A 57,671-nucleotide genomic window follows, 5' to 3' on the forward strand; every position below is an offset into this window, starting at 1 on the left:
GCGGCAACTGATCGATGAGGGTCACGACCCCATCTTGCCTGCCCGGGAGCCCGATGGGGGAATCGGCTGCCGCCCCGAAGATCACGGCCGCTACGCTGTGTCGCCGACGGAGCGTCATCGCACCCGGTCAACTGGACAGCGGCACACGAGGAATGGGGCGGGCAACGGCCATGATGGGACCAGCACACTCACTGTCGGGCGCCGCCGCCTGGCTAGGCGTCGGCGCGGCCGCCGCCGCGGCGGGGCACACCATGCCCTGGCCGGTCCTCCTCTCCGGTGCGCTGATCTGCGCCGGTGCGGCGCTCGCACCGGACCTCGACCACAAGGCCGCCACCATCTCCCGCTCCTTCGGCCCGGTCTCCCGGTGGCTGTGCGAGATCGTCGACAAGCTCTCGTACGCCACGTACAAGGCCACGAAGATGCAGGGCGACCCGCGCCGCTCCGGCGGGCACCGCACCCTCACCCACACCTGGCTGTGGGCGGTCATGATCGGCGCGGGCGCCTCGGCGCTGGCGATCGCCGGGGGCCGCTGGGCGGTGCTGGCGATCCTCTTCGTGCACATGGTGCTGGCGATCGAGGGCCTGCTGTGGCGGGCGGCGCGGGGCTCCAGCAGCGATGTGCTGGTGTGGCTGCTGGCCGCGACCAGTGCGTGGATCCTCGCCGGTGTCCTGGACAAGCCCGGCAACGGCGCGGACTGGCTGTTCACGGACCCGGGGCAGGAGTACCTGTGGCTCGGGCTGCCGATCGTGCTGGGCGCCCTGGTGCACGACATCGGGGACGCCCTGACCGTCTCCGGCTGCCCGGTGCTGTGGCCCATCCCGATCGGGCGCAAGCGCTGGTATCCGCTGGGTCCGCCCAAGGCGATGCGGTTCCGCGCGGGCAGCTGGGTCGAGCTGAAGGTGCTGATGCCGGTGTTCATGCTGCTCGGGGGAGTCGGCGCCGCGGCAGCGCTCAACGTGATCTGAGGCAGGCCGCGGGCGGGGGCGACGGCTCAGCCGGTTCCGCCCTCGCCGTAGCGGCGCTCGAAGCGGGCGATACGGCCCTCTGTGTCCACCGAGCGGGCCTTCCCGGTGTAGAAGGGGTGGCTCTCCGAGGAGATCTCCACGTCCACCACGGGGTACGTCTCGCCGTCGTCCCACTCGATGGTCTGGTCGCTGGAGGCGGTGGACCGGGTGAGGAAGGCGTAGCCGGCGGCGCGGTCGCGGAAGACGACCGAGTGGTAGTCGGGCTGCTTGTCCTGCTGCATGGGTGCTCCTCGTCGTCGTCCTGGTGCGGTGCCGGCCGTGGAACGGGGGGTGGCGGGTCAGCCGGACAGGCTGTCCTCGTCGACGATGTGCATGGCCGCCTCCTCGGCGGACGCGGCCGCGCCGTCGATACCGACGTCGCTCGCGACCATGGCGCTCTCCTCGTCCTCGTGGGCGCCTTCGTCCGGTGCCACGAGCCGGCCCGAGCGGGCCGCGCCGACCTCGTTGTCGAGGAGTTCGCCGTCGGTGCCGTCGCAGTCGCCGAGGCCGTCCCCGTCGGGCACGGGGAGGTCGGGCAGCTCCTCGGCGAGCCGCTGATCCAGGGTCTCGCCCTGTCGGCGCTCGGCGGCCGTCACCCCGTCGTGCTCCACCGCCCAGGGCCGCTCGGGAGGGGACCAGCCGCGGTCGAGCGGGTCCGAGACGCCGTCGTCCACGAGTGTGTCCTCCGCGTCGAGCAGTCCCGAGTCCTCCTGGATGTCGGAGGCGTCGGGCTGGTAGACGTCGTCCCCCCATCCGTCGACGCTGTTCACGGGTACCTCCAGGGGGTGACCGGCCCGTTCTCACCGCGGTCGGCGGTGGGGCACCGCCGCACGGGGCACCGGCCCGGCCCGGCGTCCGCCGGACGGATCCGGGCCGATTCCCACGCGGGTGCCGGTATCCAGCGTTCCATCCCGCTTCGGCACCGCGCAACGCCAGAGCGACGTCGGAATGGAGACGGGGCCGCCGGGGCCGCGGCGCCGGGCGGCGCACCTGCGACAACCGGCGCCCCCGGCACCATCAGTCCCATCCCGCAGTCACCCGCCCCCGGCGGGCTCGTCTCACCCGTGCCAGGAGCGCCAGAGTGCCGCGTAGGCCCCGTCCGTGCCGACCAGGTCCGTGTGGCTGCCCAGCTCGCTGATGCGGCCGTTCTCGACGACGGCGATGAGGTCGGCGTCATGGGCGGTGTGCAGCCGGTGGGCGATGGCGACGACGGTGCGGCCGTCCAGCACGCGGGCGAGGGAGCGCTCCAGGTGGCGGGCGGCACGCGGGTCCAGCAGCGAGGTCGCCTCGTCCAGGACCAGGGTGTGGGGATCGGCCAGCACCAGCCGGGCCAGTGCGATCTGCTGGGCCTGGGCCGGGGTGAGCGCGACGCCGCCCGAGCCGACCTCGGTGTCCAGCCCCTGGTCCAGTGCCCGCGCCCAGCCGTCCGCGTCGACCGAGCCCAGCGCCGCCCACAGCTCGTCGTCCTCGGCACCGGTCCGCGCGAGCCGCAGGTTGTCGCGCAGGGAACCGACGAAGACGTGGTGCTCCTGGTTGACGAGTGCCACGTGGGAGCGGACGTGTTCGGCGGTCATCCGGGACAGCTCGGCGCCGCCGAGGGTGATCCGGCCGTCGCGCGGAGCGTAGATGCCGGCGAGGAGCCGGCCCAGTGTGGACTTGCCCGCGCCCGACGGGCCGACCAGCGCCAGCCGGGTGCCGGGCGCGACCTCCAGGGACACTTTGCGCAGCACGTCGACGCCCTCGCGGTAGCCGAAGTGGACCCGCTCGGCGAGCACGTCCCGCCCGTCCGGCGCCAGCCCGGTGTCGCCGGCGTCCGGCTCGATGTCCCGCACCCCGACGAGGCGGGCCAGCGACACCTGCGCGACCTGTAGCTCGTCGTACCAGCGCAGGATGAGGTTGACCGGGTCGACGAGCATCTGCGCCAGCAGTGCGCCGGTCGTCAGCTGGCCCACTCCGATCCAGCCGTGCAGGACGAACACCCCGCCGAGCATGAGGACCGAGCCCAGCACGGTGACGTGGACGAGGTTGATGACCGGGAACAGCACCGACCGCAGCCACATGGTGTAGCGCTCCCAGGCGGTCCACTGCCGGATCCGCAGCTTCGACAGCTCGATCCGGCGGTCGCCGAGACGGTGGGCCTCGACGGTGCGGCCGGCGTCCACGGTCTCGGCGAGGGCGGCGGCCACGGCGGCGTACCCGGCGGCCTCCGAGCGGTAGCCGGACGGCGCCCGCTTGAAGTACCAGCGGCAGCCCGCCACCAGCAGCGGCACCGCGAGCAGCACGGCCGGTGCGAGGGGCGGCGCCATGACGACGAGCCCGCCGAGCAGCAGCGCGGCCCACAGTACGCCGATGGTCAGCTGGGGCACGGCCTCGCGCATGGCGTTGCCGAGCCGGTCGATGTCCGTGGTGATGCGGGACAGCAGATCACCGGTACCGGCGCGCTCCAGGACGCCCGGCGGCAGCCGGACCGACCGTACGAGGAAGTCCTCGCGCAGATCGGCCAGCATCCGCTCGCCGAGCATGGCCCCGCGCAGCCGCACCTCGCGGACGAACGCGGCCTGGACGACCAGGGCGAGTACGAAGACTGTGGCGACGATCCCCAGATGGAGCTCGCGGGCGCCGTCGGAGAGTCGTTCCACGAGGTCGCCGAGGAGCCAGGGGCCCACCATCGAGGCGATGGTGGCGACGGTGTTGACGAGCAGCAGGACCAGGAAGGCCCGGCGGTGCCTGCGCAGGAGTTCGGCCACGTAGGCGCGTACGGTCGACGGGGCGCCGACGGGCAGCGTGTTCGCCGTCGTCGGGGCCGCCGGGTCGAACGCGGGTGGCGGCACGCCGATCATGCGGTCTCCTCGATCTCTTTCAGTTCTTCCAGCTCGTCCAGCTCGGTCTCGTCCAGCCGCGTCAGCGCCCCGCCGAGAGCCGTCTCCTCGTCGGTCTCGCGGGTGACCACGGCCCGGTACCGGGGTTCGGTGTGCAGCAGCTCGCGGTGCTCACCGACGGCGGCGACCTCGCCCTCGTGCACCAGGACGACCCGGTCGGCCCGGTCGAGCAGCAGCGGGGAGGAGGTGAAGACCACGGTCGTGCGACCGGCCCGCAGCCCGCGCACCCCCTCGGCGATCCGGGCCTCGGTGTGCGAGTCGACGGCGGAGGTGGGCTCGTCGAGGACGAGCGCCTCCGGATCGGTGAGCAGCGACCGGGCCAGGGCGAGCCGCTGCCGCTGGCCACCGGACAAGGAGCGGCCGCGTTCGGTGATCCGGGCGTCCATCGGGTCGTCTGCGTCCAGGGAGCCCTGCACCAGGGCCTCCAGGACGTCGTCGCACTGGGCGGCGGCGAGCGCGGCCCGCGCGTCCACGTCACCGGAGGCGGGCACGTCGAGCAGTTCGCGCAGCGAACCGGACAGCAGCACCGGGTCCTTGTCCTGGACGAGGACGGCCGTGCGCGCGGTCTCCAGTGGGAGTTCGTCCAGCGGGATGCCGCCGAGCAGCACCGACGGGCCGTCCTCCGGAGGGTGGCCGCCCAGCCGTTCCGCGAGCCGTCCGGCCGCGTCCGGGTCGCCGCACACCACCGCGGTGAGCCGCCCGGCCGGGGCGAGCAGTCCGGTCGCCGGGTCGTACAGGTCGCCCGAGGGCACGTCCCCCGCGCGTGATCCGCCGATGTCCGTGACCCGCTCCAGCGACAGCACCCGGGCGGCCCGCTTGGCCGAGGGACGCGAGAAGGAGTAGGCCATCGCGATCTCCTCGAAGTGCCGGAGGGGATACGTCAGGACCATGACGGAGCTGTAGACCGCGACCAGTTCACCGACGGAGATCCGGCCCTCGTGGACGAGACGGACGCCGTAGCAGACGACCGCGATCATCAGCAGGCCGGGCAGCAGCACCTGGATGGCGGTGATCAGGGACCACATGCGGGCGCTGCGCACGGCCGCGTGCCGGACTTCCTGGGAGGCGCGGCGGTAGCGGTCGAGGAAGAGCTCCTCGCCGCCGATGCCGCGCAGCACCCGCAGGCCGGCCACGGTGTCCGAGGCCAGTTCGGTGGCGCGCCCCGCCTTCTCGCGCTGGACGTCGGCCCGGCGGGTCGCGCGCGGCAGCAGCGGCAGCACGGAGATCGCGAGGACGGGCAGTCCGACGGCGACCACGATGCCGAGGGCCGGCTGGTAGACGACCAGGCCGATACAGACCAGCACGACCGTCAGGGCCGCGGCCGTGAAGCGCGAGACGGCCTCGACGAACCAGCCGATCTTCTCGACGTCACCGGTGGACACGGCCACGACCTCGCCGGCCGCGACCCGCCGGGTCAGCGCCGAACCCAGCTGGGCGGCCTGGCGGGCGAGAAGTTGCTGGACGCGGGCGGCGGCGGTGATCCAGTTGGTGACTGCCGTCCGGTGCAGGAAGGTGTCGCCGATCGCGGTGGCCGCCCCGAAGAGGGCCATCAGCCCGCCGGCCAGGGCGAGTCGGCTGCCGGAGCGGTCGACCACGGCCTCGATGGCGAACCCGACGCAGAATGGCTGCGCCGAGACGGCGACGAAGTGCAGCAGTCCCCAGGCCAGGGACTTGAGCTGGCCGCCCAGTTGGTTGCGGCCGAGCCACCACAGGAAGCGAGGTCCCGAGCGCGCGTCCGGCACACCCGGGTCGGGATACGGAAGGTCTTGGATCTGCATGACGTCCCAGTGGCTCGTGTCAGAGGGGAGGGGGGAGGGGTGATGCGAAGGTGAGAAGGGTGGGTGCGGGCATGAGGAGAACCCGCGAGGCGCGGCAACAAACCGTGAAAGGTTCGCGTCGGAGCGTGGTCGGAATCAACTGGTTTTCTGCCGCGGGCGCAGGGTTCAGGCTGCTCGCCGACACGGCCCCGGTGCCCGGAATCTGACAGATATGCCGGGAAAATGGTGCGAGCATGGGCGGATGCGACATGGCGGTGTGCGGTCCCGGGTGACCGCGACGGTGACCGGAGTACTCCTTCTCGCGGCCCTGTCCGCGTGCGGCGGCGCGGGCACGGGACGGAGCGGCGGCAACAGGGCGGCGGGGCCCGAGGGCGGCGCCGCCCCGTCGGGTATCGCCGGATCGAGCGCCCGGGCGTCGACCGCGCCCGTCCCCGCTCCCACCCGCATCCCGGAGATCGGCGACCGGCTGCACCAGCGCATTCCGGCCACCTCTCGCCAGGTTCTGGCGGTGTACGGCGACGGAGCGGACTCCGCGGAGGCCGTCGCCGTGCTGTACGGCAAGCGGGGCCAGGTCTGGGAGCGTGTGCGCAGTTGGCCCGCGCACAACGGAAAGAAGGGCTGGACCCCCGACCACCGCCTCGGGGACAACCGCAGTCCGGTCGGGGTCTTCACGCTCACCGCCGCGGGCGGCGTGCTGGCCGATCCCGGGACGAGGCTGCCGTACACCCGGTCGGAGGACTACGCGGCCCCGCGCTGGTGGGACGAGTCGCACTGGCACGATTTCGACTACGTCATCGCCATCGACTACAACCGGGTCCCGGGCACGCCGCCCGACGACGGGGAGCAGCCCCTCGGTGAGGAGAAGGGTGGCGGGATCTGGCTGCACCTGGACCACGGCGACGGCACATCCGCCTGCGTCAGTCTGTCCAAGGAGGCGATGGAGTATCTGCTGCTCACGCTCGACCCGGAGCGGGATCCCGTGGTGGTGATGGGGGACAGGGAGGCGCTGAAGGCGTAGGGCCGAAGGGGAGGCGTCATTGCGGGCGTGGGCGGACTCCCCGTAGAACACCGGCCATGAAGAGACGGTTAATCATGTCCATGCTCACCGGGGCGACCCTCCTGGTGAGCACCCTCCTCGGGGCGGCTCCGGCCCGATCGGCCGACGTCCCCGCCGAGTTCGGCACCGACTGGCACGACCCGGTGACCGCGGCGCCCCCCGTCGACAAGCCTTCGGGCAGATCCTGCCAAGTCACCGTCGCCGAGGCGCAGTTCCGGGACTTCACCCCGTACAGAGGCACCTACACGCCGCCGGACGGCTGCGGCGACCGCTGGAGCAAGGTGGTGCTGCGCCTGGACGGCAAGGTCAAGGGACGGCAGTTCGACCGGCTCGGCTATCTGCACGTCGGCGGGGTGGAGATCTTCCGTACGTCGACCCCGGAGCCCTCGCCCGACGGTATCGAGTGGTCCGTGGAGAAGGACGTCACCCGGTACGGCGACACCTTCCGCCGAAGCCAGGACGTCGAGATGCTCATCGGGAACGTCGTCGACGACACCTACACGGGCGTGCTCGACGTCAAGGTCACGCTGACCTTCTACGCCGGGAAGGAACCGGCCGCGACCCCCGACCGCGTCCTCACCCTGACCGACGGCGCGACCCTCACCACGCCCCGCAACAGCGAACGCGTCGTCGCGGAGGTGTACGCGACCGGCTCCGGCGGCGGCTGCGAGGAGTACTGGTACCTGACGGTGCCCGCGCAGGCGCCGTACTCCTGCCGGGCGGACGACGGCCCGTACCGCGAGGTGCAGGTCAGGGTCGACGGGCGACTGGCCGGTATCGCCACCCCGTTCCCGACCGTGTGGACCGGCGGCTGGTCCAACCCCTTCCTCTGGTACGTGATCCCGGGCCCCCGCGCCTTCGACATCAAGCCCGTCGAGTACGACCTGACCCCCTTCGCCGGCATCCTCAACGACGGGCTCCCGCACCGCGTCGAGGTGTCGGTCGTCGGCGTGCCCGAGGGGCAGAGCGGCTGGAGCACACCGGTCAATGTGCTCGTCTGGCAGGATCACGGCAGGGCGGTCGTACCGGGGAAGCTGCTCGGCGGCGATGCGGGCGAGCTGACCGACTCCACCGTCTACACGCCCGGTACGCAACACCGCCTCGACACCGAGGCCGGACACCGGCTCACCGTCGCCGGGTATCTCGACACCTCGCACGGCCGGGTGCGGACCACCGTCACCCGCGCCCTGGCCCACACCTCCGTGCACCACTGGACCGACGGCGAGACCGTGGACGGTCTCGACGCGACCTGGACGGACGACGAGAAGGTCACGGTCGGCGGCCACGGACGGACCGTCACCACCCGGACCCACCGCACCTACACGATGAACGGCACGACCACCCTCGGCGCGGACGACCGGCTGCGGACCGTGCTGACACTCGGCGACCGGGCCGACGCGGTGACGACCCGCAACGGCCGGCGCGCGACGTGGTCGCGGCTCGACGACACCTACACCGGCGACGCCACGTACACGGTCGGGGTGCCCCGCGACCAGCGGCACGCGGTCGGCACGACCGGCGAGCACTACCTGCTCCGTGGCTCGGACGGCTGCCACGACCGCCGACTCACCACGGTCCAGGGGGTGCTGACGGAGGATCGCGGCGGCTGCTGAGCCGGCAGGCGTGCGACGCGTCAGGAGGGACGGGATTTACGCGGCCGAAACGCGGCGGTCTTGTGCGCGATCAACGGCACCTTCACAGTGATCACAACGGAAGCCGCTTTCCGCATCGCAGAAGTCCCTTGTCTCCGGGACTTCCGCGGTGCCGTCGTCCCCCCACAAGGAGTGCCCGTGCCGCCGTCCGTCCCGTCGCTGCCGCGACGCGTCGCACGCATACTGCGTACCTCACTCTTCGCGCAGGTCGCCTGCGCGCTCGTGCTCGGCATCGTCGTCGGGAAGCTGTGGCCCGACGTGGGCACGGACCTCCAGCCACTCGGCGACGGTTTCACCCGGCTCATCAAGACGATCATCTCGCCGCTGGTGTTCTGTGTGGTCGTCGTCGGCATCGCCAAGGCCGGTGACCTCAAGGCGTTCGGCCGGATCGGGCTCAAGGCGCTGATCTGGTTCGAGGTCGCCAGCACGCTCGCCCTGATCATCGGGCTGCTCGCCGCCAACGTCGTCCGGCCCGGCGCGGGGATGAACGTCGACCCGTCCACCCTGGACACCTCGGCGGTCGACGCCAAGACGGGCGGTGGCTCGCTGCCCACCACGACCGAGTTCCTCGTGAACGCGCTGCCCACCAGTTTCATCGGCGCCTTCGCCGAGAACTCCCTGCTCCAGGTGCTCGTCCTGGCCTGTCTGGTGGGCGCCGCGCTGCTGCATCTCGGGCACACGAAGGTGCCGCAGGTGCTGCCCGCCATCGAACAGGCCCAGGAGATCATCTTCGCGATCGTCGGCTTCGTCATGCGGCTGGCGCCGATCGCGGTGTTCGGCGCGATGGCCGTCCTGATCGGCAATTACGGGCTCGGTGTCATCGAGACCTACGCCAAGCTGATCATCCTGTGCTACGCGGCGGCGGCGTTCTTCATCGCCCTGCTGGCCGTGGCCCTGCGCCTGGTGACCGGGCTCAGCCTCTGGAAGTTCCTGCGCCACATCCGTGCGGAGATGCTGCTCGCGCTGGGCACGGCCTCCACCGAGGCGGTCATGCCACGGGTGATGCAGAAGCTGCGCAAGGCGGGGGCACGCGACGACGCGGTGGGTCTCGTGCTCCCCACCGGCTACTCCTTCAACCTCGACGGCGCCTCGCTGTACCTGTCCATCGGCACGCTGTTCATCGCCCAGGCCGTGGACGTCGATCTGAGCCTTGGGCAACAGATCACCGTGGTCCTGGTGCTGATGCTGACCAGCAAGGGCATGGCGGGGATCCCCGGTTCGGCCTTCCTCGCCCTGTCCGCGACGGCGTCCTCGCTGGGGGCGATTCCGGCCGGCGCCGTCGCCCTGCTGCTCGGGGTCGATCGGATCATGGACTCGATGCGGGTCGTCACCAACCTCCTCGGCAACTGTGTCGCGGTCTTCGCGGTGTCCCGCTGGGAGGGGGCGCTGGATCTGGAGCGGGCGAAGAGGGTGCTCGACGGGGAGAGCGTGGAGGAGGAGGCCTCGGTGCCGGAGCCGACGGCGCCTGTCGCCCCATAGCTCGGGTGGTGCTGTTTCGCGGGCGGCTGCGGGTGGTTCGTGGCTGGTCGCGCAGTTACCCCGCGCCCCTGAGGGTCGGTCCACCGGACCGGCCCGAAAAGGGGCGCGGGGAACTGCGCGACCAACCCCCACACACCCGCAGTCGCCCGCGAACCGTTGTCGCCCCTACCCGTGGCGCCCCTCCGGCACCCCGTCCACGAGCGTGTCCAGCAAGCCGCCCAGTACCTCCCGCTGCCCGCCCGACAGCGGTGCGAGGATCTCCTCGGCCGCCGACCGCCGGGCGCCCCGCAGCTTGCGCAGTGCCTCCCGGCCGTCGTCCGTGAGCTCGATCCGGATCACCCGGCGGTTCGTGGGATCCGGCACCCGCCGTACCCTGCCGCCCGCCTCCAGTCCGTCGACCAGCGTCGTCACCGCGCGCGGGACCACCTCCAGGCGCTCGGCGAGATCGGCCATGCGCGGCGGCGAGCTGTAGCACGCCAGGGTGCGCAGCAGCCGGGACTGGGCCGGGGTCACGCCGAGGCCGCACTGCTCTATGTGCCGCTTCTGGATCCGGTGCACGCGGCGGGTGAACCGCAGCAGTTGCTCGGCGAGCACGCTGTCGGAATCGGGGGTGGTCATGCGGGAACAATATCAGGATGCCGTTCATTGTGAGTATAGGTAACAATGAGCTATGGTCAGCTCGATCCGCCCGCTCACCTCCCGTAGGAGCCCATGCACCCCGACAAACCAGACTCCTGGATCCCGTCCGCCCGGAACACCGACGCCGAGGCCCAGCCCCGTCAGGTCCGCCGGATCCTCGGCCTCTTCCGTCCCTACCGCGGCCGGCTCGCCGTCGTCGGCGTCCTCGTCGGCGCCTCGTCGCTGGTCTCGGTCGCCACACCCTTCCTGCTGAAGGAGACCCTCGACGTCGCCATCCCCGAGGGCCGCACCGGGCTGCTGAGCCTGCTCGCCCTCGGCATGATCCTCAGCGCCGTGCTCAGCAGTGTCTTCGGCGTCCTGCAGACACTGATCTCCACGACCGTCGGCCAGCGCGTCATGCACGACCTGCGCACCGCCGTCTACGGCCGGCTCCAGCGCATGTCCCTGGCTTTCTTCACGCGTACGCGTACCGGCGAAGTCCAGTCGCGTATAGCCAACGACATCGGCGGCATGCAGGCCACCGTCACCTCCACCGCCACCTCCCTGGTCTCCAACTTCACCAGCGTGGTCGCCACCGTCATCGCGATGATCGCCCTCGACTGGCGGCTGACCGTCGTCTCCCTGCTCCTGCTGCCGGCCTTCGTCTGGATCAGTCGCCGCGTCGGCAACGAACGCAAGAAGATCACCACCCAGCGCCAGAAGCAGATGGCCGCCATGGCCGCCACCGTCACCGAGTCGCTGTCGGTCAGCGGCATCCTGCTCGGCCGCACCATGGGCCGCGCCGACTCGCTCAGCCAGTCCTTCGCCGACGAGTCCGAGCGGCTGGTCGACCTGGAAGTGAAGTCCAACATGGCCGGCCGCTGGCGCATGGCCGTGATCACCATCGTCATGGCCGCGATGCCGGCGGTCATCTACTGGACGGCTGGTGTGGCCCTCCAGGTCGGCGGCCCCGATGTCTCCCTCGGTACGATCGTCGCCTTCGTCTCGCTCCAGCAGGGCCTGTTCCGCCCCGCCGTCAGCCTGCTCGCCACCGGCGTGCAGATCCAGACCTCCCTCGCGCTCTTCCAGCGCATCTTCGAGTACCTCGACCTGCCGATCGACATCACCGAGCGCACCGACCCGGTCCACCTCGACCAGATCAAGGGTGAAGTCCGCTTCGAGAACGTCGCGTTCGCCTACGACGACAAGGGCGGGCCCGTACTCGACGGCATCGACGTCACCGTCCCCGCGGGCGGAAGCCTCGCCGTCGTCGGGCCGACCGGCGCCGGCAAGTCCACACTGGGCTACCTCGTGCCGCGGCTGTACGACGTGACCGGCGGCCGGGTCACCCTCGACGGGGTCGACGTCCGCGACCTCGACTTCGACACCCTCGCGCGCGCGGTCGGCGTCGTCTCGCAGGAGACGTACCTCTTCCACGCCACGGTCGCCGACAACCTGCGCTTCGCCAAACCCGACGCCACCGACGAGGAACTGTACGCGGCCGCCCGCGCGGCGCAGATCCACGACCATATAGCCGCCCTGCCCGACGGGTACGACACGGTCGTCGGCGAGCGCGGCCACCGCTTCTCCGGCGGGGAGAAGCAGCGCCTGGCCATCGCCCGCACCATCCTGCGCGACCCGCCGGTGCTGATCCTCGACGAGGCGACGAGCGCCCTGGACACCCGCACCGAGCACGCCGTCCAGGAGGCCATCGACGCGCTCTCCGCCAACCGCACCACACTCACCATCGCCCACCGGCTGTCCACCATCCGCGGCGCCGACCAGATCGTCGTCCTCGACGCGGGCCGGTTGGCCGAACGGGGTGCGCACGAGGAACTGCTGGAGCGGGACGGGCGGTACGCGGCCCTGGTGCGGCGGGACGCCAGCCTGGAGCCGACAAGCTGACAACCGCCAGGCCTACGACAGGTTATGCCGGGTTTATGACGATATGAGGGTTACCGTGCCCGCATGCAGATGAACACTCCGCCACGGAGCACGATTCGACTGACGCGCCGGGGCCGGCTCGCCCTTATCGCGACCGGAGCCGTCGTGGCCGGTACCGCCGTGGCGGTGCCGCTGCTGAGCACGGAGCACAAGGCGCCGCAGGCGCCGAAGAAGCCCACCGCGCTCGTCATCCGGGAGGGCTGGCGCGCGAGCCAGGTCTACGACGCCGTCGACAAGGCCCTCGCCCTGCCCGCCGGCACGACCAGGAAGACGCTGCCCCAGGCCGGCCTGAAGCTGCCGAACGACGCCGACGGCAACCCGGAGGGCTACCTCTTCCCGGCGACGTATCCACTGGACAAGAAGACGACACCCCAGTCGCTGCTGGCCTACATGGTCGACACGGCGAACAAGCGATTCAACGGGGTACCCGTCACCGCGGGCGCCCAGCGCAACGCGATGAACGTCTATCAGGCCGTCACCCTCGCCAGCCTGGTGCAGGCGGAGGCCGCCACCAAGGCGGACATGGGGAAGGTGGCCCGGGTCGTCTTCAACCGGCTGGCGCGCGGCATGCCGCTGCAGATGGACTCCACCATCAACTACGCCCTGAACCGGTCCACGGTGCGGACCACGGAGAGCGACACCCGGATCGAGAGCCCCTACAACTCCTACCAGCGCATGGGCCTGCCGCCCACGCCGATCGACAACCCCGGCGAGGAGGCGATGCACGCAGCCCTCAGCCCCACCCCGGGCGACTGGCTGTACTTCGTCACGGTCAAACCCGGCGACACCCGCTTCACCGCGAACTACCAGGAACACCTGCGCAACGTCGCCGAGTTCAACCGCAACCGGCAGAGCGCGTCCCCGAAGGCGGTCAGGTGACGCGACGCCACGTCAGGCGGCGGCCGACTCCCGTTCGGGCTCCCCGGCCCCCTCGGCCAGCAGCCGTCCGATGTCCCGTACGGCCGCCCGGCCCGCCCGGTTGGCGCCGATGGTGCTGGCCGAAGGCCCGTAGCCGACCAGATGGATCCGCGGATCGGCGGCCACGCGGGTGCCCTCGAGCCGGATCCCGCCGCCCGGACCCCGCAGTCGCAACGGCGCGAGATGGTCGATGGCGGCCCGGAAGCCCGTCGCCCAGAGGATGACGTCGGCGTCCACACGGCGGCCGTCGTCCCACTCCACCCCCTGCGGGGTGATCCGGTCGAACATCGGGAGCCGGTCCAGGACCCCGTCCGCCAGTCCCTGCCGGATCGCGTCGTTCAACGGCAGCCCCGTCACCGACACCACGCTCTTCGGCGGCAGCCCCTGCCGCACCCGCTCCTCCACGAGCGCGACCGCCGCACGGCCCGCCCCCTCGTCGAACGGCCCCTCGCGGAACACCGGCGGCCGCCGCGTCACCCAGGTCGTGGCGGCGGCGTACGGGGCGATCTCCAGCAGATGCTGCGTACCGGACGCCCCGCCGCCCACCACGACCACCCGCTGCCCGGCGAACACCTCGGGCCCCGGGTACTGCGCGGTGTGCATCTGCCGCCCGCGGAACGTCTCCTGGCCGGGGTAGCGCGGCCAGAACGGCCGGTCCCAGGTGCCGGTCGCGTTGATCAGCGCCCGCGTCGACCAGGTGCCGACGGAGGTCTCGACGAGCAGCCGCCTGCCGGACCCCTCGCGCACGGCCCGTACGTCCACCGGACGCCGTACCCGCAGGTCGAATGTTTGCTCGTACGCGGCGAAGTACTCGGAGATCACCTCAGACGACGCCCGCGCCGGATCGGCCCCGGTCAGCTCCATGCCCGGCAGCGCGTGCATCCCGTGCACCTTGCCGTACGTCAGTGAGGGCCACCGGAACTGCCAGGCCCCGCCCGGACCGGGCGCGTGGTCCAGCACCACGAAGTCGCGCTCCGGCTCGAACCCGGTGCGCCGCAGGTGATGGGCGGCGGCCAGTCCGGCCTGGCCGGCGCCGATCACCACGACCTCGACCTCACGAATGTCGTTCACGCCTCCACCAACAGCGCGGGCCGGGCGGATCTTCCCGGGACCGCTCCATGGGCCAGGATGGTGGCATGTCAGACGCGTTCACCACCCGAGTACTGCACATCGCCTCCGGCACCCGGGAGCGGGTCGTCGATCTCACCCGGGACTGCGAGGCCTTCCTGAGGGAGGCCGCCGGCGACCGTGACGGCCTGCTGAACATCTTCGTCCCGCACGCCACCGCCGGAATCGCCGTCATCGAGACGGGCGCCGGCAGCGACGACGACCTCCTCGCCGCCCTCCACACCCTCCTCCCCGCCGACGACCGCTGGCAGCACCGCCACGGCAGCCCCGGCCACGGCCGCGACCACGTCCTCCCGGCCTTCGTCCCGCCCCACGCGACCCTGCCGGTCGTCGCCGGGACACTGGAGCTGGGCACCTGGCAGTCGGTGTGCCTGGTGGACACGAACAGGGACAATCCCAACCGCCAGGTGCGGCTGAGCTTCCTGGGCTGAGCGTGGGACGCGACGAGCGATTCGCAGGGGATTCCGCGAGCCGCGATGAGTCCTGCGGTGTTGGGCGGTCGTAGTGTCGGACCCGTCACCGAGGAGGCTTCTGATGCGCACCGTGACCTATTCCATGAACGTGTCACTCGACGGCTACATCGTCGGGCCGGACGGTGGCTTCGACTGGACGGTGCCGGACGAGGAGGTCTTCCGTTTCTGGATCGACGAGATCCGAGACGTCGGCGTCCACCTGTTGGGACGACGGCTGTACGAGACGATGCTGTACTGGGAGACCGCCGACCAGGATCGCCCGCTCGACGACTCGGAGCTCGAGTGGGCCGCGCTCTGGAACCCGCTCCCCAAGGTGGTGTTCTCGAACACGCTGACGTCGGTGCAGGGCCATGCCCGCCTGGCCTCCGGCGGACTGGCGGAGGAGATCGAGCGGCTTCGGGCCGAGCCGGGGGAGGGTGACATCGCGATCGGCGGCGCGACGCTCGCCGCCGAGGCGGGCGCGGCGGGTCTGATCGACGAGTACCGGGCCGTGGTCTACCCGGTGCTGGTCGGCGGCGGCATTTCGTTCTTTCCCCGACGCGAGCGCCGGGTGGATCTCGAACTCGTCGAGACCCGCATCTTCAGCTCGGGAGTCGTCTACCTCCGCCACCGGGTGGCACGCTAGCCGGCTCGCCCGCCGAGCGGTCGAAGTCCTCGTGCGGACAGCGGTGGCGGGTGGCCGTATTCGCCGCCGTGTTCGCCCCTACATCCTTGGCGACCACGCCACTTCAGCAGCCGACATCCCGATTGATCCGGCCGCCTCGTTCATACGTTGCTCCCCACGACGCTGCACAAGCCGTGTGATGGGCGGTCCGGAGAGGACGGGGAAGCGGGATGACTGTGGTCGCGAAACGGACGGCGGAGGCGCCGGCGCGCAGGGGCGGGGGCTCCTGCTCCTCGCCACACTGCCGCGGCCGGGGCGGCGATGGCTGTACGACTGGGCGCTCACCCGCAAGCGCTACCCCGTACGGCGACGCCGTCGCGCGCGGCAGCAGCCGGGTGCGGATGGGTATGGTGCACGACGGCCGCGCATGGGGCACTCATCGGGGTGGACGACGACCGGATCGTCGCGGGCCACAGGACCGGCGTACCCCTCCCTGTGCACCGGTTCGCAGTTCCTGGAGGTGGGTGAGGGTGCTCGCCGTTGCGCGAGGAGCTGTCGGAGTGCGGTCCGGAGGCCATTCCTCGGCACGGTCGGCGGGCAGCGGAGGGGACGCGACGGTACGACCGTCGGTGACGCCGGTCGGGCTGTGTCGCATGCGAACTCCCCGATGCCGATGGCCCGCTACTACGGCTTTGCCGAGGTGGAGCTGACGGACAACCCCGAGGGCGACGATCCCGTCTCGCTCAACCCCACCTTCTCGGACCTGGAGGAGCGGCGTTCCCTCACAGATATTCTGAGCGGTCTCTGAAACCCGGGGGGGGATTGGCCCGTTGCTCTTCATGGCAAGCCGAGAATTCCACTGTGGAGATTCCCCCGATGGGAGAACAGAGGCGCAGGAGGGCCGGTATTCACTGCGGCCCCTCGACGCGACATTGGAATCCATCGGGCGGCGCCTCCCGGAGGTACGTGCCGTGACGTTCGAGAAGTGCGGCAGCTTCGTGGCCTGAGCCCCGTACGAAAGGAGCGGGCGAAGACGGCAACCCCGTCTCCGCCCGCTCCTTTGTGTGCGGGCGGCTCGGCTCACCGGAGCCGCTCCCGCACGCCATCGCACTGACGCAGAAAGTCCAGAACCTGCTTTACCTCGCCCAGCGAATGGACCTCCTCCAGACAGATCCAGCAGTCCATCAGATGCGCTTCGAACTCGGCCGTTTCGGCCGCGTCGAGAATACCCAGAACATAGGCGCCCGACTCGGGGCGGGGCTCGTCCGGCAGCATCACCATCAGTGCCTCTTCTCGCGGTTGGGGAAATTCGTGGAACCGGAACCCGCTCCCATAAGAACGTGTTGAGCCGACGTTGAGTTCAACCGGGTCCGAACCGAGTGCCGTCGGCATACGTGACAGGGCTGAGGCCGGGACGACCACGGCCGTGCTGGCGGGTTCCCTGCCGGCCGCCGGGTGCGCCGCTCAGGCGTCGGCATCGTCGGCATGGAACGGGACGGCGAGCCCGAGTTCCTGTACTCCATCGCGGAGAAGGTCCTCGGCGGCGGCAGCAGGTTCAACGAGATCTACGCCCGTCCTGGGCATGGGGGCCGCTGTCTCTGTCGGCAAGAACGGCGCGGTGCAGGTGCCGCTGTTCACCACGCCCGTCCCGCAGAACGGCTTCGCCGTCTCCGGCTCGGTCGGGGTGCCGGACACCGCCCTGCTCAAGCAGATTCAGAAGCACCCGGCGGGGCTCTACGCCAACCTGTACACCGCCGAGGGAAGGCTTGATTGGTCTGGACATCACTGAGACGCTGCACGCGTGTGGATTCGATTCCTCCGCCCAAGGGCCCGTTTGCTCCAGCTGGCCGTACCCCTGACGGTCGGAGTGTCCGTCGTCCTCGTCGTGGGACTGTCCGGCCCGGGCCGCACCGCTTCGGGACATGCGGCACCGGCCGCCGGCCAGTACGTCGACATCGCGTCGGTCCCTCGGGCCGTCGTCCCGGCCGATGGTCCGGACGCCTCCACGGGATCGTTCACCGTCGACTGCGGCCGGAACGAGAACGGCCACCGCAACGCCGACAACGTCGTCGTGTCCCCCGGAGTGACGGGCGAATCGCATCACACGCACGACTACGTCGGGAACGTGTCGACCAACGCCGACTCCACCAACCAGAGTCTGGCCGCGGCCGGGACCACCTGCGTGAACGGTGACCGCTCCACGTACTACTGGCCCGTCCTCAGGCGCCTGGACCGGCAGGGCAGCGATGTGCACGCCACAGGCGGCGGCATGGACGGCAACTTCGGGCAGATCCTGACCCCTTCGTCGGTCCTGGTGCAGTTCCGCGGCAACCCGCTGAGCGAGGTGGTCGCCATGCCGCGGTTCCTGCGGCTGGTCACCGGGGACCCGGTGGCGACGAGTGTGAACGACCCCAGCCGTGTCCACGCCCAGTGGGGCTGCTCCGGCTACCCGGACCGGTTCTCCGTGAAGTACGCGCTGTGCCCCGAGGGCAGCGGACCGACCCGCACCCTGGACTTCCCGAGCTGTTGGGACGGTCTGTCCACCGACAGCCCCGACCACCGCAGCCATGTGGTGTTCCCCGGCGCGGGCGGACTGTGCCCGCACGCCACGTTCCCCGTCCCGCAACTGCGGATCACCCTGACGTACGCGCTCCCGCACGGCACCCCCTACGCCGTGGACTCCTTCCCGGAGCAGAAACGCGACCCGAGGACCGAACACGGGATGTTCATCGACGTGATGACCGACTCCCAGATGCAGCGGGTGGTGTCCTGCGTCAACGACGGCCGGCAGTGCCGGGAGACGTGACCGCGGAGACAGTGAACCACCGCTGCTCGCGATCCGTGTTCTGCGCGTCGGAGCAGGAGAGGACGGGAGTGGGCGGATGGCGGCGGCACTGTGGTCGCGCACTCGACAGAAGCACCGGAGAACGAGTGACGAGGCACTGATCCAGGCTCTGTACGAGGAACACGGCAGAGCCCTCCTCGCCTATGCGCAGCGGCTCACCGGCGACCACGCGGCAGCGGAGGACGTCGTGCAGGAGACACTGATCCGGGCCTGGAAACACCCCGACGCACTGGTGAACGGGAAGGGCTCGGTACGCGGCTGGCTGCTCACCGTGGCCCGCAACATCATCACGGACCGGTACCGGGCCAGGGCGGCGCGCCCCACCGAGGTCGCCGAGTCCCCCACCACCACGGCCGTGGAGCAGGACCACGCGGACGCCGTGGTGGACTCGATGCTCGTCATGGAAGCCCTCGACAAGCTGTCACCGGGCCACCGGGACGTGCTGAAGGAGATCTACTTCCAGGGCCGGAGCGTCACCGAAGCGGCCGAGAATCTCGGGATTCCCGCCGGGACGGTCAAGTCCCGGTCACACCATGCCTTGAAGGCATTGCGGGACATGTACGGCGACAAGCCGGAAGCAGCGAAGCTCGTCGCGGTGAACGAGGTGGCGGTGTGAGCATTCAGCAGCACGACAGCGAACTACTCGGCGCCCATGTCCTCGGCACGCTCGATGAGCGGGTCCCGCCGGAGGCGTTCCTCGACGGTCCGCCCGAGGGCGGCGACCTGCTGCTGCAGCGCACGCTGCGCAAGGCCCGCGGCGAACGCGACGGTGCGGAGCGGCGACGACGGGCGGTCCTGACCGCGGTGGCCGCGGTCGCGGCGACGGCGGTACTGGGCGGCGGAGTCCTCATCGGCCGCGGCATGGGCGGCCCGCACACACCCCCGCAGGCGGATCCCCCGCTGCCCTCGGTGTCCGTCCCGGCCATACCGCCCTCCGGTACGAAGGTGGCCTCGGGGACCAGTACCAGTACCGGTACGGGGACGCGGATGACGGTCCGGCTGACGCCGGCGGCCGACTGGGTCCGGGTCAACGCCTCGGTGAAGGGAATCCCGGCGGGGGAGCGGTGCCGCCTGATCCTGGAGTCCAACGACGGCAAGCGGGAGATCGCCGGCAGCTGGGTCGTCGCCGACGCGGTCAGGGGCGCCGACCTGGACGGCTCGGCCGCCGTACGGTCCGTTGACGTCGCCAAGGTCCTGGTGGAGAACGAACAGGGTAAGGAGTACGTGTCCCTGAATGTCTGAGCGGTACGACGTACAGCGCGCCGGCCGGCCGGGAAACGGCGGACCCGGCCGACCGGGGCGTCGTTGACGGGCTCCGCCCGGGCAGCCGTGGGCCGGGGCGCCCGGGACCGGACTAGGCCTCAATGTCCGACTCTTCGCCGACGGACGCCTGGTGGCGTGGCGACCTTCCGGGCGGTGGGGAGTACGCCGGCGGACCGGCCGGACGGGGCGCACTCGGTCGTGGTCCGGGAGGGCGGTGGTCGGCGCGTGCCGCGGACCATATTGAACCGGTCGGGGCCGTCGCCCGTGTACAGCGCGTCAGCCCAGGAGAGGACGGGAGAGAGTGGATGGCGGCGCTGTGGTCCCGCACTCGGGAAAAGCAGAAGGCGAGCGACGAGGTACTGATCCGGTCCCTGTACGAGGAACACGGCAGAGCCCTCCTCGCCTACGCGCAGCGGCTGACCGGTGACCACGCCGCCGCGGAGGACGTGGTCCAGGAGACGCTGATCCGGGCCTGGAAGCATCCGGACGCACTGGTCAACGGCAAGGGTTCGGTGCGCGGTTGGCTCCTCACGGTGGCCCGCAACATCATCACCGACCGCTACCGGGCCAAGGCCGCGCGGCCGACCGAGGTCGCCGAGTTCGCGGCCGCCACACCGGTGGAGCGGGACCACGCGGACGCCGTGGTGGACTCCATGCTCGTCATGGAGGCCCTCGACCGGCTCTCCCCGGATCACCGGAGCGTGCTGGAGGAGATCTACTTCCAGGGAAGGAGCGTCGCCGAGGCGGCCAAGGCCCTGGGAATTCCGCCGGGGACGGTCAAATCCCGGTCACACTATGCTCTGACGGCGCTGCGCGACTTGTACGGAGACAGACCGACGACACCAGCGAAGTTCGTCGCGTTGAAGGAGGTGGCGGTATGAGCATCAGGCAGCATGACAGCGCACTGCTCGGCGCCTATGTCCTCGGCGTTCTCGACGAGCGGGAAGTGCGGGCGGTCGACGAGCATGTGGCGTCGTGCGAGCGATGCCGCGAAGAACTGGACGGATTGCGCGAGATGGAAGCGGCCTTGGGTGAGGTGCCGCCGGAGGCGTTCCTCGACGGTCCGCCGGAGGGCGGCGATCTGCTGCTGCAGCGCACCCTCCGCAGAGCCCGCGGTGAACGCGACGGCGTGGAGCGTCGCCGCCGGGTCGTGCTCACCGCGGTCGCCGCGGTCGCGGCGGCGGCCGTCCTCGGCGGCGGTGTCCTGATCGGACGCGGCACCGGCGGCGGGACGACACCGGTCGCGGAGCCGCCGCCGCCCTCCACCACGGCCGTGGCCACGCCGCCCGCCGGTGGCAAGGTGGGCTCGGGCACCAGCGCCACCACGGGCAGCCGTATGACGGTACGGGTCACCCCCGCCGCCCAGTGGGTCCGGGTCAACGCCTCGGTCAAGGGCATCCCGGCAGGGGAGAAGTGCCGGCTGATCGTGGTGTCCAAGGACGGCAGCCGTGAGGTGGCCGGCAGCTGGCTGGTCGCCGACGAGGTCAAGGGCGCCAACCTCGACGGCTCGGCCGCCGTGCCGGCCGCCGACGTCGCCAAGGTCGTCGTGGAGAACGACCACGGCAAGGAGTACGTGGCCGTCGCCCTCTGACCGATCGCGTCCAAGGGAGCCTGGCCGGGCGCCGCGTTGTCCGGCGTTCGCGGCCGTCGCGGGCCCGCGGCCGGCCGGGTCGGCGCCGGGGCTCCCGCAGCGCCGACCCGGCTTCGTTGCCGTTCCGTTATCGTCCGGTCCACGTTCCATCACACGACGGCCGCACCCTCGATGTCCATGATCGCTCACCACGCAGAGCGGTCCCGCTCCGGAGGCGCACCCGCTGCCCGCCTGCGGCCGGTGGCCGACGCAGGACGGCGCGACCTTCACGCGCCTCCGGAGCTCAGGAACGCGGCACGCGCACATCCCCCGGGCCGTCCGCCCAGCCGGGGCGTCCTTGCGGAGGCGCACCCCGGGCGTCCTGCGCGGCCTCCCGGTGGGTGCCAAGCTGGAGGCATGTCCCCGACATCCGGGCCGGCCGTCTCCCGTGCGGAGTTCGACGCGCTCTTCGGGGCGGTGCGCACCTGGGGTGACTGGGACCGGCCCGACCGCGGCGCCTGGAACCGGGTCACCGCGGACCATGTGCGGCGGGCCCTGGCCGAGGCCCGGTCCGGGACGGTCGTCCCGATGGCCCTCCCCTGGAACACGCGGCCCGACCCCGACAACCCCAAGCCGGCCCTGCACCACATGACCGACCTCGGAGATGTGGAGAGCCCCGAACCCGCCGCCCACAAGGACTTCATCGCCGTCGACTACCACGGCAGGGGCGTCACCCATCTCGACGCGCTCTCCCACATCGCCTACCGGGGCCGGCTCTACGACGGCCGTACGGCACGCGAGTCCGTCGACGCCGGCGGTGCCCGCTTCGGCGCGGTGTCGGCGCTGGGTCCCCTGCTGACGCGGGGGGTGCTGCTCGACCTGCCCGCCGTCCTCGGGGTCCCCTGGCTGGAGCCGGGCGGGGCGGTGCACGCGCGGGACGTCCTCGCCGCGGAACGGGCGCTCGGGGTGACGATCGGCGAGGGCGACGCGGTGCTGCTGCGCACGGGGCACGTCCGCCGCCGCACCGAACTCGGCCCCTGGGACTCCGGTGCGCTGAGCGCGGGCTTCCACGTGGACGCCGTACCGCTGCTGGCCGAGCGGGGTGTCGTCCTGCTCGGCGGAGACGGCGACAGCGATGTACGGCCCTCACCCGTGGCGGACGTGCACTCTCCCGTGCATGTCCTGGCCGTCACCGCGATGGGGGTACCGCTGCTGGACAACCTCGACCTGGAGGCCCTGTCGGCCGCCACCGCCGAGGCGGGCCGGTACGCGTTCCTGCTCGTCGTGGCACCGCTGAACATCCCGGGCGGGACCGGCTCCCCGGTCACCCCGGTCGCGGTCCTGTGACGACCGGCCATCCGGCCGTCACGGCAGGTGAGGGTCCCTGGTGGCCGTCGCGCCTGGGACGGGCGGCCCATGACTCGCGCCCTGTATGTCCGTATGCTCGTCAATGTCGGATTCTTTGCTGAAGGGTGAACGAGTCGCAGGGTGAGGGAACGCGGGCGCGAGTGAGGCGAGGCGTGTATCGATCCGGAAGAGAACAGGCGGCGGTGGGGCGTGCGACGGACGGCACGGGTCCCACGCGTTTCCGTGAGCGGTTCCTGCAGGGAGAAGCGGTCGAGCGGGGCGTACGGCCCTCGATCCTGGACTCCTGGCAGCGCTGCCGGACCCTGGGGCTCTCGCCGGACGAGGCCGACCTCCCCTTCCGTGACGACTTCGAGGCGGATGGCCGTATCGTCCGCGCGGCGGTGCCGGTGCTCGACCGGCTGGAGTCCCTGTTCTCCGGCAGCAAGATCAATATCTCCGTCGCCGACGCCAACGGGACGGTTCTCCTGCGGCGCTTCGGCGAGGCGTCCCTGGCCCGCAGTCTTCCGGCCATCCAGCGCGTCCCGGGCTTCGTGTTCGCCGAGCGGGTCGCCGGCACCAACGGCATCGGTCTCGCCCTGGCCGAACGGCAGCTCATCCGTGTCTACGGCGCCGAGCACTTCGCCGAGCGCTCCCAGGCGAGCGCCTGTGTCGCGCTGCCCGTGCGCGATCCGCTCAGCGGCGGCATCGAGGGCGTCCTGTGCTTCGGCTACCCGCGCGGCTTCGAGTCCCCCGCGCTCGGCACCGTGATCCGCAAGGCGGCCCGCGCCATGGAGCGCCGGCTGCTGGGACAGAGCTCCGCCCGCGAGCGTGCCCTGCTGCGGGCCTACCTGGGCACCGGGGCCGAAACGCAGGCCGCCGATGCGACCGATGCGGCCGACGTCGCCGAGGGGGGTGTGTCGGCCCTGGCCCTGCGCGCCGGCGACCGGGCGCTCCTCATGGAGAAGGCCGCCGAGCTGATCTCCCGCGGTCAGCGGGCCGCGGTGGACGTGCCGCTGCCCGACGGCCGCCGGGTGACCCTCGTGAGCCGCCCGATGACCAGTGCGTCGGGCGTGGAGGGCGTCGCCATCGAGGCCGTTCTCCCCGGCTCCTCGTCCGGGGAGCGACTCGTCCCCGGAGAGCCGCTCGTCCTGCCGGGCCGGGACGACGAGCGGCTGCCGGGCTTCCCCGTCGAGCCCGCGGTCGTCGCCACCGTCTCGCGGCTCGCACGCCTCTCCGCCACGCCACCGGCCGGACACATACCGGACCGGGACGGCGGCGGAGCCGAAGGGGTCGGCGTCGACGGCATCGGAGTCGAGGGCGTCACCATCGGCCGTGCCGGCGTCGAAGGGGTCGCCGTCGACCGTGCAGGGGCAGGGGCAGGGGCCGGTGCTGGTGCCGGTGCCGGTGCCGGTGCCAACGGTTCCCCCGGCCCGGCGCCCGCGGCCCGCGGGCTCCTCCTGGTGGGGGAGCCGCAGGTGGGCGCCTACGCGCTGGCGGCGCGCCGCCGGCTGGAGCTGCTCTCCGAGGCCAGCGCCCGCATCGGCACCACCCTGGACGTCCGCCGCACCGCCGAGGAACTCGCCGAGACGGCCGTCCCCCGGCTGGCCGACTACGTCACCGTCGATCTGCCCGACGCCGTCCTGCGCGGTGAGGAGTCCGCCGACCCCGTCGGCGACCTGCACCGGACGGTGATCCACGGCCTCCGCGACGACCTGCCCTTCACCCCGGTCGGCCTGCGCACCGACTTCGGCCCGACCGCGCCCCAGCGGCGCGCGCTGACCGGCGGACAGGCGGTGCTGGAACCGGACCTGGCGAGCGCCGCGGGCTGGCTCGCCCAGGACCCCGAACACACCGGGACCCTGCTCACCCATGTGCACTCCCTCATCGCCGTCCCCCTGGTGGCGCGCGGCGTCGTGCTGGGCGTCGTCAGCTTCTACCGCGCCCAGGAACCCGCCCCCTTCGGCGACGACGACCGCTCGCTCGCCCAGGAACTCGCCACCCGCGCCGCCCTCTCCATCGACAACGCACGGCGCTACACCCACGAGCGCGCCATGGTCCTGGCCCTGCAGCGCAGACTGCTTCCGCACGGGCTGCCCGACCAGGAGACCGTCGAGATCGCCCACCGCTATCTGCCCGCCGAGGCCGACGTGGGAGGGGACTGGTACGACGTCATCCCGCTCTCCGGCGCCCGCATCGGCCTCCTGGTCGGCGACGTCGTCGGCCACGGCATGCTCTCCGCCGCCACCATGGGCCGGCTGCGCACCGCTGCCCGCAGCTTCGCCGAGCTCGACTTCCCGCCCGACGAGGTCCTCGTCCACCTCGACAACCTCGTGGGACGCCTCGACCGCGAGGACCCCGAGGGCGAGGGCGTCGGCATCATCGGCGCGACCTGTCTCTACGTCGTCTACGACCCGACCTCGCAGCGCTGCCTGATGGCCCGCGCCGGACACCCGCCACCCGCGCTGGTCCGCCCCGACGGCAGCGTGACCTATCCCGACCTGCCCGCCGGGCCCCCGCTCGGCCTCGGCGGACTGCCCTTCGACGCGGTCGAGATCGACCTGCCCGAGGACAGCCAGCTGGTCCTCTACACCGACGGCCTCATCGAGGACCGGCACCGTGACGTCGACCTGGTCCTCGACCAGCTGCGCGCAGCCCTGGCCCACCACCCGGAACGCACCCCCGAGGACACCTGCCAGGCCATCCTGGACGCGGTGGCACCCGCCCACCCGTGCGACGACATCGCCCTGCTGGTCGCCCGCACCCACGCCCTGGACCCCGGCCGGATCGCCACCTGGGAGCTGCCCGCCGACCCCGCCCTCGTCGGCGAGGTCCGCGCCTCGGCCATGAGACAGCTGGCCGACTGGGGACTCGACGAGGCCGCCTTCGCCGCCGAGCTGATCCTCAGCGAGCTGGTCACCAACGCCATCCGGCACGGCACCGGGCCCGTCCGGGTACGGCTGCTGCACGACCGCTCCCTGATCTGCGAGGTCTCCGACTCCAGCAACACCGCCCCGCATCTGCGCCGGGCGGCCAGCACCGACGAGGGCGGACGCGGCCTCTTCCTCGTCGCCCAGCTGTCCCGGACCTGGGGCACGCGCTATCTCCCGGAGGGCAAGGTCATCTGGGCCGAGTGCGGGCTCGACGGCCCGTGAGGCGCACAGCCCGCGTCAAATATCCGAAATGGCATGAATGATCCAGATAGGATCGCCTCATGTGCGACGCTCCCGACCCGTCCGCCCCGGCGGCCGCGCCCCTCGCGTCGGAGCCCCTGGTCCGCATCCGTGGGCTCGGCAAACGGTTCGGCGGGACCGTCGCGCTGGCCGGTGTCGACCTCGACGTCCACGCGGGCAGTGTCCTCGCCCTCCTCGGGCCCAACGGAGCCGGGAAGTCCACCCTCATCAAGGTCCTCGCCGGCGTCCACCAGGCCGACACGGGACGGATCACGGTGGACGGCCACCCGCTCGGCAGCCATGCCGCCATCGGCCGGATGTCCTTCATCCACCAGGACCTCGGACTCGTGGAGTGGATGACCGTCGCCGAGAACATCGCCCTCGGCGCCGGGTACCCGCGCCGCGCCGGACTGGTCTCCTGGCGGCGCACCCGCGCGCAGTGCGCCGACGCCCTGCGCACCGTCGCCGCCGACCTCGACCCCGACACCCCGGCCGCCCGGCTCGCGCCCGCCGAGCGGTCCCTGGTCGCCATCGCCCGGGCCCTCACGGCCCGCGCCCGGCTCATCGTCCTGGACGAGCCGACCGCCCGTCTGCCCGCCCCGGACTGCGCCCGGCTCTTCCGCGTCCTGCACGACCTGCGCGACCGCGGTCACGCCCTGCTCTACGTCAGCCACCGCCTGGACGAGGTCTACGAGGTCGCCGACACCTTCGCCGTCCTGCGCGACGGCCACCTCGTCAGCCACGGCCCCCTGGCGGACCACAGCCCGGCCCGCCTGGTGCACGACATCGTGGGCCCGCTACCGGCGGACCGGACGGCCCTGCAACCCGCCGAACCGCCGCACGACCAGACCCCCGGCTCCGTCTCCCAGGAGGCCCCACCCCCGGCTCCAGCCCCGGCACCCGGCCCGGCGTCCGGCCCGGCTCCAGCCCCGGCCTCCGGCTCTGTTCCCGGCCCGGCGCCAGCCCCGGCCTCCGGCTCTGTTCCCGGCCCGGCGCCCGGCTCTGTTCCCGGCTCTGTTCCCGGCCCGGCGTCCGGTCCCGCCCTCCTGACTCTCGAAGCCGTACGGACCACCGGCGTGGGCCCGGTCGATCTCGGGCTTCGGGCGGGTGAGGCCGTGGCGCTGGTCGGTCTCTCCGGGGCCGGGCATCTCGACCTGGGGCGGGCGCTCGCCGGCGCACGCCCCCTGCTCTGCGGGGAGGTCCGGCTCGGCGGACGGCCGTACCGCCCCCGGACGGTCGCGGACGCCGTACGGCAGGGTGTCGGACTCGTCCCCGGCGACCGGCTGCGGGAGGGCTGCCTGGCCGAGCTGACCGTACGGGAGAACCTCTTCGCCAACCCCGCCGCGGGAGACCGCCCGGCCCCGCGCTGGATCGGCCCCCGCCGGGAACGCGCCGAGGCGGCCGCCCTCGTCGACCGGTTCGCGGTGAGCCCCCACGACACCGAGGCCCCCCTCGCCACCCTGTCCGGCGGCAACCAGCAGAAGGTCATGATCGGCCGGTGGCTGCGGGCGGACCTGCGGCTGCTGATCCTGGAGGAGCCGACCGCGAGCGTCGACATCGGCGCCAAGGCCGCCGTCCACCACCTGCTCGACGAGGCGCTGGCCACGGGCCTCGCGGTCCTGCTGATCTCCACCGACTTCGACGAGGTCGCCGATGTGTGCCGACGCGCCCTGGTCCTCGTCAGGGGAGCCGTCACGGCCGAACTGAGCGGCACGGCCCTCACGGTCGCCGAGCTGACCCGCGCCGCCTCGGCCGTGCCCCCGCCCCGGACGGGGACGGGCCCATGACGGCCCCGACCCCGCCCCGGCCCCGCCGACCGGGCGGGCACCTCGTCGGCGCCTACGGACTGCTCGCCCTCACCGCCCTGCTCTTCCTGGTCTTCTCCCTCGCCCTGCCCCGCACCTTCCCCACCCTCGACACCGTCGACTCGATCCTGTCCACCCAGTCGATCCCGGCGATCCTCGCGCTCGCCGCCACGGTCCCCATCGTGACCGGCGCGTTCGACCTCTCCCTCGGCTACGCCCTCGGCCTCGCCCACGTCATGGTGATGCAACTCGTCGTCGAGGAGGGCTGGCCCTGGCCGCTCGCCGCTCTCGCGGTGATCGCGGGAGGGGCCGCCGTGGGTGTCCTGAACGGGGTCGTCGTCGAATACGGGCGGATCGACTCCTTCATCGCCACCCTCGGCACCGGCAGCATGCTCTACGCCGTGACCGGCTGGGTCACCGGCGGCGGCCGGATCGTCCCCGGCCCCGACGGCCTCCCGCCCGCCTTCACCGACCTCTACGACTCCACGTTCCTCGGCCTCCCGGTCCCCGCCTTCTACGTCCTCCTCCTCACGGCCGTCCTCTGGCTGGTCCTGGAGCGGCTGCCCCTCGGCCGGTATCTGTACGTCGTCGGCTCCAACCCGCGCGCGGCCGACCTGCTCGGCATCCCGACCCGCAAGTACACCGTCTACGCCTTCACCGCGTCGGGCCTGATCGTCGGCATCGCCGGGGTGCTGCTCGCGGCCCAGCAGCAGATCGGCAATCCCAGCGTCGGCCTGGACTACCTGCTGCCCGCCTTCGCCGGCGCGCTCCTCGGCGCCACCGCGATCAAGCCCGGCCGGCCCAACGCCCTCGGCACCCTGGTCGCCGTCACCGTCCTCGCCGTCGGCCTCACCGGCATCGGACAGCTCGGCGCCGACTTCTGGACGGTCCCGCTGTTCTACGGCGGGACCCTGCTCATCGCCGTCGGCCTCGCCGGATACGCCGCCCGCCGCCGGCTGAGCGGCAGCGTCCACGCCGCCCGCGACGCACCCCCCGGCCCGCCCGCCCCGTAATGCCCGCCCGTCCCCCAAGCGAGGAGCCCTCGTGCACGGCAACCGCAGAGCCACCCCCGGCGCCCGCACCGCCCGGGCCGGCTCCTGTGCGCTGCTGCTGGCCGCAGTCACCGTCCTCGCCGGCTGCCAGCGCGGCTCCTCCGACGCCTCGGGGGAGACCCCCACGGGCCCCAACGGCTGCCCCGCCGTCCACGCCGGCGCCCAGGCCGCCGTCCTCCAGGCCGAGCAGACCGACGTCCCCTGGGGCGGCCCGACCACCGGACCGAGGGCCGTACCCCGCAAGACCCTCGTCTATGTCGCCCAGACCATGACCAACCCCGGCGTCGCGGGCGCCGCGCAAGGCGTACGGGAGGCCGCGCGGGTCATCGGCTGGAACGTCCGGGTCATCGACGGCGGCGGCACCCCCGCCGGCCTCCAGGCCGCGATGAGCGAGGCCGTGGCCCTCAAACCCTCCGGCATCGTCATCGGCGGCTTCGACCCCAACTCGACCTCGGCCCAGGTGGCGCAGGCCGACCGGGCGGGCATCCCGCTCGTCGGCTGGCACGCCCTCGCCGCCCCCGGCCCCAGCCGCCGGCCCCCGCTCTTCACCAACGTCACCACCCATGTCGAGGAGGTGGCCGCGATCAGCGCGCGCTGGGTCATCGCCCACTCCCAGGGCCGCGCCGGGGTCGTCCTGATCACCGACGCCTCGATCCCGTTCGCCAAGAACAAGTCCGAACTGATCAAGAAGGAGCTCGCCACCTGCCCGGGCGTGAAACTCCTCGCCTACCCCAACATCCCGATCCCGGACGCCGGCAGCCGCACCCCCCGGGAGATCTCCTCCCTCCTCGCCCGCTTCGGCGCCCGGTGGACCCACTCCGTCGCCATCAACGACCTGTACTTCGCCGACGCGGCCCCCGCCTTCCGCGCGGCCGGGAAGAAGGGGTCCGGGCCGCCGTACAACATCGGCGCGGGCGACGGCGACCCCTCCGCCTTCCAGCGCATCAACAGCCGGCAGTACCAGGCCGCCACCGTGCCCGAACCGCTGTCCCTGCAGGGCTGGCAGATCGTCGACGAGTTCAACCGCGCGTTCTCCGGGACGCCCGCCAGCGGATACACGGCCCCCGTCCACATCGCCACCGCCGACAACAGCGCCGACACCACCACCTGGGACCCGACGGGCTACCGGCAGGCGTACCGGACCATCTGGGGGAAGTGAGGGACCCCGGCGCGCCCGTACGGCGCCCGGGCCTCAGCCCAGCGCCCGGTCCAGGTTGAAGGCCGCGCTGATCAGCGCCAGATGCGTGAACGCCTGGGGGAAGTTCCCCTGCTGCTCACCCGTCTGGCTGATCTCCTCGGCGAACAGGCCCAGATGATTGGCGTACGTCAGCATCTTCTCGAACGCCAGCCGCGCCTCGTCCAGCCGCCCGGCGTGCACCAGCGCCTCGACGTACCAGAACGAGCAGATGGAGAACGTGCCCTCGTCGCCGCGCAGCCCGTCGGGGCTGGCCAGCGGGTCGTAACGGTAGACCAGGGAATCGGAGACCAGGTCCTCGGTGAGCGCGTCCAGCGTCGACAGCCACTTGGGGTCGGTCGGCGCGATGAACTTGGTCAGCGGCATCATCAGCACCGCCGCGTCCAGCACGTCCCCGTCCTCGTGCTGCACGAACGCCCGCCTGCGCGGCGACCAGCCGTGGGAGTGGATGCGCCGGTAGATCGCGTCGCGGGCCTCCTGCCAGCGGCGCAGGTCGGCGGGCAGCCCGCGCCGGTGCGCCATCCGGATCGCCCGCTCGATCGCCACCCAGCACATCAGCCGCGAGTACAGGAAGCTCTTGCGGCCGCCCCGCGTCTCCCAGACCCCCTCGTCCGGCTGGTCCCAGTGCGCGCACACCCAGTCCACCAGGGCGCACACGTCGTCCCACTGGTCGCTGGAGACCGGCCGCGCCCACTTGTCGTACAGATAGACCGAGTCGATCAGCGCGCCGTAGATGTCGAGCTGGAGCTGGTCCGCGGCGGCGTTGCCGACCCGCACCGGCGCGGAGCCCTGATGGCCCTCCAGATGCGTCAGTTCGGTCTCGGAGAGATCCGTGCGCCCGTCGATGCCGTACATGATCTGCAGCGGCCCGGAACGCTTCCCGTCACCCGGGGTGATGTGCCGGGTCACGAACTCCATGAAGGCCTCGGCCTCGTCGGTGAACCCCAGCCGCAGCAGGGCGTACACGCAGAAGGCGGCGTCGCGCACCCAGAGGTAGCGGTAGTCCCAGTTGCGCTCGCCGCCCAGCTGTTCGGGCAGGCTCGTGGTCGGCGCGGCGACGATCGCCCCGGTGGGCCCGTAGGTGAGCAGCTTCAGGGTGAGCGCGGAGCGGTGCACCATCTCCCGCCAGCGGCCCCGGTACCGGGACGCCGACAGCCAGCGCCGCCAGTACGTCACCGTCGCCGCGAACTGCTCCTCGGCCTCCGTGCGCGCGCACCGGCGCGGGTTCACCTCGCCGCCGACCTGGTCGAGGGCGAACACCGCCGACTCGCCCTCGGACAGCTTGAAGTCCGCCCGTACGTCCGGTCCCTCGCACTCCAGGGGCACCGTCGAGGTGAGCGAGAGCGTCAGCTTCTCGGACTCGAAGACCGCCATGCCCTCGACCAGGCGCACGGTGTGCGCACTGGCGCCGTAGTCGAACCGGGGCGCCACCCGGGTACGGAACGGCAGCGCGCCGCGCACGCACAGCACCCGCCGGATCAGCCGGTGCCGCTCCGCCTCCCCGGCCCCGCCGGTCACCGGCATGAAGTCCTGCACCTCACCCACGCCGTCCCCGGTGAAGAACCGGGTGATCAGGACGTTGGTGTCGGGGAAGTAGAACTGCTTCGTGCGGGCCGGGACCGCCGCCGCCAGCTCGAAGCAGCCGCCGCGCCCGGCGTCCAGGATCGAGCCGAACACGCTCGGCGAGTCGAAGGCGGGACAGCAGTACCAGTCGATCGTGCCGTTCGTCCCCACCAGGGCCACGCTGCGCAGATCGCCGATGAGCCCGTGCTCGGCGATCGGCAGATAGCGGCCGGCATCAGTCATGGCAGCCTCCCTGGCCCGACCCCCGCTGGCGAGAGTTCCAGCCTAGGCGGGATCGGCCGTCACGTCCTCGGCAGCCAGTCGTCCAGGGCGTCGATGAGCGGGTCGAGCGCCGGCTCCTCGCCGGAGCGGTCCGTCATGACCGTACGGCCGCCGAACCGCAGCGTGTACTGGAACGAGTCGTACACCCCCATGCCCATCGTGAACGAGGGGACGTCGTCCAGCGCCGGATCCCCGAGCAGCAGGCGCAGCTCGCGGAACTGCGCCGCGGTCGTCCGCCGCACCCGGGACGCGCCCTTGTCGGTGACGCGGACGGTGCCGTCGCCCCGCAGGACCACCTCCTGGTTCACCCCGGCGAAACCGCCGGTGATCGTCATGGTCACCAGCTTCTGGTCGGGGCCGGTGACGGGCACGGGCACGGGCGTGCGGCTCGCGGAAGCCGAAGCCGAAGCCGACGGCGACGGCGACGGCGACGCCGAAGCCGACGCGGAGGGGGAGACAGGGGGCGCCGAGGTCCTGCTCGCCGTGCCCGTGGGCCCGGCCGTGTCCTCGCCGCCGTCCTCGAAGGCGCAGCCGGTCAACGTCAGCACACCCACCGCGCACACCGCCGCCGCGCTCGCGGCCGTCGACCTGGCGAACATGACGTCCCTCCCGCGTGTCGATCGCTGAATGGGCGTCATATCAGGGTGCCATGCTGTGAGTTGAGCCGCGAGAGTGATGAGTCCAGGTTCTCCCAGGAGGTCCCGTGCCCGAGCCGTCCGTCCTTGCCGCGCTGGTGTCCGGGTTGCGCGGCGGGTCGATCGAAGTCGTCGACCTGACCGCGCCCCTGTCGGCCGCCACCCCGGTGATCCAGCTCCCGCCCGAGTTCGGCCAGACCGCGGTGTTCGAACTGGAGGAGATCAGCAGGTACGACGACCGGGGACCGGCCTGGTACTGGAACAACTTCCGCAGCGGCGAGCACACCGGCACCCACTTCGACGCCCCGAACCACTGGGTGACCGGCAAGGACCTCGCCGATGTGGCGTCCGTGCCCGCGCGTCGGCTGGTCGCCCCGGCCGTCGTGCTCGACTTCACCACGGAGGCGGCCGAGGACCCCGACTTCCTGGTGGAGGTCGAGCACGTGAAGGCATGGGAAGCCGTGCACGGCCCGCTGCCCGAGGGCGGCTGGCTGCTGCTGCGCACCGGCTGGGACGCCCGCGCGGACTCCCAGGAGGCGTTCCTGAACGCGGACGAGAACGGCCCGCACACCCCTGGACTGTCCCCGGACTGCGCCCGCTGGGTGGCGCGGGAGGCGCCGGTCATCGGGCTCGGCGTGGAGACGGTGGGCACCGACGCCGGGCGCGGGCATTCCTTCGACCCGGCCTTCCCCTGCCACTCCTACCTCATGGGCGGCGACAAGTACGGACTGACCCAGCTGCGGAACCTCGCCGCGCTGCCGCCCACCGGGAGCGTGGTCGTCGCCGGGCCGCTGCCCATCGTCACCGGCTCCGGGGCGCCCGCGCGGGTGCTGGCGCTGGTGGAGCGGTCGTGAACGTCGCCGAGGCCGTGGGGCGGGCGCTGGTCGCGGCCGGGATCGGCCAGGTCTTCGGCGTGGTCGGATCGGGCAACTTCCATCTCACCAACGCGATGACCGCCGCCGGGGCGCGGTTCGTCGCCGCACGTCACGAGGGCGGCGCGGCGACGATGGCCGACGCGTACACCCGCGTGAGCGGAACCGTGGCAGCGCTGAGCGTCCATCAGGGGCCCGGACTGACCAACGCGCTGACGGGGATCACCGAGGCCGCCAAGAGCCGTACCCCGATGCTCGTGCTGGCGGCCGAGGTGACCGAGCCGCGGTCCAACTTCCACATCGACCAGGACGCGCTGATGCGGGCGGTGGGCGCGGTACCGCTGCGGATCACCTCGGCCGAGGAGGCGGTCGCGCAGGCCCTGGAAGCGCTCCGGCACGCCCTGCACGAACGGCGTACCGTGCTGCTCAACCTCCCTCTCGCCGTACAGGCCCTCGAGGCGCCCGGCGGTGTCGTGTCGCAGGCCGTTCCGCCGCCGGCCAGGGAACCGGTCGAACCCGCGCGGGCGGACGTGGACGCGTTGGCGCGGCTGCTGGCGGCGGCCCGGCGGCCGGTCTTCGTGGCGGGCCGGGGCGCCCGCGCCGCCGGAGCCGGGGACGCCCTGGAGGCCCTGGCCGAGTGCCACGGCGCCCTGCTGGCGACCTCCGCCGTCGCCCACGGCCTCTTCCACGGCAATCCGTGGTCGCTCGGGGTCTCCGGGGGCTTCTCCTCCCCCCTCGCGGCCGAACTGATCGCCTCCGCCGACCTGATCGTCGGCTGGGGCTGCGCGCTGAACATGTGGACGACGCGGCACGGCACCCTGATCGGCGCCGAAGCGACCGTCGTCCAGGTGGACGACGACCCGACGGCCCTCGGCGCGCACCGGGAGCTGCGGCTCGGCGTCACCGGTGATGTCACGCGCACCGCACACCGGGTGCTGGCGGCGGCCGACGGGAAACAGCGGGGTCTGCGGACCCCCGGCATCGCCGAGGCCCTCGCCGCCCGGGGGCGCCGACGGGACGTGCCGTACGAGGACGCCGGCGGGCCAGGGCGGATCGATCCGCGCACCCTGAGCATCGCGCTCGACGACGTCCTCCCGGCGGAGCGGGTGATCGGCGTGGACTCCGGCAACTTCATGGGCTACCCGATGGCGTACCTGTCGGTGCCGGACGAGAACGGCGTCTGCTTCACCCAGGCCTTCCAGTCGATCGGCCTGGGCCTCGCGACCGCGATCGGCGCCGCCCTGGCCCGGCCGGACCGGCTGCCCGTGGCGGCGCTCGGCGACGGCGGCGCGCTGATGGGCGCCGCCGACCTCGACACCGTGCGCAGACTCGGGCTGCCGATGGTGGTCGTCGTGTACAACGACGACGGCTACGGAGCCGAGGTCCACCACTTCGGGCCCGACGGACATCCCCTCCACACGGTCGAGTTCCCCGAGACGGACCTCGCCGCCCTGGCCCGCGGGTACGGCTTCGAGACCGTGACCGTGCGCACCCGGGCGGATCTCGGGGCCGTGGAGGAGTGGCTCGCCGGGCCCCGGACCGGGCCGCTGCTGGTCGACGCGAAAGTGGCGAAGGACCGGGGGGCCTGGTGGCTGGAGGAGGCGTTCCGCGGACACTGAGTCCCCGTCCTCCCGCGTCACACCTCGCGCGGGGCGAACAACTCCAGATGACCGCAGGCGCGGCAGCGGAACGCGTCTATCTGGAAGCGGGGCCGGCCGAAGCGCTTGGCCCCGCCCAGGATCCCGCGCTCCAGGGGCCCGGGAATCCACCGCGCGTACCCCCGGGAGTGGTCACCGGAGTCCTCGACGAACCCCGGCTCCAGGTCGAACCCCTGGCACTGCGAGCATCTGATCTCCATGCCGGCACTGTAGGAGCAGCCGCTGTGAGCCGGTGAGCCCTCTCCGGCAACGTCCCGGTGCTGTTCATCCGATATCCACCACCCGTGCCCAGTCGGGCGGCGCGTCCGGCACGTAGTCGGGGTCGTCCTCCCGCCAGGAACCGCCCCCGGGCCGGGAGAAGAGACCGACGACCGTACGACACGCCGGACGGGCCTCGGGCCAGGGCGTCTGACCATCCGTCAGCACCACGACGACATCGGGCCGGGGCGGCGTCCGCAGCGCCTTGGCGAAGCCCGTGCGCAGATCCGTGCCCCCACCGCCCATCAGCGGAATCCCCTCACCCCGGCACAGCGAGTGCACGAACCGGGCGTCGGCGTCGCACGGCAGGACGGTGACCAGGTCCCGCCGCCCGCCCACGGCACGGCAGATCGCGGCGACCTCCAGGAGCGCGCTGCCCAGTTCGGCGTCGCTGACCGACCCGGAGGTGTCGATGATCACGGACACCTGGGGCGGCCGCCGGCGCAGGCTCGGCAGGACGACCCCGGGCACCCCGGCCGAGCGCCGCGACGGCCGCCCGTACGAGTAGTCGTCGCCCCCACCCGCGCCCGACGCGGCCGAGCGGACCGCCGCCCCCAGCAACTCCCGCCAGGGCTGCGGCGGATGGAACGCCTCCTCGGCCCACCGCCGCCACTGCTCGGGCGCGTTCCCCGGCCGGCCCTTGATGCCCTGCGCCACCCGGAAGCGGACGGCGTCCCGTTCCTGCTCGCTCAGTCCGTGCGCGCCGTCGGGGCCGAGATCCCACTCCCGCTCCAGCCCGTCGGCGCCGCTGCCGCAGTCCAGCCAGACCAGGTCCTGGGTGCGCGCCCCCAGCGTGAAGAGGCGCAGGTAGTCCTCCATCAGCCGGCCCTCGGGCAGCCCCAGGAACTCCGGGTCGACGGCGCCCGCGGGCCGGACCAGCCCCTCGCCGTAGGCGTCGTCGTTGATCTCGCAGTCCGCCGCGATGTTCATCCGCAGCCGTTCCCCGGGGCCGGTCAGACCGCGTTCCCGGGCCACCCGGTCGCTGCGCCCGTGGTGGTCGCGCAACAGGTGCGACACCTCGTGCACCCAGACCGCCGCCAGCTCCTCCACCGGCATCCGCTCCACGAACGCGGGCGAGACATAGCACCGCCAGTGCCGGTCGACGCCCATCGTCGGCACCCGCCGGGACTCGACGACGTGCAGGGCGAAGAGCGCCGTCGCCAGGTAGGGGCGGGCCCGCGCGGCGTGCAGCCGGGCGGTGAAGAGCTTGTCGCGGTCTAGGGGCGCCGGGGCGGCCACGTCCGTCATCGGTCCTGTCCCCCTCATGCCCGGGCCGCGGCCGTCGCCCGCGCCGCCGCCCGGTCCGCCCGCTGCGACAGCGAGACGACCCCGGCGAGCTGTTCGATCGAGGCCGGCACCTGCCACTCCTGGCAGCGCAGCGTCGCGAGGGTCGTCGCCGGGACCACCACCAGATCCGGCGCCCCGGTCTCCACCGCCCGCACGAGCAGCGCCCAGGCCGCGTCCCACCGGGACTTGTTCGGGCGTTCCCGTACGGCGGCCACGACCGCGTCGAGCACCGCCTGCCGCAGATCTCCGCGCTCGGGCAGCTCGGCACCGGCCGGGTCGGCGAGCAGCGTCTCGGGGTCCGGGAGGTCCAGCCGGTCCAGGCTCGCCAGCAGCTCCAGCCCCGGACCGTCCCCCACCGTGCCCCTGACCAGCAGGGAGAGCACGTCCCGCGAGGAACCGGCCGCCGTCGCGAAGGCGATCAGATGCAGGGTCATCTCCCAGCTCCGGGGCGACGGCCAGGGGCCGCCCCGGCGGGTCTCCCCACTGGGCAGCCGGTGCACGAGCGGCGGGCGCGCGGTGAGGAAGGCGCACACCGCCCGGCGCGCGTATGCCACGGCCTGTGGCAGCTTCTCCGGGTCGAGCCGGGGCAGGGTCGCCACGGGCCAGGTCCCGCCGAGCCCCCGTACGACGACCTCGTGGTCGTGGTGCCACTGGAGGTGGACGAACCGGTTGGCCAGCGGAGGGCTCAGCTCCCAGCCGTCGGCCGCGGAGTACCGGGGGTTGGCGGCGGCCACGATCCGCACGCCGGGCGGCAGCCGCAGGGCGCCGATCCGCCGCTCCAGCACCAGGCGCAGCAGCGCGGCCTGGACGGCCGGCGGGGCGGTGGACAGCTCGTCGAGGAACAGCAGACCCCGGCCGGCCCGCACCAGCCGCACCGCCCAGTCCGGCGGGGCCAGCGGGACGCCCTGCTCGGCGGGGTCGTCCCCGACGACGGGCAGCCCGGAGAAGTCGGAGGGTTCGTGCACGCTGGCGATGACCGTGGTGAGCGGCAGATCCAGGGACTCGGCGAGCTGGGTCAGGGCGGCGGTCTTGCCGATCCCTGGCTCGCCCCACAGCAGCACGGGCAGATCGGCCGCCACGGCGAGCGTCAGGGCCTCCAGCTGGATGTCGGGGCGCGGTTCGGTGCCGGCGTCGCGCAGCAGGGCCAGGAGGTCTGCGGCCACGTCGAGTCGGGAGCGGTCGGCCGGGTCGGCGGAGGGCATGGCGAACGGGGTGCTGGTGGGCATGGGTGTGATCACCTTTGGGTCGGGGTGGGCCGAGTGAGAGGTCGGGGTGGGCCGAGCGAGAAGGACAGGGGAGGTCTTCGGGTCAGCGAGCGGCGGCGTGCCGCGGATGCGAACGGAGGTGCGGGAGACGTCGGTCCTGCGGGCGGGCCCGGGCGGGTCCGGGGCCTGTGAGGCCCGCCCGGAACAGCCCGTAGGTGATCCGCCGGTGCGCGGCCTCCTCCAGGGCGTCCCGCAACGCGCCGTCGCGCAGCAGCGCCTCGGGGCCCAGCAGGCCCTCCACCACGGCCAGCGCACCGGCGATGTCCCCGTGGTTCAGGCGCTCGCGGACACCGTCGAGGCAGTCGGGGCGGCGGTGCGCCCGGTCGATGGCCTGCAGACAGGGCAGGGGAGTGCCGGTCAGCGCGGCCAGCAGCTCCTCCCGCCGGATCTCGTCCGGCTCGTGGTCCAGTGCGGCCAGCACACCGTCGACCAGGCCGATCCGGTGCCGGGCGCCACGGCACTCCACGAGCCGCGCCCGCCCCGCCGGGTCGTCGCTCCTCGCCGGACGCCCCGGTGAGCGGCCCGGTACGAGCGCCGAGGCGACCAGCGGATGCAGCAGACCGGCGTCGATCGCACCGGTGCGCAGCAGCTCCAGGTCGGGGAGGATCCAGGTGGCCGCGTCGGGCAGGACCGGCAGCGCGGAGACACCGCCGCCGGTGGGCGCCCCGGTGATCCGCAGCGCGGGCGGCCCGTCGCCGTCCCCGCGGCCGGCCGGTTCCAGGGCCAGCCTGCGCCGCCCTCCGAGCCGTACGAGTACCGTGCCGGATCCGCCCGGCCGCCCCTCGGCGGCGAGTAGAATGCGCGCCTCGTCGGCCCAACGGCCGACCGCGCAGCCGAACTCGGGCGGTATCAGTTCGGGGTCCGGTCCCGGGTTCCCGGGAGGGGTCCCTGACCGGGCCCCCAGCTCACCTGCCCGGTCCGCATCCCACAGATGCCGGTGCAGGTCGAGCCGGAAGCGCCGGTCGGGGCAGGGATGCGGATGGAGCCGGGCGCGGTCCGCCGGACGGGAGGCGTCCCACAGCGCGAGGCTCATCCGTTGCCCGGCGTCCGCCCAGGCGGGTGCGGTCCGCACCACGAGATGCACCGGGCGCCCATCGCCCGGTCCCCCGGGGGCGTACCGGGCCAGCGAGAGGGTCAGCGCCGGGCGGAGCAGTCCGTCCGGAGCGATCCTCGGCATGTGCCAGCGCAGCAGGTCGGGAGCCAGTCGGCGCAGATCGGCCCGGACCCTGGCGGCAAGGTGCCGGCCATGGTCCTGTGCCACGGAACGCAGCGTGAAGTCGACGTCGATGCCCGCGGCGGCACAGGCCCCCGCCCAGTCACCGGTCAGCCGACGGGCGGTCGCCGTCTCGATCATGGAGGGCGGGACGGCGAACTCGCGCACGCGCCGCCAGAAGGAAAGCCGGGAGTCCCCGTTCGCGGTGTGAGTGAGCATCAGCACTCACCTTGCGCGGACGGGTCCCCCAATCTGCGAGCAGAAGGAGTAGTCATCGCGATGATCGTACGGATCCGCTTCCGGGTCCGCCACGCCATTTTCCGACGGGGACGTCAGCCGTACGGCCCAGGACGTGTCACCGGCGGCCTCCGTGTCATTGCGGCCCGGTCCGGTACGCCCGACTGTGGAGGCATGGGCCGGTGGGCGAGGAGGACGGGCGATGACCGACGCCGAGGGACCAGTGGACGCCGAGCGGCAGCGGCTCGCGGAGGCCGACGCCGGCGTGGCGCCCTGGCGGCGCTGGGGCCCGTACCTGAGCGAGCGGCAGTGGGGGACGGTCCGCGAGGACTACAGCGCGGACGGCGACGCGTGGTCGTACTTCACCCATGACCAGGCCCGCTCCCGCGCCTACCGCTGGGGCGAGGACGGCATCGCCGGCGTCAGCGACGACAAACAGCGGCTGTGTTTCGCCCTGGCCCTGTGGAACGGCCGCGACCCGATCCTCAAGGAACGGATGTTCGGCCTGACCAACGCCGAGGGCAACCACGGCGAGGACGTCAAGGAGTACTGGTTCCACCTCGACAACACGCCCACCCACTCCTACATGAAGTACCTCTACAAGTACCCGCAGGAGGAGTTCCCCTACGCCGACCTCGTCGACACCAACCGGGCCCGCGGCCGCCGCGACCACGAGTACGAGCTCCTCGACACCGGCGTCTTCGACGAAGACCGCTACTTCGACGTCCTCGTCGAGTACGCCAAGGCGGGACCGGAGGATCTGCTGGTCGAGATCACCGCGCACAACCGGGGCCCCGACGAGGCCACCCTGCATCTCCTGCCGACCCTGTGGTTCCGGCACACCTGGTCCTGGGCCGGCGGCACCGCCGTCCCCGCACTGCGCGCGACCGACTGCGCCGTCCGCGCCGACCACGAGGAACTGGGCCCGCGCTGGCTCCACCACCAGGGCGGCGACCTGCTCTTCACCGACAACGAGACCGACAACGAGCGGATCTTCGGCAGCCCGAACCCCACCCCGTACGTCAAGGACGGCATCGGCCGCCGCGTCGTCCATGGCGACACCACCGCCGTCAACCCGGCCCGCACCGGCACCAAGGCCGCCGTCCACCACGTCCTGACCGTCCCCGGCGGCGAGAGCGCCACCGTCCGCCTGCGCCTCACCGACACCGAACTCCCGGCTCCCTGGGCGGACTTCACCCAGGTCATGGACGTGCGCCGCACCGAGGCCGACGCCTTCTACGACGCCCTGACCCCCGACGGCATGGGCGACGACGAACGCCGTGTGGTCCGCCAGGCGCTCGCCGGAATGCTCTGGTCCAAGCAGTACTACCACCTGGACGTCGAGCGCTGGCTCGCCGAACACGGCGTCGACCCCCTCGCCGCCGACCCCCGGATCCGCAACAGCGCCTGGTACCACATGGTCAACGACGAGATCATGTCGATGCCGGACACCTGGGAGTACCCGTGGTTCGCGGCCTGGGACCTCGCCTTCCACACGCTCGCCCTCGCCATGGTCGACATCTCCTTCGCCAAGGGCCAGCTGGAGCTCCTCCTGCACCGCCTCTCGCTGCACCCCAACGGCCAGATCCCCGCGTACGAATGGAACTTCGGGGACGTCAACCCGCCGGTGCACGCCTGGGCCGTCCTCTTCGTCCACGAACTCGAGAAGCGCCGCACGGGCCGCGGCGACCGCGCCTTCCTGGAGAACGCCTTCCAGAAGCTGATGAAGAACTTCACCTGGTGGCTCAACCGCAAGGACACCGACGGCAACAACGTCTTCCAGGGCGGCTTCCTCGGCCTCGACAACATCGGCGTCTTCGACCGCAGCGCGCCCCTGCCCACCGGCGGCCACCTCGACCAGGCCGACGGCACCGCGTGGATGGCGTTCTACTGCCAGAACCTCCTCGACATCGCCATCGAACTCGCCGTCGACAACCCGGTCTACGTCGAACAGGCCCAGATGCTCTTCGAGCACTTCGCGTGGATCGCCGTCGCCATGAACCGCATGGGCCGGGACAACGCCAGCCTCTGGGACGAGGAGGACGGCTTCTTCTACGACGTCCTGCGCCTGCCCGACGGCACCGCCACCCCGCTGAAGGTGCGCTCCCTGGTCGGCTTGATACCGCTGGCGGCGACCAGCGTGATCGGCGGCCGGGCCGATCGTGCCTTCCCCGAACTCGTCGAAGGCGCCAAGGAGTTCATCCGGCGGCACCCGGCCGTGGAGGCCGTCGTCGAGCAGCACGACCTCGGATCCGGAGCCGACGGCCGGTATCTGTTCGCGCTGTTCGGCGAGGGCCGGCTGCGCCGCGTCCTGGCCCGGATGCTGGACGAGAACGAGTTCCTCGGCCCGTACGGCATCCGCTCCCTCTCCCGCCACCACGCCGAGCACCCCTACACCTTCGAGGTGCACGGGCAGACGTACGGCGTCGGCTATCTGCCCGCCGAGTCCGACTCCGGCATGTTCGGCGGCAACTCCAACTGGCGCGGCCCGGTGTGGTTCCCGATCAACGTCCTGATCATCCGCGCCCTGCTGAACCTGCACGGCTGCCACGGCCCCGCGTTCACCGTGGAGTGCCCGACCGGATCCGGCCGGCGGCTGAACCTCTACGAGGTCGCGCGCGAGATCTCCGACCGGCTCACCGCCACCTTCCTGCGTGACGCCGACGGCCTGCGCCCCGTGCACGGCGCCCAGACCAAGTTCGCCAAGGACCCGCACTGGAAGGACCTGATCCTCTTCCACGAGTACTTCCACGGCGACGACGGCGCGGGCCTCGGCGCCTCCCACCAGACCGGCTGGACCGGACTGGTCGCGGCGATCGCCACGCTGTTCCACACGCTCGACGCCGACGACTGGCAGCGGGGCGGCCGGGAGTCGCTCGAACCCTCGCCGGACCACCGTGAGGAGCCGCTGTCATGACCGTGATCCACGAGATCAACACCCTGGTCTGGCTGGGTGAGTTGGGCCGCCGTCTCGGTCGCCGCGTCACGCTCGGCGAGGTGCCCGGCGAGGTCTGGGACGAGGTCGCCCGGCCCGGCGTCGACACGGTGTGGCTGATGGGCGTCTGGGAGCGCAGCCCGGCCGGACTGCGGATCGCGCTGCGCGACGAGAACCTCCTGAGGTCGTTCCGCGAGGCCCTGCCCGACCTCACCGAGGCGGACATCGCCGGATCCCCGTACTGCGTACGCGACTACGTCGTCGACCCCTTCCTCGGCGGCCCCGGGGGTCTCGCCGAGGCCCGCGCCCAACTGGCCGCCCGCGGACTCCGGTTGATCCTCGACCACGTGCCCAACCATGTGGCCCCCGACCACCCCTGGCTCGCCGCGCACCCCGAGCGCCTGATCCGGGGCACGGCGGACGACCTGGCCCGCGACCCCGGCGGTTATCTGGCGGCGGAGGGACACGTGTTCGCCCGGGGCCGGGACCCGTACTTCCCGCCCTGGCCGGACGTCGTCCAACTCAACGCCTTCAGCGAGGAGTTGCGCGAGGCCACCGTCGACACGCTCGTCTCCGTGGGCGACCAGGCGGACGGCGTGCGCTGCGACATGGCGATGCTGATGATGAACGACGTCTTCGCCAAGACCTGGGGGGAGCGGGCGGGACCCGTGCCCGCCGAGGACTTCTGGCCGTACGTCGTCCCGCGGGTGCGCGCCCGCCACCCCGGCCTCCTCCTCGTCGCGGAGGCCTACTGGGACCTCGAATGGGCCCTCCAGCAGCAGGGCTTCGACCACTGCTACGACAAACGCCTCTACGACCGGCTCGTCCACGAGGACGCCGGACCGGTCCGCGCCCATCTGGGAGCCGACCTCGCCTACCAGCGTGGCCTGGTCCGCTTCCTGGAGAACCACGACGAGCCCCGCGCCGCCACCGCCCTGCCGGGTGAGCGGGGACGCGCGGCGGCCGTGACCGTCGCGACCCTGCCCGGCGCCACCCTCTGGCACGAGGGCCAGTTCGAGGGACGCAGGACGCGGCTCCCCGTGTTCCTGCGCCGGGCGCCGTCGGAACCGGCCGACGCCTCGCTCCGCGACTTCTACGCCCGTCTGCTGCCCGCCGCCGCCGGAGCGCGCCGGGGCGAGTGGCGACCGCTCACCCCGACGGGCCGGCCCGACAACGACACCCACACCCGACTGCTCGCCTGGACCTGGACGGACCCGGACGCCCGCCATCTGGTCGTCGTCAACCACTGCGACCGGCCGTCCCGGGCGAGGATCCCCCTGCCCTGGGACGGGATGCGCGGACACGCGTACCGCCTGACCGACCTGCTCACCGCACAGTCGTACGACCGCGAAGGCGACGAACTGACCGACCCGGGCCTCTTCGTCGCCCTGGAGCCCTGGCACGCCCACCTCTTCGAGGTCAGCCCATGCTCTTCGCCCCGTCCAGGGACTCCCGGATGATGTCGGCGTGACCGGCGTGCTGGGCGGTCTCGGCGACGATGTGGATCAGAACCCGGCGGGCCGACCGGCGCGCCCCCGGCTCGAACCACGGCGCCTTCGGCAGCGGCTGGTCCGCGTCCAGGCTGGGCAGGGTGGCGACCAGCTCGTCCGTACGACGGGCCACCTCCTCGTACTCCTTCAGCACGCCCGCCAGCGTCTCGCCCGGCAGCATCCGGAACTCGTCGGCCCGCCGGGCGAAGTCCGCCTCGGTCATGGAGTCGAAGTCGCCCAGGGCCGACGGACCCTCGAGGATGAAGTCCGCCCAGCCGCGCTCCGTCGCGGTCACGTGCTTGATCAGGCCGCCCACACACAGCTCGCTGGCCGTGGTGCGCTGCCCGGCCTGCTCGTCGGTGAGGTCCCGGGCGGTGAAGCGCAGGAAGTACCTGGCCTGGGCCAGTTCCTTGAGCAGATCGGCGCGCTCGCCGGTGACGGGCCGGGCGGGGGTGGCGTTGGAGTCGGTCATGGTCCTCTTCTCCCGTGTGGTTCCGCGGTCGAGTACCACGTTAGGAGCCATAGAGGTCAGATCCTGACCTAAAGAGGCGGATCGGCCGGGACTTCTCACCTACGCCCTCGCCCCCCACGCCGTCGCACACAACCCGCGCTCCACCTCGCCCGTGTAGCAGGCCGCCGCCAGCCAGGCCCGGGCGAAGCGGGGAGTGTCGGCCGGGAGGAGCCGGCCGAACGGGTCACGGGACCGGTCCGCCGCCGTGGCGTGCAGTTCGTCGAGCACGGCCGCCCCGGTGCCGAAGCCGGTACGGCGCAACCGTGCCGGATCGCCCGCCGCGCCGCCCGGGAAGGCCAGCACCCGGCGGCCCCCGGACACGGCCTGGTGCACCCGGCGGCGCAGCAGGTGCAGCGGGGCCTCGTCCGGCACGAGCGCGGCGGCGGGCGGCGCGGCCGCCGCGGGCAGATCGGCACGCTGGAGCCGGTCCAGGCCGAGGTCGACCCGGACGCCCGGCTGGGAGGGGTGTTCGGCGGCCAGCAGCAGGGCACGGGGCAGCGGACCCGGCGCCAGCCGGGCGATCACGCGCAGCCGGCTGCCGCGCGCCGCCGCCAGCAGACGGAGGTTCTCCCGGTGGGGGAGCGCCGGATCGTCGTGGGCCGCGGCCAGCCGCAGCGCCAGCCCGTCGCAGTCGGCCAGCAGACAGTCACCCGTCGCCTCCCGGACCGTCCCGACCAGGGTGACCTCCAGGAAGAGCAGGTCGTGGGGGCCGTCGCCGAGCGCCCGGGCCACCTGCTCGGCGACCGGCACCGCCCACAGCCGGTCCAGCGGCTCCCCGCGCCACTCCGCACCGGAGGCGCGCACCGCCCGTACCCCCGCCCCGGCGCCCAGGCGCCCCGTCGGCGACACGGTCGCGCCCGACACGGCCAGCCCCGCCCGCGACAACTCGCGATGCGTCAGGGCCGTGTCGCCGATGCGCACGGTCCGGTCGGCGGCGCCGGTGGCCCGGCCCGCGCCGCCCGGGGCCACGTCCGAGACCGTGTGGAGACGGCCCTCCGCGTCCGCCGTCCAGGTGACCGCGCCCGCGTACCCCGTCGCCGTCAGCACGGGCTCGGAGAACAGCCCGTACAGCCGCAGCGAACCGTCCGGTGTGTACGGCTGCCGTACCGTCCCGCGCAGCTCCGCCAGCTCGGCGCCCGCCGCCCGCGGCAGCCGGTGCGCCACGCCCAGAGCCGTACGCAGCGCCTCCACCAGGTCGGGCAGCCGGTAGGCCGGGTCCCCGGAGCGGGCCGTGCGCACCCCGGTCACCACGGTGACCGCCGCCGAGGCGGCCCGGGGCAGCCCGGCGAGCCGCGCGGTGTGCGCGGCCCGCAGCAACTCCGCCTGGAGCACGGCCCCGGCCCCGTCCGTACCCGCTTCGAGCACGGCGGCCGCCGCCTCGAAGACGGCGCGGGCGGCGGCGAGTTGGGCGGGGGAGGGGGTTTCGGGCTCGGGCTCCGGCCCCGGTTGCGACAGCGGCCGTGCGGCCTTTTCGGTCGCCGCTGTGGGTGCTGCCGGGCTCTCCGAGGTCTGTGCCGGGCCGTCCTCGGGCACTGCCGTAAGCGGCTCCTCCGCCACCGGCGCCGCCGAGGCCGCCGCCGCGCGGTGCAGACAGTCCGGGGCGAGCAGACAACCGCAGCGGATGCCGTCCGCGCTGGTCACCACGGAGCCGGGAGCGTGCAGTTCGAGGTCGGTGTCGTCGTCGATCGCGATGCGTACGGTGTCGCCGTCGCGGACGATGGGCCGCCCGGCCAGCTTGGCGACGCCCGCGTCCAGCCGCTTGCGCAGCCGGGGCGACAGCGCCTCGACGAGTTCGGCGGTCACGGACGGGGCGACCGCAGGCAGCTGCGGACTCGTGCTCATGCGATCTTCTCCCCTACCCAGCGGGCGAGTTCGAGCGGACTGAGGGCGGCCACGGGCATGCCCGCCGAGACGAGCTGACCCGCGACCCCCGTGGAGTAGCGCGGTCGGCCGGTGTCGTCGAGGCTCGCGCAGCCCAGCACATGACAGCCGGCGCCGACCAGGGCGCGGACCTCGGCGAGCAGCCCGCCGAGCGGATAGCCCTCCTCGAAGTCGCTGACGACCACGACGAGGGTGCGCGAGGGCACGGTCACCAGCTCGCGCGCGTGCCGCAGCCCCGCCGCGATGTGCGTGCCGCCGCCGACGCTCACCTCCAGCAGCAGCGACAGCGGGTCCTCGACATGCCCGGTGAGATCCATGACCTCCGTGGAGAAGGCCAGGAAGTGCGTGGACAGGGTCGGCACCCCGGCCAGCACCGACGCCGTGAGCGCGGCCCACACCGTGGAGGCCTCCATGGACCCCGACACGTCCGTGACCAGGATCAGCCGCCAGTCGGCGGCCCGGCGCGCCCGGGTACGGAACACCGGGTGCTCGGGGATGACCCGGACCGTGCCGTCCGGGCCGCGCCGGGCGGTCGCCAGGTTGGCCCGCAGCGTGCGGGGCAGGTCCAGGCCGCCGCCCGGCCGTCGGCTGGGCCGGGGCAGGACCGTGCCGTGCAGGGCCGGACGCAGCCGGGTGGCCAGCTCGCGGGTGAGCGCGTCGACCAGCCGCCGCACGAGCGGACGCAGCGCGGCCAGCCGGGCCTCGGGCAGCCCGCCGGCATGGCTCAGCACCGTGCGCAGCAGATCGACCGAGGGCCGCACGCTGTCCGCGTCCAGTTCCGTCAGCACGTCCTTGCGGCCCTCCGCCGCGGCAGCCGCCAGCACCTCCTCCCGGATGCCCGGCCCGAACAGCGCCGCCAGCTCCTCCGACCACTCCCGCACGCCGGGATACGGCACCTCCCGGCCGCCCCCGGCCCCCGCACCCGTGAGATCGCCCCGGCTGCCCTCACCGCGTCCGCTGCCGTAGAGCTCGTCGAGCGCGGTCGCGAGCGGCGCGGCGGAAGCGGACAGCCGCTCCTTGCGCCGGCCCAGCACGAGCCGCCAGCGGTCGGTGGGGGTGAGCCGCCGCTCCTCGTCCTCGGCCCGGGCGACCGGTGCCTCGCCGGTGACGTCCTCCTCGGTACCGTGCCCGGGCGCGGGCAGCAGCCCGAGGGAGCGCAGGGCGGCGTGCGCCGCGAGGTCGGCCCGGGTCCAGGCGGCCAGCGCGGCCGGGTCCACCCCGCCCGTGTCGGCCACCCGGTCGGTGCCGAGGCGCTCCTCCACGGCGGACAGGAGCCGGTCCCGGGCCGCCGGGCTCAGGGTGTCGAAGCCGCCCCGCAGGGCCGGAAGCCGGTCCAGGAACGCACGGTCGGACAGCTCCGCCACCCGGCCCAGCAGCGGCTCCAGGGTCTCGGCCGCCGCCTCCAGCAACGGCCCCGCCGCCGTCAGCAGCCCCGTCAGCCGGGCGGCCAGCGCCGAGCGCGTCTCAGGGTCCACGGCACCGTCGACCCACGAGGCCACCCGGTCGCCGAACGCCCGCGCGTCCTCCTGCCCGAGCAGTACCCGTACGGCCCCGGCGGCGCCGCGCATCAGCGGCGAGCCCTCGGCGGCCAGCCGGGCGAGGGCGTCGGTGAGCCGGATCCCGCCCAGCAGGTCCGCGCGATGGGCGAGTTCGAGCAGGGCGTGCGCGTCGGCCGCCTCCTCGGAACCGGTCAGACCGTCCACCTGCCGCACCGCCGCCGACGTCAGCAGCTCGGCCACGGCGGCCGCCCGCGCCGTACGGGCCTCGTCGACGCCGAGGCCGGCGACATGGCCGGAGCGGACCCGGTCCAACAAGGCCAGACCGGCGAGGAGTTCGGGCAGTGTGCCGGTCTGCGGCAGGGTCTCGGCGAGATCGTCGAGCCGTTCGTCCGCCAGCGCCGGCAGACCGCACTCCGCCGCCCGCGCCAGCCCCTCCAGCACCTGAGCGCCCGTCGGCCCGCCCTCGTCCCGCTCCGCGCGCCGCCGCTCCCGCAGGACACCCTCGGCCGCTTGGGCGGCGGTCACCCCGCGCACCCCGGCCGCGGTCAGCATGGCCGCGGTGGCCGGCGTCCAGCGCACCTCCCAGCGCGAGGTCAGCGCCTCGGCACCGCCCGCCCCGGCGACCTCCCTCGCCTCCCCGTACGGCACCCCGCACACCGTCAGCCGGCGCAGCAGCAGCTCACGGCGCCGGTCGAGGTCGGACCGCAGCGGGTCCAGACGCAGGTCCCTGGCCGCCGTACCCGTACCGCTGTCCGGTCCGGGCAGGCCCAGGTCCGCGGCCTCGGCCTCCACCGCCGGGGCGAGACCGCTGCGCGGAGCGCCGGGTGCCGGACGCCCGGTGCGGGTACCGACCAGCACCCGCTCCATCGCCCGCGCCACGGACCGGCCCCGCCCGTACGGCTCCCCCTGCGCGAGCACCGTCTGCACCGCCTCGACCAGCTCGCCCCGCCCCGCCGCCGGAAGTCCGCGCAGCCGGGCCAGGTCCGAGGCGAGCCGGGTGATCTCCCGGGCGTCGGCGGGCCCGGACGGATGCCCGAGCCCCCGCAGCTCCGCGCACACCCGCACGGCGGCCCGCGTCAACGCCTCCTCCAGCGCGGCGGGTTCCCCGGCCGCCCGCAGCACCATGTCCTGCCACTCCGGGTCCCGGATCCCGGCCGGATAGCCGGAGCGCTCGTCCAGCAGGGCGTAGGTGTACGGGATGAGGGAGGTGGTCCAGGAGCCGCTGTCGGCGGGGGAGACCTCCGTCTCTTCCCCCTCCCCGTCCCGTGTCCCGGTCAGCGCGGGCGCGTGGAAGGCGCCGACGACCACGGCGGCCCGGCGCCCGTCCGCGGTGGCCTCGGCGATCCGGGCCCGCATCCACCGCTCCCGCCGCAGATCCAGCTCCGGCACCCCGCCCGCGGCGGCCGCGTCCTCGCGCAGCGCCCACCCCGTCAGCAGGGCCGCCCGGCGCAGCGCCTCCGGCGGCGACCCCGGCGCCGTGGCCTCGACGAGCCGGTCCCACAGATCGTCCCCGGGACGCCCCGTGAGCCGGGAGCGCAGCGCGGAGGTGAACCCGAGGGACTCGCCGGGCCCCGCGCCCCCGCGCTCCTCGCCCCACGCCCGGTGCGCGAGCGGCAGATCGCAGGCGACCACCGGTACGCCGCGCCGGGCCGCCCACCGCACGGCCGCCAGCTCGGGCGAGAAGTCGGCGAACGGATAGAAGGCCGGTCCGGACGCGCCCCGCCCGTCCCCGGGTGCGGCGGCGAGCGCGACCGGGGCCCGCGTCTCCTCGTGTCCGAGCCAGGGCAGCCACTGCTGCATCTCGTCCGGCAGCTCGACGAGCACCACGTCCGGCTTCGCCGCGTCGAGCAGCGCGGGCACGGCCGCGGCGAGGGACGGCGCGTGGTGCCGTACGCCGATGAGGAACGGCGCGGCCGGGCCGGTGAGGGCGGCGAGCGCCCGGTCGGGGGAGGGGCCGACCCGGCCGGGGGCGGTGCTGGCCTGCTCGGGGGCGGTGCTGGCCTGCTCGGGGGCGGTGCTGGCCTGCTCGGGGGTGGTGCTGGCCTGCTCGGGGGTGGTGCTGGCCCGGTCGGGGGTGGTGCTGGCCTGCTCGGGGGTGGTGCTGGCCTGCTCGGCGGCGGTGTCGGCCCGGTCGGCGGCGGTGTCGGCCCGCTCGGCGGCGGTGCCGGCCCGCTCGGGCGAGCCGGGCTCGCCCCCCTCGGCCTCGATGTCGGGGACGGCCCCGTGGGAGAGCGACACGGCCGTCAGCCCTCCAGGACCGTGCGCAGGTCCCACAGGGTCCGCCAGGTGGCGGAGCCCTGCTCGGCGCGGCGCCGTACGGGACCGTCCCAGTAGCCGCGCAGCCGGGCCGCGTCGGCCGGGTCGTCCTTGCGGACCACGCCGAGCAGATGCCCCGGCAGCAGGCCGAGGACATCACGGTCCCCCGGGAAGTAGGCCGCGGCCAGCCCCAGCGCGCCCGCGACGGACACCGCCTCCGCCGTGCTCATCACCGTGGACGGCCGCTCCACCTCCCAGCCCTCCGCCGACCGGCCCTCCCGCAGGTCCCGGAAGGCGGTGACCAGGGCCTCCAGCACCGCGTCGTCGACCTGGAAGGGCGCCCCGGCCCGCTCCACGGAGGCTCGCGCCTGGCTGCGCACCAGCGCGGTCTCGGCGTCGAGGTCGGGGATCGGTCCGACGGTCTCGAAGTTGAAGCGGCGCTTGAGGGCCGCGGACATCTCGGAGACGCCCTTGTCCCTCAGGTTGGCGGTGGCGATCAGATTGAAGCCGGGCGCGGCGTGCGCCAACGCGTCCTCGGTGCCCGCCAGTTCGGGCACCGCGATCCGCCGCTCCGACAGCAGCGACACCAGCGAGTCCTGCACCTCCGGCAGACACCGGGTGACCTCCTCGACCCGGGCGAGGCCGCCCCGGCGCATGGCGGTCAGCACCGGAGAGGGCACCAGCGCCTGCGGGCTGGGCCCCTGCGCCAGCAACAGGGCGTAGTTCCAGCCGTACTTGAGCTGGTCCTCGGTGGTGCCCGCGGTGCCCTGCACGACCAGTCCGCTGGTACCGCACACGGCGGCCGACAGCAGCTCGGACAGCATGGACTTGGCGGTGCCGGGCTCGCCGACGAGCAGCAGACCCCGCTCCCCGGCGAGCGTGACGACACACCGCTCGACCAGGGCCCGGTCGCCGACGAACTTGCTCTCCACGACCAGCCGGCGCGGCACCCCCTCGGGCGCCGCGACCTCGTCGGGCAGCTTCAGGGCCCGGGCGTCGCTGCCCATGACGAAGGTGACGACCGCGCGCGGGGTGAGCCGCCAGGCCGGCGGGCGGGGGCCGTCGTCGTACGCGGCGAGGAAGGCCAGTTCGGTGGCGTACCGCTCCTCGGGCGGCACGATCTGGCGGGCGGTGTCGGGGGACAGGGTGGTGGTCATCGCGGTGCGTTCTTCCGGACGGGACGGGCGGGGAGTCGTCGTCGCCCCCTGCGGGGGCGGGGGGACGGTGGTCATCGGCGGCGGCCCTTGCGGGTGGCGCGGGTGGTGAGCTCCTCGTACGCCGGGGCGTCACCCGTGCGCACACGGTCCCAGGCACGCTCGTACAGCTCGGGCACCGGCAGCAGCGGGACGGCACGCCCGTAGCCGGTGAGCGGATAGAGGTCCCGCTTCCAGATCTCCACCGGCACCGCGCCCCTGGACTTCAGGTCCAGCCAGCCGCACGGCAGGAACAGGGTGCGCCCGGCGCGCGACCGCTTGGCCTCCACGACCAGGTCGGTCGCCGCGAGCTCGGCGCGCGCCTTCTTCGTCCGGGCGGGCTTCCAGCCGGTCCAGCGGGCGCAGTTGCGGTCCGTCGGGTCGGGCAGGGCGAGCAGCATCAGATAGAGCGCCGCGGCGTCCGTACCGAGGCCGTGCCGTTCGGCGGCCTCGGCGACCAGGGCGGGCACGCTGAACGCCGGGTCCTGCGCATGCCCGGCCGGCCCCTCGGGATCGGCGCCGACCGCGAGGGCGCGGGCGAGGTCGTCGTCGAGGAGCGTCCGCAGCGCCCCCATGCCCTGGGCCCGCCCGAATCCGACGATTCCCTCGAGGAGCCCGAACACCGGGTCGTCGGCGCCGGTGAGCGCACCGGGCCGGACCAGCACGGTCTCCTGCTCCCCGTACCAGGGGCGCAGCACGAGCGCCTCGCCGGCGCGCGTCAGCCCGTCCGGGCCGGCGCCGCCGGTGGCGGGCATCCCGTACGCCTTGCGCAGCGCCACGGCGGTCGACTCGGCGTCCGACGTCCAGGCCAGGTCCAGGTCGAGCAGCAGCCCCGGATCGGCGACCCGGCGGCGCAGCGCCGCGAGGCTCCCCGGCAGCACGGCCCGCAGCGGGTGCCCGTACGGCAGGGTGTAGGCGAGGCCGGCCAGGGCGTGCACGGCCTGCGTAAGGTCGTACCGGCCGGGCAGTGCCCGCGGGTCCTCCGCGACCAGGTCGCCGTCCTTGCCGGGCCGCTGCACGGTGGTGCGGCTGATCCACGGGGTGCGCCCCGGGTTGAGGACGGCGTGGACGGAGCCGAGCGGCAGGGACGCGAGGGAGAGCTCGGCGGCCAGGTCCTCCGGCAGCCGGACGACGTCGCCCAGGAACCGCTTCCAGATCCCGCCCACCGCGTCCGTGTCCGGTCCGGCCGTCCACAGGTCGGCGGGGTTCTCGGGCAGCAGGGCGCCGACCATCGGCTTCCAGTTGCCCGGCTCCAGCGAGTCCAGCAGGGTGTCGCCGAGCTCCTTCTGACGAGGCTTCAGCCCGGTCGTCGCGATCACCTCGTCGGTGAGCTGCGCGGGCCGGCCCGCGAGCAGCAGCGCCGCCTGCACGGGCCCCAGCCCGCCCCCGCTCGCGGTGGCCAGCGCGGACAGCGCCTCCGGCTGCCAGGGCGCCGGGCCCTTGTCCCGGACGAGCCGGGTGACGGCGGCGAGCGCCTCGGCGGGATACACCACCGGATGCGCGTGCTCCCGTTCCAGGGTGAAGTGGGCGATCGCACCGCGATCGTCGGCGGGGCCGTGGTCCAGGGCCAGCCAGTGCATCCGGTTGTGCTCGTCGACGTTACGGGAGCCGATGACGACGACCGTGCGGTCCCCCCGGCGCAGCACCTGGCCGACGCGCTGCTGCTTGTCGTGCGGCTCGCTCAGCACGACCTGCCGCAGCGGCTTCCCCGGGGCGGCCAGCGGCCCCTCCACGATGGCCTCGAACAGCAGGAGCAGCGCCGCCCGGTGCGTCTCGGTCGTCGCCGGGGTCGTCGCCCGGTAGGCCAGGGGGCGCAGTTCGTCCAGGACGAACAGCCACTGCGCGCCGTCGCCGGGGACGGTGAACTCGTCACTGCTCCAGCCGTCCGCGGCCCCGGTGGTCCGCAGGGCCTTCGGCAGCGGCTTGCCGTCGGCGGGCCGGCCGGACAGCACATGGCTGACGGCGCGGATCTGCCGCAGCGTGCTCCAGCGCGGGTTGGCGCCCCACCAGCCGTGCAGTCCCGCCAGGCCGGTCACCGCCTCCTTCAGGGTGGTGTCGTCGCCGTACTCGGGGCTGTAGTCCGCGAACATGCCCTCCGTGCGGCGGGGATCCTGCTTCGCCCGTTCGGCCGGAGGCGCCACGTACACCGCGGTCGACTCGTCGAAGCGCAGCGCCTCGCGCACGAGCGCCGCCACACCGGTGACCAGCCGCTCGTCGCCCAGCTCGGGCAGGGCGGCGCGGACCGCCTCGCGCACCACCTCGTCGGCGCCCGGGACGACGGCCTTGGCGTCGGCGGTTCCGTCGACGGCCGCGGCCGCCGCGATCCTCGCCTGCCGCTCCGCCAGCGCCTCGGCGCCGGCGCGCATCACCTCGGCCACGCGTGCGTCGGTCAACGCGCGCAGCACCGCGGAGGCCCGCTCGTCGCGCGGCCGCAGCGCGTGCCAGAACTCGACCGGCGGCACGAACCGGGTACCGGCGGCGAACTCGCTGCCGCGCTCCATCGGCGTCACCCGCCCCAGCTCACCGGCGGCGGAGGTGTCGTCGGCCGCGTACAGCGCGAGGTGCTGGTGCTTGCGGACGACGACGGGCTCGGCGCCGCCCGGCAGCCGCAGCGCGCCGAGCGGAACGCCCGACGCCCCGCCGGTCCGCGGCACGGCGACGGTCCGGCCGTCCGGGGTCCCGACGACCGTACGCGCCTCGGCGCCCTCGCCCTCGGTACGCACCCAGCGGCCGAGGACCGTGCCGTCGGTGCCGAACGGGCTGTGCTCGAGACCGGGCTGCAGCGGCAGCACCTCGCAGTCCTGCTGCAGCAGTGCGGCGTCCTCCCGGACACCGCCCTGCACGAAGCCGGGCAGCGAGGCACGCCCGTGCGTGCCGGTGGCCGGGTCGTACTCCAGCCACACCTGCTGCCGGCCCTGCCGCCCCTGACGCCAGTACGAGGTGCCGTCGCCCAGGATGCGGCGGCCCGGCGGCAGCACGGTGTCGCCGGCGTGCAGGGTGCGCCCGCCGGTGGCACGGCCCCCGCCGGGCAGCGGGATCGAGGCCGCGCCCGCGTTGCCCGAGCCGTACCAGTAGTAGGGGATCTGCTCGCCGCCGAGCGGGAACACCTCGGCCGCCCGGGCGGACCAGTAGCCGAACTGCTTGCCGTCCTCCCGCCACATCACCAGCAGCTCGCCGTCCGTGTAGCGGAACGACGGACGGTTCCACTGGCCGAGGTCCACGGGCAGCCGCAGATCGTGCTCCAGCAGGATCTCCTCGGGGCCGACGACGAACACCTTGTGGCCCCGGTGGACGATCAGCGCGGGCCAGGCCTCCTGGACCGTCACCGTCTTGTCCTGGTCGCGCCGGGGCTTGGTCTCGGAGTCGATCCGGCGCAGCGCCTCGTCGAGCGCGGGCCAGCCCAGCTCGTCCAGGAGACCGGCGCGCAGGGTGTGCCCGAGCAGCGGCGCGGCCTCGTGCGCGGCCACCCGCGCCACGGCGTCCGGGGCCACCTCGGCGGCCACGCGGCGGAAGGGCTGCATCCGCTCCAGCGCGGCGCGCGCGGCGGGCAGGCCCACGGCGGCGGTCAGCTCTCCGGCCGCGTCCCGCAGCCACTCGCCGAGGACCTCGCTGAGCACCGGGTGGCCGGCGATGCCCTTGAGGAGCGCGGCCTCCGGGCGGTTGCCGCTCTGTGTGCCGATCTCGGTGTACAGCAGGCGCCGGAAGCGCGTGTCGGCCGCCGTCGCCGTCAGATCGCGCTGGCCCGCCCGGTCCTCGCTCAGCCAGCGCTGCAGACCGAGGTACACGACCTCGTCCCCCGGGGGCGGCGTCAGCGCGATCCCCTCGGCCAGGCAGAGATCGAGCAGATCGAGGTCGGCGCCGGCGTGCCAGCGTCCCGTGACGATGTCGACGGGGCGGCCCTGGGCCCGCAGCCGGGGGGCCATCCTCGCCACGAGCGCGAGGGTGGCCGCGGAACGGTCGCAGATGTTGGCGCCGTGCTTGCGGTGCAGCGCCCAGCGGGTCAGCCAGTCCGCCGCGTCGACCTCGGCCGACGCGGCCTCCTGCTGACCGGCCTCGCCGGTCAGCAGCAGATCCGCCCCGCACTCCGCGAGCAGCGCCAGCCAGAACTCGTCGTCCTCGACGGACCGGCCGAGCCCGGCCGGCATGATCTCCAGCAGCCTGCGGCGCACCTGCGGCTGCCGCTCGGCGAGCACGACCAGCGTCGCCCGATAGGAGTTCCAGAAGGAGGCCGGGGCCCGGACGGCCGCGGGCGAGGCGAGCAGGTCGCCGACCAGCCCGCACTCCTCGTCGACCCGGTCGAGCCCCGCCGCCTTGATCAGCCCGCGCGCGTCCTGCGGCAGCGACGCGTACGGCGGCATGCCGGCCGCGCAGCGCTCCACGGTCAGCTGCCGGAACTGCGCCCACGCGTCGGCCGGGCTGAGCCGCGCGGCGAGCGCCTTCACATGCTCCTTGAGCGCCTTGACGGTGAGCGCGCCCGCGAAGGCGAACTCCAGGAACACGGCACGCTGCCGCTCCTCGTCCACCGTCAGCGCGTGCACCCGCTCGGCCTCGCGCGCCTTGCCGAAGAAGGCGGCGGCGTACGTCGTGTTCTCGTGCTGCAGGAAGACCCGCGCCGCCTGCTCGTAGAACGTCGGCAGGAAGTGCGGCACGGCCCGGCCGAGCCGGGTGCCGAGCTCCTCGAAGCCCTCCTTGGCCGTGCCGGGCCGGGACTTGGCCTGCCGTGCGAGCCGCTCGACGTCCCTGACCAGCGCCAGCGCGTGGTGGCCGTTCGCCGGGTCGTTGACCAGCGCCCAGGCGGGGAAGCCCAGGGTCACCCGGCGCACCTGGCCCACCTCGGGGACCTCCGCGTCCCGCACCAGACCGAGGAAGTCCAGGGCGAGGTCCTCGGCCTCGCCGAGGGTGCCCGGCACGAGCCGCACGATCCGCCGGTCGTCCAGCACGGGATGGGTGTACGTGCGGACGGTGAGCGTGTCGGCGTCCTCGCGGCCCGTGCTGCCCGGGGGCAGGACCGCGCCCGCGTCGAGCAGCGTGCCCGCGGTGCTCTCGTCGTAGGTCGTCATGCCGCCCGCTCCTCGTCCTCGATGTCGCGTCCCGCGTACAGCGCGGCCGCCATGCGCATGCCCTCGGACCAGGCCACCGGTCCCACCCGGCCGAGCTTCAGCACCCGGCCCGCGGGATCGGTGAACGTCAGGGGGCCGGTCTCGGACTCCTCGTAGCTCTCGTAGTCGCCCACCCACACCCGCGCCTCGACCGTGCTCCCGTCCTCCAGGACGGAGTGGACGGCGTTGCCGCCGCGCACCCGGTAGCCGAGCTGGGTCACCCGGCCGTGCAGGAACCGCTGCTCCTTGAACGCGCCGCCCGCGTACTCCTCGACCGAGGTGTCCTCGGCGTCCAGCGTCGCCGGCCGGTGCCACACCTCGCGGAAGAGCTGCTGGGCGCGCTGCTCCACACCGAGCTCGACGGCGAACTCCCGCAGGTCCTCCAGATCGTCGAGGAGGACCGGGTGCGGCAGACGGACCAGGTCGGGGGTGATGCGCACGGTGTCGCCGTCGAGGTCGACCAGACCGAGGCCGCGCTCGGGGTCGGCGTCCCGCAGGAAACCGGCCACCTCCCCGTCGGCGCCGGTGACCACCAGGTCACGCAGGGCGGCCTGCCAGGCGGGGTCGGGCCACACCCGGGCGACGACCGCGAACGGCACCGGCAGCGAGCGCACCATCCACCGCTCCACCTCGGTCAGGCACTGCCGTTCGTGCCGCTCCAGCCATTCGACGAGCTGGCGCAGTCCCACCACCGCCGGATCGTCGGCGATCTTCGGCGGCACCGACTTCAGCACCCGCCCCGCCGCGTTGCGGCACACCACCTTGCCGTCGTCGAGGGCGACTTCGTAGTCGCCGGCCGACACCCACCCCATACGTGCCTCCCGCACCCGCATCGATCAAGTGACGGGAACTGTAGAACAAGCCACTGACAACGGGTCCCGACAGAACCAGATCTGACGGGGGAACAGGTGTTGACCTGGGGATTTCCCTTCACGGCTCCGGTCAGGAAGGGGTCTGCGGGGTCGGTGCGAAGGCGCTGCCGTGGCCGGGAACGATCAGTGCGGGGCCGAGGGCGAGGATCCGGGCGCGCGAGGCGTGCAGCGCCTGCGGATCGGTGGCGTAGGGGTCCTCGGGCGGGCCCTCCGCGTTCCACCACAGATGGGTGAGGACGACGAGACCCCCGTCGGTGTCGACGAGGGTGCTGATGTCCTCGGGGGTGTGCCCGGGGGTGGCCGCCAGCCGGACCGAGGGGGACAGGGCGAAACCGTCGGCGGGACGGTCGGTCCACACATCGTCCCGGTAGATCGCCCAGTGGTCGTGGAACCGGGCCGCGGGGAACAGTGCGGCGTTGAGGGTGTGATCGGGGTGGTGGTGGCTGAACACCACATCGGTGACCTGGTCGGGGGTGACGCCCCGGGCGGCCAGCGGGTCCAGGATCAGCGCGCGGTCCGCGACCATGCCCGGATCCACCACGACGACGGTGTCCCCGTCACGGACGAGACTGACCGTGCTCGCGGTCCGCGGCCCGACATAGCCGGCGGTCAGCACATGGAGGCTCGCTGTCATCCACGCACAGTAACGTTCAGGCGCGGCGGTGCACAGGGGGACGCCGAGGCCCCCGCGCGCACCGCCGCGGCTGGTGGATCAGCCCTCGACCCAGCCGTGGTTCTTCGCGAACTGCGCCAGCCCGCCGCGCACCTGGACGATCTGCTCCCCGGTGAGCGAGGGCGCCGCGCTCAGCAGGGCCTCGGTGACGTCCCGGACGAACTCCTCGGTGCTGAGCACATCGCACAGCACGTCGTCGTCGGCCGCGAGC

The 57,671-nt window shown here is 73.3% G+C and carries 47 protein-coding genes (2 of these 47 running past the window's edge); 25 read left to right on the forward strand and 22 right to left on the reverse strand.

Going from position 1 to position 57,671, the window contains the following annotated elements:
• Positions 1-25 carry the start of a DUF3516 domain-containing protein gene (locus ABZ464_RS30390; RefSeq protein WP_359281887.1) on the reverse strand. 2,489 nt of this gene lie to the left of the window's left edge, so only the first 25 of its 2,514 coding nucleotides appear in the window; the start codon lies at positions 23-25; its stop codon lies beyond the left edge, outside the window.
• A 145-nt stretch (positions 26-170) separates the two neighbouring features.
• Between ABZ464_RS30390 and ABZ464_RS30395 the strand changes: the two genes are divergently transcribed.
• Positions 171-965 (forward strand): metal-dependent hydrolase, encoded by a 795-nt coding sequence (locus ABZ464_RS30395; RefSeq protein WP_359281888.1) that lies wholly within the window; start codon positions 171-173, stop codon positions 963-965.
• 26 nt (positions 966-991) lie between these two features.
• On the opposite strand, the gene ABZ464_RS30400 is transcribed toward ABZ464_RS30395, so the two are convergent.
• The 4 genes from ABZ464_RS30400 to ABZ464_RS30415 form a co-directional block, all read right to left on the reverse strand.
• A complete protein-coding gene (locus ABZ464_RS30400) occupies positions 992-1,246 on the reverse strand; it encodes a type B 50S ribosomal protein L31 (RefSeq protein ID WP_359281891.1) in 255 nt (84 codons plus the stop codon).
• Between the two features lie 57 nt (positions 1,247-1,303).
• Entirely contained in the window at positions 1,304-1,774 is a 471-nt protein-coding gene (locus ABZ464_RS30405; protein WP_359281892.1) for a DUF5709 domain-containing protein, read from the reverse strand.
• 288 nt (positions 1,775-2,062) lie between these two features.
• On the reverse strand, positions 2,063-3,844 hold the full coding sequence (locus tag ABZ464_RS30410) for an ABC transporter ATP-binding protein (RefSeq protein WP_359281894.1): 1,782 nt from the start codon (positions 3,842-3,844) through the stop codon (positions 2,063-2,065).
• Positions 3,841-5,661, reverse strand: coding sequence for an ABC transporter ATP-binding protein (locus ABZ464_RS30415; RefSeq protein ID WP_359281897.1), 1,821 nt, complete (start codon positions 5,659-5,661; stop codon positions 3,841-3,843). The genes ABZ464_RS30410 and ABZ464_RS30415 overlap by 4 nt, the downstream gene beginning before the upstream one ends.
• Positions 5,662-5,902: 241 nt before the next feature.
• On the opposite strand from ABZ464_RS30415, the gene ABZ464_RS30420 reads away from it, so the two are divergent.
• From ABZ464_RS30420 to ABZ464_RS30430, 3 genes are all read left to right on the forward strand, one after another.
• Complete coding sequence (locus ABZ464_RS30420; RefSeq protein WP_359281900.1) at positions 5,903-6,679, forward strand: L,D-transpeptidase family protein; 777 nt, start codon at positions 5,903-5,905, stop codon at positions 6,677-6,679.
• A 56-nt stretch (positions 6,680-6,735) separates the two neighbouring features.
• A complete protein-coding gene (locus tag ABZ464_RS30425; protein WP_359281903.1) occupies positions 6,736-8,331 on the forward strand; it encodes a peptide-N4-asparagine amidase in 1,596 nt (531 codons plus the stop codon).
• A 177-nt stretch (positions 8,332-8,508) separates the two neighbouring features.
• Positions 8,509-9,849, forward strand: a complete 1,341-nt coding sequence (locus ABZ464_RS30430) for a cation:dicarboxylase symporter family transporter (RefSeq protein ID WP_359281906.1) — start codon at positions 8,509-8,511, stop codon at positions 9,847-9,849.
• 165 nt (positions 9,850-10,014) lie between these two features.
• Here the strand turns inward: ABZ464_RS30430 and ABZ464_RS30435 are convergent, their stop codons facing one another.
• Positions 10,015-10,467, reverse strand: coding sequence for a MarR family transcriptional regulator (locus ABZ464_RS30435; protein ID WP_359281908.1), 453 nt, complete (start codon positions 10,465-10,467; stop codon positions 10,015-10,017).
• 93 nt (positions 10,468-10,560) lie between these two features.
• Between ABZ464_RS30435 and ABZ464_RS30440 the strand changes: the two genes are divergently transcribed.
• Complete coding sequence (locus ABZ464_RS30440) at positions 10,561-12,372, forward strand: ABC transporter ATP-binding protein (RefSeq protein WP_359281911.1); 1,812 nt, start codon at positions 10,561-10,563, stop codon at positions 12,370-12,372.
• Positions 12,373-12,435: 63 nt separating this feature from the next.
• On the forward strand, positions 12,436-13,290 hold the full coding sequence (mltG, locus tag ABZ464_RS30445; protein WP_359281914.1) for an endolytic transglycosylase MltG: 855 nt from the start codon (positions 12,436-12,438) through the stop codon (positions 13,288-13,290).
• Between the two features lie 12 nt (positions 13,291-13,302).
• Here mltG and ABZ464_RS30450 read toward each other — a convergent pair whose 3' ends face one another.
• Positions 13,303-14,400, reverse strand: a complete 1,098-nt coding sequence (locus tag ABZ464_RS30450; protein ID WP_359281917.1) for an NAD(P)-binding domain-containing protein — start codon at positions 14,398-14,400, stop codon at positions 13,303-13,305.
• Between the two features lie 65 nt (positions 14,401-14,465).
• Here ABZ464_RS30450 and ABZ464_RS30455 point away from each other — a divergent pair, with 65 nt between their 5' ends.
• The 3 genes from ABZ464_RS30455 (at position 14,466) to ABZ464_RS30465 (ending at position 16,342) form a co-directional block, all read left to right on the forward strand.
• The gene (locus tag ABZ464_RS30455; protein WP_359281919.1) at positions 14,466-14,888 is read left to right on the forward strand and encodes a YjbQ family protein; all 423 of its coding nucleotides are present in this window, start codon (positions 14,466-14,468) and stop codon (positions 14,886-14,888) included.
• A 103-nt stretch (positions 14,889-14,991) separates the two neighbouring features.
• Positions 14,992-15,555 (forward strand): dihydrofolate reductase family protein, encoded by a 564-nt coding sequence (locus ABZ464_RS30460; protein ID WP_359281921.1) that lies wholly within the window; start codon positions 14,992-14,994, stop codon positions 15,553-15,555.
• Positions 15,556-16,180: 625 nt separating this feature from the next.
• Entirely contained in the window at positions 16,181-16,342 is a 162-nt protein-coding gene (locus ABZ464_RS30465; protein WP_359281924.1) for a hypothetical protein, read from the forward strand.
• 272 nt (positions 16,343-16,614) lie between these two features.
• Here the strand turns inward: ABZ464_RS30465 and ABZ464_RS30470 are convergent, their stop codons facing one another.
• Positions 16,615-16,926, reverse strand: coding sequence for a zf-HC2 domain-containing protein (locus ABZ464_RS30470; protein ID WP_359281925.1), 312 nt, complete (start codon positions 16,924-16,926; stop codon positions 16,615-16,617).
• Positions 16,927-17,116: 190 nt separating this feature from the next.
• Here ABZ464_RS30470 and ABZ464_RS30475 point away from each other — a divergent pair, with 190 nt between their 5' ends.
• From ABZ464_RS30475 to ABZ464_RS30525, 11 genes are all read left to right on the forward strand, one after another.
• Positions 17,117-17,323: a CHRD domain-containing protein gene (locus ABZ464_RS30475; protein WP_359281928.1), complete on the forward strand. Its 207-nt coding sequence runs from the start codon at positions 17,117-17,119 to the stop codon at positions 17,321-17,323.
• 45 nt (positions 17,324-17,368) lie between these two features.
• Positions 17,369-18,340, forward strand: coding sequence for a DUF1996 domain-containing protein (locus ABZ464_RS30480; RefSeq protein ID WP_359281931.1), 972 nt, complete (start codon positions 17,369-17,371; stop codon positions 18,338-18,340).
• A gap of 76 nt (positions 18,341-18,416) precedes the next feature.
• Positions 18,417-18,995, forward strand: coding sequence for a sigma-70 family RNA polymerase sigma factor (locus ABZ464_RS30485; protein ID WP_359281933.1), 579 nt, complete (start codon positions 18,417-18,419; stop codon positions 18,993-18,995).
• On the forward strand, positions 18,992-19,621 hold the full coding sequence (locus ABZ464_RS30490) for an anti-sigma factor (protein WP_359281936.1): 630 nt from the start codon (positions 18,992-18,994) through the stop codon (positions 19,619-19,621). The genes ABZ464_RS30485 and ABZ464_RS30490 overlap by 4 nt, the downstream gene beginning before the upstream one ends.
• A 326-nt stretch (positions 19,622-19,947) precedes the next feature.
• On the forward strand, positions 19,948-20,523 hold the full coding sequence (locus ABZ464_RS30495) for a sigma-70 family RNA polymerase sigma factor (RefSeq protein ID WP_359281938.1): 576 nt from the start codon (positions 19,948-19,950) through the stop codon (positions 20,521-20,523).
• On the forward strand, positions 20,520-21,233 hold the full coding sequence (locus ABZ464_RS30500; RefSeq protein WP_359281941.1) for a zf-HC2 domain-containing protein: 714 nt from the start codon (positions 20,520-20,522) through the stop codon (positions 21,231-21,233). Before ABZ464_RS30495 ends, ABZ464_RS30500 begins: the two co-directional genes overlap by 4 nt.
• Positions 21,234-21,629: 396 nt before the next feature.
• Entirely contained in the window at positions 21,630-22,559 is a 930-nt protein-coding gene (locus ABZ464_RS30505) for a cyclase family protein (protein ID WP_359281944.1), read from the forward strand.
• 203 nt (positions 22,560-22,762) lie between these two features.
• The gene (locus ABZ464_RS30510; protein WP_359281947.1) at positions 22,763-25,711 is read left to right on the forward strand and encodes a SpoIIE family protein phosphatase; all 2,949 of its coding nucleotides are present in this window, start codon (positions 22,763-22,765) and stop codon (positions 25,709-25,711) included.
• A 59-nt stretch (positions 25,712-25,770) separates the two neighbouring features.
• Positions 25,771-27,516 (forward strand): ATP-binding cassette domain-containing protein, encoded by a 1,746-nt coding sequence (locus tag ABZ464_RS30515; protein WP_359281950.1) that lies wholly within the window; start codon positions 25,771-25,773, stop codon positions 27,514-27,516.
• Positions 27,513-28,547: an ABC transporter permease gene (locus tag ABZ464_RS30520; protein ID WP_359281952.1), complete on the forward strand. Its 1,035-nt coding sequence runs from the start codon at positions 27,513-27,515 to the stop codon at positions 28,545-28,547. Before ABZ464_RS30515 ends, ABZ464_RS30520 begins: the two co-directional genes overlap by 4 nt.
• Before the next feature lie 31 nt (positions 28,548-28,578).
• Positions 28,579-29,745, forward strand: a complete 1,167-nt coding sequence (locus tag ABZ464_RS30525; RefSeq protein ID WP_359281954.1) for a substrate-binding domain-containing protein — start codon at positions 28,579-28,581, stop codon at positions 29,743-29,745.
• A 33-nt stretch (positions 29,746-29,778) separates the two neighbouring features.
• On the opposite strand, the gene ABZ464_RS30530 is transcribed toward ABZ464_RS30525, so the two are convergent.
• On the reverse strand, positions 29,779-31,587 hold the full coding sequence (locus ABZ464_RS30530; RefSeq protein WP_359281956.1) for a glycoside hydrolase family 15 protein: 1,809 nt from the start codon (positions 31,585-31,587) through the stop codon (positions 29,779-29,781).
• A 59-nt stretch (positions 31,588-31,646) separates the two neighbouring features.
• Entirely contained in the window at positions 31,647-31,961 is a 315-nt protein-coding gene (locus ABZ464_RS30535) for a hypothetical protein (protein WP_359281959.1), read from the reverse strand.
• Here ABZ464_RS30535 and ABZ464_RS30540 point away from each other — a divergent pair.
• The 3 genes from ABZ464_RS30540 to ABZ464_RS30550 all read left to right on the forward strand — a co-directional run bounded on the left by ABZ464_RS30540 (position 31,960) and on the right by ABZ464_RS30550 (position 34,752).
• Complete coding sequence (locus tag ABZ464_RS30540) at positions 31,960-32,253, forward strand: hypothetical protein (RefSeq protein ID WP_359281961.1); 294 nt, start codon at positions 31,960-31,962, stop codon at positions 32,251-32,253. The two genes, ABZ464_RS30535 and ABZ464_RS30540, sit on opposite strands and share 2 nt — an antisense overlap.
• A gap of 76 nt (positions 32,254-32,329) precedes the next feature.
• Complete coding sequence (locus ABZ464_RS30545) at positions 32,330-33,115, forward strand: cyclase family protein (protein WP_359281964.1); 786 nt, start codon at positions 32,330-32,332, stop codon at positions 33,113-33,115.
• The gene (locus tag ABZ464_RS30550; RefSeq protein WP_359281967.1) at positions 33,112-34,752 is read left to right on the forward strand and encodes a thiamine pyrophosphate-binding protein; all 1,641 of its coding nucleotides are present in this window, start codon (positions 33,112-33,114) and stop codon (positions 34,750-34,752) included. Before ABZ464_RS30545 ends, ABZ464_RS30550 begins: the two co-directional genes overlap by 4 nt.
• A 17-nt stretch (positions 34,753-34,769) precedes the next feature.
• Here ABZ464_RS30550 and ABZ464_RS30555 read toward each other — a convergent pair whose 3' ends face one another.
• The 4 genes from ABZ464_RS30555 to ABZ464_RS30570 form a co-directional block, all read right to left on the reverse strand.
• A complete protein-coding gene (locus ABZ464_RS30555) occupies positions 34,770-34,991 on the reverse strand; it encodes a hypothetical protein (protein WP_359281969.1) in 222 nt (73 codons plus the stop codon).
• Positions 34,992-35,055: 64 nt separating this feature from the next.
• On the reverse strand, positions 35,056-36,297 hold the full coding sequence (locus ABZ464_RS30560) for a VWA-like domain-containing protein (RefSeq protein WP_359281972.1): 1,242 nt from the start codon (positions 36,295-36,297) through the stop codon (positions 35,056-35,058).
• Between the two features lie 14 nt (positions 36,298-36,311).
• Positions 36,312-37,562, reverse strand: a complete 1,251-nt coding sequence (locus ABZ464_RS30565; RefSeq protein ID WP_359281974.1) for a MoxR family ATPase — start codon at positions 37,560-37,562, stop codon at positions 36,312-36,314.
• 82 nt (positions 37,563-37,644) lie between these two features.
• Positions 37,645-39,033, reverse strand: coding sequence for a hypothetical protein (locus ABZ464_RS30570; RefSeq protein ID WP_359281976.1), 1,389 nt, complete (start codon positions 39,031-39,033; stop codon positions 37,645-37,647).
• A 220-nt stretch (positions 39,034-39,253) separates the two neighbouring features.
• Here ABZ464_RS30570 and ABZ464_RS30575 point away from each other — a divergent pair, with 220 nt between their 5' ends.
• Together ABZ464_RS30575 and ABZ464_RS30580 are read left to right on the forward strand one after the other, a co-directional pair.
• Positions 39,254-41,968 carry a glucosidase gene (locus ABZ464_RS30575; protein WP_359281979.1) on the forward strand — a complete coding sequence of 905 codons (2,715 nt, stop codon included), beginning with the start codon at positions 39,254-39,256 and terminating at the stop codon, positions 41,966-41,968.
• The gene (locus ABZ464_RS30580) at positions 41,965-43,446 is read left to right on the forward strand and encodes an alpha-amylase (RefSeq protein WP_359281982.1); all 1,482 of its coding nucleotides are present in this window, start codon (positions 41,965-41,967) and stop codon (positions 43,444-43,446) included. The genes ABZ464_RS30575 and ABZ464_RS30580 overlap by 4 nt, the downstream gene beginning before the upstream one ends.
• Here ABZ464_RS30580 and ABZ464_RS30585 read toward each other — a convergent pair.
• The 8 genes from ABZ464_RS30585 to ABZ464_RS30620 all read right to left on the reverse strand — a co-directional run.
• Positions 43,406-43,948 (reverse strand): DinB family protein, encoded by a 543-nt coding sequence (locus ABZ464_RS30585; protein WP_359281984.1) that lies wholly within the window; start codon positions 43,946-43,948, stop codon positions 43,406-43,408. The genes ABZ464_RS30580 and ABZ464_RS30585 overlap by 41 nt on opposite strands.
• 99 nt (positions 43,949-44,047) lie before the next feature.
• On the reverse strand, positions 44,048-45,829 hold the full coding sequence (locus tag ABZ464_RS30590; RefSeq protein ID WP_359281986.1) for a hypothetical protein: 1,782 nt from the start codon (positions 45,827-45,829) through the stop codon (positions 44,048-44,050).
• Positions 45,826-49,266, reverse strand: a complete 3,441-nt coding sequence (locus tag ABZ464_RS30595; RefSeq protein ID WP_359282075.1) for a DUF5682 family protein — start codon at positions 49,264-49,266, stop codon at positions 45,826-45,828. Before ABZ464_RS30595 ends, ABZ464_RS30590 begins: the two co-directional genes overlap by 4 nt.
• Positions 49,267-49,610: 344 nt before the next feature.
• Positions 49,611-50,780, reverse strand: a complete 1,170-nt coding sequence (locus ABZ464_RS30600) for an AAA family ATPase (protein ID WP_359282077.1) — start codon at positions 50,778-50,780, stop codon at positions 49,611-49,613.
• A 71-nt stretch (positions 50,781-50,851) separates the two neighbouring features.
• Positions 50,852-55,876: a hypothetical protein gene (locus ABZ464_RS30605; RefSeq protein WP_359281988.1), complete on the reverse strand. Its 5,025-nt coding sequence runs from the start codon at positions 55,874-55,876 to the stop codon at positions 50,852-50,854.
• Complete coding sequence (locus tag ABZ464_RS30610) at positions 55,873-56,727, reverse strand: DUF4132 domain-containing protein (protein ID WP_359281991.1); 855 nt, start codon at positions 56,725-56,727, stop codon at positions 55,873-55,875. Before ABZ464_RS30610 ends, ABZ464_RS30605 begins: the two co-directional genes overlap by 4 nt.
• Positions 56,728-56,857: 130 nt before the next feature.
• Positions 56,858-57,421 carry an MBL fold metallo-hydrolase gene (locus ABZ464_RS30615; RefSeq protein WP_359281993.1) on the reverse strand — a complete coding sequence of 188 codons (564 nt, stop codon included), beginning with the start codon at positions 57,419-57,421 and terminating at the stop codon, positions 56,858-56,860.
• A gap of 78 nt (positions 57,422-57,499) precedes the next feature.
• Positions 57,500-57,671, reverse strand: partial view of a cold shock domain-containing protein gene (locus ABZ464_RS30620; RefSeq protein ID WP_358997105.1) — the end only. It continues 218 nt past the right edge of the window; 172 of the gene's 390 nt are visible here — the last part of the coding sequence; the start codon falls outside the window, past its right edge; its stop codon occupies positions 57,500-57,502.

This window comes from Streptomyces sp. NPDC005820 (assembly GCF_040630255.1).
Taxonomy (GTDB): domain Bacteria; phylum Actinomycetota; class Actinomycetes; order Streptomycetales; family Streptomycetaceae; genus Streptomyces.

What these genes read in the sequence shown, in the direction of transcription:
- mltG (WP_359281914.1), top strand. Translation starts at nt 12,436, where the DNA reads ATGCAGATGAACACTCCGCCACGGAGCACGATTCGACTGACGCGCCGG.
- ABZ464_RS30435 (WP_359281908.1), bottom strand. Translation starts at nt 10,467, where the DNA reads ATGACCACCCCCGATTCCGACAGCGTGCTCGCCGAGCAACTGCTGCGG.
- ABZ464_RS30470 (WP_359281925.1), bottom strand. Translation starts at nt 16,926, where the DNA reads ATGCCGACGGCACTCGGTTCGGACCCGGTTGAACTCAACGTCGGCTCA.
- ABZ464_RS30610 (WP_359281991.1), bottom strand. Translation starts at nt 56,727, where the DNA reads ATGGGGTGGGTGTCGGCCGGCGACTACGAAGTCGCCCTCGACGACGGC.
- ABZ464_RS30495 (WP_359281938.1), top strand. Translation starts at nt 19,948, where the DNA reads ATGGCGGCGCTGTGGTCCCGCACTCGGGAAAAGCAGAAGGCGAGCGAC.
- ABZ464_RS30530 (WP_359281956.1), bottom strand. Translation starts at nt 31,587, where the DNA reads ATGACTGATGCCGGCCGCTATCTGCCGATCGCCGAGCACGGGCTCATC.
- ABZ464_RS30455 (WP_359281919.1), top strand. Translation starts at nt 14,466, where the DNA reads ATGTCAGACGCGTTCACCACCCGAGTACTGCACATCGCCTCCGGCACC.
- ABZ464_RS30395 (WP_359281888.1), top strand. Translation starts at nt 171, where the DNA reads ATGATGGGACCAGCACACTCACTGTCGGGCGCCGCCGCCTGGCTAGGC.
- ABZ464_RS30540 (WP_359281961.1), top strand. Translation starts at nt 31,960, where the DNA reads ATGGTCACCAGCTTCTGGTCGGGGCCGGTGACGGGCACGGGCACGGGC.
- ABZ464_RS30570 (WP_359281976.1), bottom strand. Translation starts at nt 39,033, where the DNA reads ATGCTCACTCACACCGCGAACGGGGACTCCCGGCTTTCCTTCTGGCGG.
- ABZ464_RS30420 (WP_359281900.1), top strand. Translation starts at nt 5,903, where the DNA reads ATGCGACATGGCGGTGTGCGGTCCCGGGTGACCGCGACGGTGACCGGA.
- ABZ464_RS30555 (WP_359281969.1), bottom strand. Translation starts at nt 34,991, where the DNA reads ATGGAGATCAGATGCTCGCAGTGCCAGGGGTTCGACCTGGAGCCGGGG.
- ABZ464_RS30440 (WP_359281911.1), top strand. Translation starts at nt 10,561, where the DNA reads ATGCACCCCGACAAACCAGACTCCTGGATCCCGTCCGCCCGGAACACC.
- ABZ464_RS30400 (WP_359281891.1), bottom strand. Translation starts at nt 1,246, where the DNA reads ATGCAGCAGGACAAGCAGCCCGACTACCACTCGGTCGTCTTCCGCGAC.
- ABZ464_RS30500 (WP_359281941.1), top strand. Translation starts at nt 20,520, where the DNA reads ATGAGCATCAGGCAGCATGACAGCGCACTGCTCGGCGCCTATGTCCTC.
- ABZ464_RS30600 (WP_359282077.1), bottom strand. Translation starts at nt 50,780, where the DNA reads ATGACCACCACCCTGTCCCCCGACACCGCCCGCCAGATCGTGCCGCCC.
- ABZ464_RS30515 (WP_359281950.1), top strand. Translation starts at nt 25,771, where the DNA reads ATGTGCGACGCTCCCGACCCGTCCGCCCCGGCGGCCGCGCCCCTCGCG.
- ABZ464_RS30460 (WP_359281921.1), top strand. Translation starts at nt 14,992, where the DNA reads ATGCGCACCGTGACCTATTCCATGAACGTGTCACTCGACGGCTACATC.
- ABZ464_RS30485 (WP_359281933.1), top strand. Translation starts at nt 18,417, where the DNA reads ATGGCGGCGGCACTGTGGTCGCGCACTCGACAGAAGCACCGGAGAACG.
- ABZ464_RS30590 (WP_359281986.1), bottom strand. Translation starts at nt 45,829, where the DNA reads ATGAGCACGAGTCCGCAGCTGCCTGCGGTCGCCCCGTCCGTGACCGCC.
- ABZ464_RS30410 (WP_359281894.1), bottom strand. Translation starts at nt 3,844, where the DNA reads ATGATCGGCGTGCCGCCACCCGCGTTCGACCCGGCGGCCCCGACGACG.
- ABZ464_RS30535 (WP_359281959.1), bottom strand. Translation starts at nt 31,961, where the DNA reads ATGACGATCACCGGCGGTTTCGCCGGGGTGAACCAGGAGGTGGTCCTG.
- ABZ464_RS30475 (WP_359281928.1), top strand. Translation starts at nt 17,117, where the DNA reads ATGGGGGCCGCTGTCTCTGTCGGCAAGAACGGCGCGGTGCAGGTGCCG.
- ABZ464_RS30615 (WP_359281993.1), bottom strand. Translation starts at nt 57,421, where the DNA reads ATGACAGCGAGCCTCCATGTGCTGACCGCCGGCTATGTCGGGCCGCGG.
- ABZ464_RS30415 (WP_359281897.1), bottom strand. Translation starts at nt 5,661, where the DNA reads ATGCAGATCCAAGACCTTCCGTATCCCGACCCGGGTGTGCCGGACGCG.
- ABZ464_RS30560 (WP_359281972.1), bottom strand. Translation starts at nt 36,297, where the DNA reads ATGACGGACGTGGCCGCCCCGGCGCCCCTAGACCGCGACAAGCTCTTC.
- ABZ464_RS30585 (WP_359281984.1), bottom strand. Translation starts at nt 43,948, where the DNA reads ATGACCGACTCCAACGCCACCCCCGCCCGGCCCGTCACCGGCGAGCGC.
- ABZ464_RS30580 (WP_359281982.1), top strand. Translation starts at nt 41,965, where the DNA reads ATGACCGTGATCCACGAGATCAACACCCTGGTCTGGCTGGGTGAGTTG.
- ABZ464_RS30605 (WP_359281988.1), bottom strand. Translation starts at nt 55,876, where the DNA reads ATGACGACCTACGACGAGAGCACCGCGGGCACGCTGCTCGACGCGGGC.
- ABZ464_RS30575 (WP_359281979.1), top strand. Translation starts at nt 39,254, where the DNA reads ATGACCGACGCCGAGGGACCAGTGGACGCCGAGCGGCAGCGGCTCGCG.
- ABZ464_RS30565 (WP_359281974.1), bottom strand. Translation starts at nt 37,562, where the DNA reads ATGCCCACCAGCACCCCGTTCGCCATGCCCTCCGCCGACCCGGCCGAC.
- ABZ464_RS30505 (WP_359281944.1), top strand. Translation starts at nt 21,630, where the DNA reads ATGTCCCCGACATCCGGGCCGGCCGTCTCCCGTGCGGAGTTCGACGCG.
- ABZ464_RS30520 (WP_359281952.1), top strand. Translation starts at nt 27,513, where the DNA reads ATGACGGCCCCGACCCCGCCCCGGCCCCGCCGACCGGGCGGGCACCTC.
- ABZ464_RS30425 (WP_359281903.1), top strand. Translation starts at nt 6,736, where the DNA reads ATGAAGAGACGGTTAATCATGTCCATGCTCACCGGGGCGACCCTCCTG.